Annotated in this window: 52 protein-coding genes and 2 pseudogenes (2 of these 54 running past the window's edge); 30 read left to right on the top strand and 24 right to left on the bottom strand. The window is 59.4% G+C overall.

Features of this window, described 5'->3' with window-relative positions:
- From hisC to ACZ9H3_RS20005, 10 genes are all read right to left on the bottom strand, one after another.
- On the bottom strand, positions 1–513 hold the 5' end (the start) of the coding sequence (gene hisC, locus ACZ9H3_RS20050) for a histidinol-phosphate transaminase (protein WP_065760917.1). It extends 534 nt beyond the left edge of the window; the window shows 513 of its 1,047 coding nt (coding positions 1–513); its start codon is at positions 511–513; its stop codon lies off the left edge, out of view.
- A gap of 2 nt (positions 514–515) precedes the next feature.
- Positions 516–1,841, bottom strand: coding sequence for a histidinol dehydrogenase (gene hisD, locus ACZ9H3_RS20045; RefSeq protein WP_476222200.1), 1,326 nt, complete (start codon positions 1,839–1,841; stop codon positions 516–518).
- Between the two features lie 127 nt (positions 1,842–1,968).
- A complete protein-coding gene (gene hisG / locus ACZ9H3_RS20040) occupies positions 1,969–2,604 on the bottom strand; it encodes an ATP phosphoribosyltransferase (RefSeq protein WP_065760919.1) in 636 nt (211 codons plus the stop codon).
- 106 nt (positions 2,605–2,710) lie between these two features.
- Entirely contained in the window at positions 2,711–3,976 is a 1,266-nt protein-coding gene (gene murA / locus ACZ9H3_RS20035) for a UDP-N-acetylglucosamine 1-carboxyvinyltransferase (protein ID WP_065760920.1), read from the bottom strand.
- A gap of 21 nt (positions 3,977–3,997) precedes the next feature.
- Positions 3,998–4,237 (bottom strand): BolA family protein, encoded by a 240-nt coding sequence (locus tag ACZ9H3_RS20030; protein ID WP_065760921.1) that lies wholly within the window; start codon positions 4,235–4,237, stop codon positions 3,998–4,000.
- Positions 4,238–4,351: 114 nt separating this feature from the next.
- The gene (locus ACZ9H3_RS20025; RefSeq protein WP_330522029.1) at positions 4,352–4,657 is read right to left on the bottom strand and encodes an STAS domain-containing protein; all 306 of its coding nucleotides are present in this window, start codon (positions 4,655–4,657) and stop codon (positions 4,352–4,354) included.
- A complete protein-coding gene (locus tag ACZ9H3_RS20020; protein ID WP_099773639.1) occupies positions 4,654–5,307 on the bottom strand; it encodes an MlaC/ttg2D family ABC transporter substrate-binding protein in 654 nt (217 codons plus the stop codon). The genes ACZ9H3_RS20025 and ACZ9H3_RS20020 overlap by 4 nt, the downstream gene beginning before the upstream one ends.
- Before the next feature lie 9 nt (positions 5,308–5,316).
- The gene (gene mlaD, locus ACZ9H3_RS20015) at positions 5,317–5,784 is read right to left on the bottom strand and encodes an outer membrane lipid asymmetry maintenance protein MlaD (RefSeq protein WP_065760924.1); all 468 of its coding nucleotides are present in this window, start codon (positions 5,782–5,784) and stop codon (positions 5,317–5,319) included.
- Entirely contained in the window at positions 5,784–6,581 is a 798-nt protein-coding gene (mlaE, locus tag ACZ9H3_RS20010) for a lipid asymmetry maintenance ABC transporter permease subunit MlaE (RefSeq protein ID WP_065760925.1), read from the bottom strand. Before mlaE ends, mlaD begins: the two co-directional genes overlap by 1 nt.
- Positions 6,582–7,391 (bottom strand): ATP-binding cassette domain-containing protein, encoded by an 810-nt coding sequence (locus ACZ9H3_RS20005; protein WP_065760926.1) that lies wholly within the window; start codon positions 7,389–7,391, stop codon positions 6,582–6,584.
- Between the two features lie 257 nt (positions 7,392–7,648).
- On the opposite strand from ACZ9H3_RS20005, the gene ACZ9H3_RS20000 reads away from it, so the two are divergent.
- The 10 genes from ACZ9H3_RS20000 (at position 7,649) to ACZ9H3_RS19955 (ending at position 14,654) form a co-directional block, all read left to right on the top strand.
- Positions 7,649–8,623: a KpsF/GutQ family sugar-phosphate isomerase gene (locus ACZ9H3_RS20000; RefSeq protein ID WP_065760927.1), complete on the top strand. Its 975-nt coding sequence runs from the start codon at positions 7,649–7,651 to the stop codon at positions 8,621–8,623.
- Positions 8,623–9,147, top strand: coding sequence for a KdsC family phosphatase (locus ACZ9H3_RS19995; protein WP_330522028.1), 525 nt, complete (start codon positions 8,623–8,625; stop codon positions 9,145–9,147). Before ACZ9H3_RS20000 ends, ACZ9H3_RS19995 begins: the two co-directional genes overlap by 1 nt.
- Positions 9,148–9,155: 8 nt before the next feature.
- Entirely contained in the window at positions 9,156–9,728 is a 573-nt protein-coding gene (gene lptC / locus ACZ9H3_RS19990; RefSeq protein ID WP_065760929.1) for an LPS export ABC transporter periplasmic protein LptC, read from the top strand.
- Positions 9,715–10,239: a lipopolysaccharide transport periplasmic protein LptA gene (gene lptA, locus ACZ9H3_RS19985; protein ID WP_065760930.1), complete on the top strand. Its 525-nt coding sequence runs from the start codon at positions 9,715–9,717 to the stop codon at positions 10,237–10,239. Before lptC ends, lptA begins: the two co-directional genes overlap by 14 nt.
- On the top strand, positions 10,239–10,964 hold the full coding sequence (gene lptB / locus ACZ9H3_RS19980) for an LPS export ABC transporter ATP-binding protein (RefSeq protein WP_065760931.1): 726 nt from the start codon (positions 10,239–10,241) through the stop codon (positions 10,962–10,964). Before lptA ends, lptB begins: the two co-directional genes overlap by 1 nt.
- Positions 10,965–11,143: 179 nt before the next feature.
- Complete coding sequence (locus ACZ9H3_RS19975; RefSeq protein ID WP_065760932.1) at positions 11,144–12,637, top strand: RNA polymerase factor sigma-54; 1,494 nt, start codon at positions 11,144–11,146, stop codon at positions 12,635–12,637.
- An 83-nt stretch (positions 12,638–12,720) separates the two neighbouring features.
- Positions 12,721–13,029, top strand: coding sequence for a ribosome hibernation-promoting factor, HPF/YfiA family (hpf, locus tag ACZ9H3_RS19970; protein WP_065760933.1), 309 nt, complete (start codon positions 12,721–12,723; stop codon positions 13,027–13,029).
- Positions 13,030–13,041: 12 nt separating this feature from the next.
- Entirely contained in the window at positions 13,042–13,506 is a 465-nt protein-coding gene (gene ptsN / locus ACZ9H3_RS19965) for a PTS IIA-like nitrogen regulatory protein PtsN (protein WP_099773638.1), read from the top strand.
- 2 nt (positions 13,507–13,508) lie between these two features.
- Positions 13,509–14,363 carry an RNase adapter RapZ gene (gene rapZ, locus ACZ9H3_RS19960; protein ID WP_099773637.1) on the top strand — a complete coding sequence of 285 codons (855 nt, stop codon included), beginning with the start codon at positions 13,509–13,511 and terminating at the stop codon, positions 14,361–14,363.
- A gap of 18 nt (positions 14,364–14,381) precedes the next feature.
- Complete coding sequence (locus ACZ9H3_RS19955) at positions 14,382–14,654, top strand: HPr family phosphocarrier protein (protein ID WP_065759401.1); 273 nt, start codon at positions 14,382–14,384, stop codon at positions 14,652–14,654.
- 105 nt (positions 14,655–14,759) lie between these two features.
- Here the strand turns inward: ACZ9H3_RS19955 and ACZ9H3_RS19950 are convergent.
- Positions 14,760–14,948, bottom strand: a pseudogene (locus ACZ9H3_RS19950) (metallopeptidase TldD-related protein); the annotation flags it as partial.
- A gap of 521 nt (positions 14,949–15,469) precedes the next feature.
- The gene (gene pmbA, locus ACZ9H3_RS19945) at positions 15,470–16,816 is read right to left on the bottom strand and encodes a metalloprotease PmbA (RefSeq protein WP_065759398.1); all 1,347 of its coding nucleotides are present in this window, start codon (positions 16,814–16,816) and stop codon (positions 15,470–15,472) included.
- 108 nt (positions 16,817–16,924) lie between these two features.
- Between pmbA and yjgA the strand changes: the two genes are divergently transcribed.
- A complete protein-coding gene (gene yjgA, locus ACZ9H3_RS19940; protein ID WP_065759397.1) occupies positions 16,925–17,449 on the top strand; it encodes a ribosome biogenesis factor YjgA in 525 nt (174 codons plus the stop codon).
- A 42-nt stretch (positions 17,450–17,491) separates the two neighbouring features.
- Here yjgA and tldD read toward each other — a convergent pair whose 3' ends face one another.
- From tldD to mreB, 8 genes are all read right to left on the bottom strand, one after another.
- Entirely contained in the window at positions 17,492–18,931 is a 1,440-nt protein-coding gene (gene tldD / locus ACZ9H3_RS19935; RefSeq protein WP_065759396.1) for a metalloprotease TldD, read from the bottom strand.
- 2 nt (positions 18,932–18,933) lie between these two features.
- Entirely contained in the window at positions 18,934–19,785 is an 852-nt protein-coding gene (locus ACZ9H3_RS19930) for a carbon-nitrogen hydrolase family protein (protein WP_065759395.1), read from the bottom strand.
- Positions 19,785–23,600: a YhdP family protein gene (locus ACZ9H3_RS19925; RefSeq protein ID WP_476222189.1), complete on the bottom strand. Its 3,816-nt coding sequence runs from the start codon at positions 23,598–23,600 to the stop codon at positions 19,785–19,787. Before ACZ9H3_RS19925 ends, ACZ9H3_RS19930 begins: the two co-directional genes overlap by 1 nt.
- 88 nt (positions 23,601–23,688) lie before the next feature.
- Positions 23,689–25,146: a ribonuclease G gene (gene rng / locus ACZ9H3_RS19920; RefSeq protein ID WP_065759393.1), complete on the bottom strand. Its 1,458-nt coding sequence runs from the start codon at positions 25,144–25,146 to the stop codon at positions 23,689–23,691.
- Positions 25,147–25,231: 85 nt separating this feature from the next.
- Positions 25,232–25,837 (bottom strand): Maf family protein, encoded by a 606-nt coding sequence (locus ACZ9H3_RS19915; protein WP_330522021.1) that lies wholly within the window; start codon positions 25,835–25,837, stop codon positions 25,232–25,234.
- 34 nt (positions 25,838–25,871) lie between these two features.
- Positions 25,872–26,360: a rod shape-determining protein MreD gene (gene mreD, locus ACZ9H3_RS19910; protein ID WP_099773634.1), complete on the bottom strand. Its 489-nt coding sequence runs from the start codon at positions 26,358–26,360 to the stop codon at positions 25,872–25,874.
- Positions 26,360–27,400 (bottom strand): rod shape-determining protein MreC, encoded by a 1,041-nt coding sequence (mreC, locus tag ACZ9H3_RS19905; RefSeq protein WP_371918256.1) that lies wholly within the window; start codon positions 27,398–27,400, stop codon positions 26,360–26,362. Before mreC ends, mreD begins: the two co-directional genes overlap by 1 nt.
- A 163-nt stretch (positions 27,401–27,563) precedes the next feature.
- Positions 27,564–28,601, bottom strand: a complete 1,038-nt coding sequence (gene mreB / locus ACZ9H3_RS19900; protein ID WP_008371426.1) for a rod shape-determining protein MreB — start codon at positions 28,599–28,601, stop codon at positions 27,564–27,566.
- A gap of 203 nt (positions 28,602–28,804) precedes the next feature.
- Here mreB and gatC point away from each other — a divergent pair, with 203 nt between their 5' ends.
- From gatC to ACZ9H3_RS19870, 6 genes are all read left to right on the top strand, one after another.
- Positions 28,805–29,092 (top strand): Asp-tRNA(Asn)/Glu-tRNA(Gln) amidotransferase subunit GatC, encoded by a 288-nt coding sequence (gene gatC, locus ACZ9H3_RS19895; RefSeq protein WP_065759404.1) that lies wholly within the window; start codon positions 28,805–28,807, stop codon positions 29,090–29,092.
- A 16-nt stretch (positions 29,093–29,108) separates the two neighbouring features.
- Complete coding sequence (gene gatA / locus ACZ9H3_RS19890; protein WP_065759390.1) at positions 29,109–30,560, top strand: Asp-tRNA(Asn)/Glu-tRNA(Gln) amidotransferase subunit GatA; 1,452 nt, start codon at positions 29,109–29,111, stop codon at positions 30,558–30,560.
- An 11-nt stretch (positions 30,561–30,571) separates the two neighbouring features.
- The gene (gene gatB, locus ACZ9H3_RS19885; RefSeq protein ID WP_065759389.1) at positions 30,572–32,017 is read left to right on the top strand and encodes an Asp-tRNA(Asn)/Glu-tRNA(Gln) amidotransferase subunit GatB; all 1,446 of its coding nucleotides are present in this window, start codon (positions 30,572–30,574) and stop codon (positions 32,015–32,017) included.
- A 91-nt stretch (positions 32,018–32,108) separates the two neighbouring features.
- On the top strand, positions 32,109–32,480 hold the full coding sequence (locus ACZ9H3_RS19880; RefSeq protein ID WP_065759388.1) for a septal ring lytic transglycosylase RlpA family protein: 372 nt from the start codon (positions 32,109–32,111) through the stop codon (positions 32,478–32,480).
- Positions 32,481–32,541: 61 nt separating this feature from the next.
- Entirely contained in the window at positions 32,542–33,585 is a 1,044-nt protein-coding gene (locus tag ACZ9H3_RS19875; protein WP_476222802.1) for a calcium/sodium antiporter, read from the top strand.
- A gap of 10 nt (positions 33,586–33,595) precedes the next feature.
- A complete protein-coding gene (locus ACZ9H3_RS19870) occupies positions 33,596–33,973 on the top strand; it encodes a carboxymuconolactone decarboxylase family protein (RefSeq protein WP_065759386.1) in 378 nt (125 codons plus the stop codon).
- Positions 33,974–33,999: 26 nt separating this feature from the next.
- Here ACZ9H3_RS19870 and ACZ9H3_RS19865 read toward each other — a convergent pair whose 3' ends face one another.
- Positions 34,000–35,373 (bottom strand): amino acid permease, encoded by a 1,374-nt coding sequence (locus ACZ9H3_RS19865; protein ID WP_065759385.1) that lies wholly within the window; start codon positions 35,371–35,373, stop codon positions 34,000–34,002.
- Between the two features lie 51 nt (positions 35,374–35,424).
- Complete coding sequence (locus ACZ9H3_RS19860) at positions 35,425–36,366, bottom strand: AEC family transporter (protein ID WP_330522019.1); 942 nt, start codon at positions 36,364–36,366, stop codon at positions 35,425–35,427.
- Between the two features lie 477 nt (positions 36,367–36,843).
- Between ACZ9H3_RS19860 and ACZ9H3_RS19855 the strand changes: the two genes are divergently transcribed.
- The 3 genes from ACZ9H3_RS19855 (at position 36,844) to ACZ9H3_RS19845 (ending at position 39,036) form a co-directional block, all read left to right on the top strand.
- Positions 36,844–37,476, top strand: coding sequence for a GNAT family N-acetyltransferase (locus tag ACZ9H3_RS19855; RefSeq protein ID WP_157767117.1), 633 nt, complete (start codon positions 36,844–36,846; stop codon positions 37,474–37,476).
- Positions 37,477–37,624: 148 nt separating this feature from the next.
- On the top strand, positions 37,625–38,341 hold the full coding sequence (locus ACZ9H3_RS19850; RefSeq protein ID WP_476222181.1) for a lysophospholipid acyltransferase family protein: 717 nt from the start codon (positions 37,625–37,627) through the stop codon (positions 38,339–38,341).
- Complete coding sequence (locus ACZ9H3_RS19845) at positions 38,338–39,036, top strand: HAD family hydrolase (protein ID WP_330522018.1); 699 nt, start codon at positions 38,338–38,340, stop codon at positions 39,034–39,036. The genes ACZ9H3_RS19850 and ACZ9H3_RS19845 overlap by 4 nt, the downstream gene beginning before the upstream one ends.
- A 6-nt stretch (positions 39,037–39,042) precedes the next feature.
- On the opposite strand, the gene ACZ9H3_RS19840 is transcribed toward ACZ9H3_RS19845, so the two are convergent.
- Positions 39,043–39,603 (bottom strand): response regulator transcription factor, encoded by a 561-nt coding sequence (locus ACZ9H3_RS19840; protein ID WP_099773628.1) that lies wholly within the window; start codon positions 39,601–39,603, stop codon positions 39,043–39,045.
- The gene (locus ACZ9H3_RS19835) at positions 39,600–40,859 is read right to left on the bottom strand and encodes an ATP-binding protein (protein WP_065759379.1); all 1,260 of its coding nucleotides are present in this window, start codon (positions 40,857–40,859) and stop codon (positions 39,600–39,602) included. Before ACZ9H3_RS19835 ends, ACZ9H3_RS19840 begins: the two co-directional genes overlap by 4 nt.
- A gap of 200 nt (positions 40,860–41,059) precedes the next feature.
- Here ACZ9H3_RS19835 and ACZ9H3_RS19830 point away from each other — a divergent pair, with 200 nt between their 5' ends.
- The 10 genes and pseudogenes from ACZ9H3_RS19830 to ACZ9H3_RS19785 all read left to right on the top strand — a co-directional run.
- Complete coding sequence (locus ACZ9H3_RS19830) at positions 41,060–41,773, top strand: SIMPL domain-containing protein (protein WP_102053710.1); 714 nt, start codon at positions 41,060–41,062, stop codon at positions 41,771–41,773.
- A 259-nt stretch (positions 41,774–42,032) separates the two neighbouring features.
- On the top strand, positions 42,033–43,658 hold the full coding sequence (locus ACZ9H3_RS19825) for an ABC transporter substrate-binding protein (RefSeq protein ID WP_476222178.1): 1,626 nt from the start codon (positions 42,033–42,035) through the stop codon (positions 43,656–43,658).
- Positions 43,659–43,911: 253 nt separating this feature from the next.
- Positions 43,912–45,522 carry an ABC transporter substrate-binding protein gene (locus tag ACZ9H3_RS19820; protein WP_476222176.1) on the top strand — a complete coding sequence of 537 codons (1,611 nt, stop codon included), beginning with the start codon at positions 43,912–43,914 and terminating at the stop codon, positions 45,520–45,522.
- A 92-nt stretch (positions 45,523–45,614) separates the two neighbouring features.
- Positions 45,615–46,994: an OprD family porin gene (locus ACZ9H3_RS19815; RefSeq protein WP_476222174.1), complete on the top strand. Its 1,380-nt coding sequence runs from the start codon at positions 45,615–45,617 to the stop codon at positions 46,992–46,994.
- Positions 46,995–47,068: 74 nt separating this feature from the next.
- Complete coding sequence (locus tag ACZ9H3_RS19810; RefSeq protein WP_476222172.1) at positions 47,069–48,664, top strand: ABC transporter substrate-binding protein; 1,596 nt, start codon at positions 47,069–47,071, stop codon at positions 48,662–48,664.
- Positions 48,665–48,738: 74 nt separating this feature from the next.
- The gene (locus ACZ9H3_RS19805; RefSeq protein ID WP_099773622.1) at positions 48,739–49,749 is read left to right on the top strand and encodes an ABC transporter permease subunit; all 1,011 of its coding nucleotides are present in this window, start codon (positions 48,739–48,741) and stop codon (positions 49,747–49,749) included.
- A gap of 10 nt (positions 49,750–49,759) precedes the next feature.
- Positions 49,760–50,693: pseudogene (locus ACZ9H3_RS19800) on the top strand (ABC transporter permease subunit).
- A gap of 10 nt (positions 50,694–50,703) precedes the next feature.
- Complete coding sequence (locus tag ACZ9H3_RS19795) at positions 50,704–51,672, top strand: ABC transporter ATP-binding protein (protein WP_476222170.1); 969 nt, start codon at positions 50,704–50,706, stop codon at positions 51,670–51,672.
- Entirely contained in the window at positions 51,672–52,640 is a 969-nt protein-coding gene (locus ACZ9H3_RS19790; RefSeq protein WP_409276643.1) for a peptide ABC transporter ATP-binding protein, read from the top strand. Before ACZ9H3_RS19795 ends, ACZ9H3_RS19790 begins: the two co-directional genes overlap by 1 nt.
- A gap of 142 nt (positions 52,641–52,782) precedes the next feature.
- On the top strand, positions 52,783–57,671 hold the 5' portion of the coding sequence (locus ACZ9H3_RS19785; RefSeq protein WP_476222167.1) for a dermonecrotic toxin domain-containing protein. It continues 199 nt past the right edge of the window; only the first 4,889 of its 5,088 coding nucleotides appear in the window; the start codon lies at positions 52,783–52,785; the stop codon falls past the right edge of the window.

Here is a 57,671-nt window from a genome sequence, read left to right as displayed (position 1 = left end):
CTTGAGCAACTGCTCAATGGCGTCCAGGGCCAGCAGGCAGCCAGTTGGCGCATTGGGGTTCGGGAAGATGATCCCGGCATTCGCTCGTTGATAATCCTCGACGCGAATCTGGAACTGCTCATCCAGCGCTACTGCCTCGTACGGAATACCGTAAAGGCCGCAGTAAACCGGATAGAAACTGTAGCTGATGTCCGGGAACAACAGCGGCGCGTCATGCTGAAACAGGCCGTGGAAGATGTGCGCCAGCACTTCATCGGAACCGTTACCCAGGAACACCTGGTTACCCTGCACGCCGTAGTACTCGGCCACTGCCTGCTTGAGCAGATCGCTGTTCGGGTCAGGGTACAGACGCAGGTTGTCATTCAACTCGGCGCGCATGGCCTCAAGGGCTTTCGGCGAGGGCCCATAGGGGTTCTCGTTGGTGTTGAGCTTCACCAGTTTGGCCAGTTTCGGCTGCTCACCCGGCACGTAAGGCACCAGGTCCTTGACGAAGGGGCTCCAGAATTTACTCATGTTCAGTTCCCCTCGTTGTCGACAATGATGCGGTATTCGGCGCTGCGCGCGTGAGCACTGAGCGATTCGCCACGGGCCAGGACCGAAGCGGTCTTGCCCAGTTCGGAAGCGCCTTGTTCGGAGCAGAAGATGATCGAGGAACGCTTCTGGAAGTCATACACCCCCAGCGGCGAGGAAAAGCGCGCCGTGCCGGAAGTCGGCAAGACGTGATTCGGCCCGGCGCAGTAGTCGCCTAGCGCCTCGCTGGTGTGACGGCCCATGAAGATGGCCCCGGCGTGGCGGATCTGCGGCAGCCAGGCCTGCGGGTCGGCAACCGACAGCTCCAGGTGCTCGGGGGCAATACGGTTGGCCACCTCGATAGCCTGCTGCATGTCGCGCACCTGGATCAGGGCGCCACGGCCATTGATCGAGGTCTTGATGATCTCGGCACGGTCCATGGTCGGCAACAGCTTGTCGATGCTCGCAGCGACGCGATCAAGGAAGGCCGCGTCCGGGCTTACCAGAATGGCCTGGGCATCTTCATCATGCTCGGCCTGGGAGAACAGGTCCATCGCGATCCAGTCCGGATCGGTCAGGCCATCACACACCACCAGGATTTCAGAAGGACCGGCAATCATGTCGATCCCCACCTGGCCGAACACATGGCGCTTGGCGGTTGCGACGTAGATGTTGCCCGGCCCTACCACCTTGTCGACCTGCGGCACGCTTTCGGTACCATAGGCCAGCGCTGCAACGGCCTGGGCGCCACCAATAGTGAAGACGCGATCAACGCCAGCGATGCAGGCAGCAGCCAGTACCAGTTCATTGACCTCGCCACGCGGAGTCGGCACGACCATTACCACCTCGGCAACACCAGCGACCTTGGCCGGAATGGCGTTCATCAGCACTGACGACGGGTAGGAGGCCTTGCCACCGGGTACGTACAAGCCCGCACGGTCCAACGGCGTGACTTTCTGACCCAACACGGTGCCATCGGCCTCGGTGTAGGTCCAGGAGTCCTGCTTCTGTTTTTCGTGGTAGCTGCGAACCCGCGCAGCAGCCTTTTCCAGTGCTTCGCGCTGGGCGACAGTGATTCGGCTCAGGGCCAGTTCCAGGCGCTCGCGACCGAGAATCAGGTCGCTCATCGAGGTGGCTTCAACCCCATCAAAACGCTGGGTGAACTCCACCAGTGCGGCGTCACCGCGCTCGCGCACGGCCTTGATGATGTCCAGCACGCGCTGATTGACCGTGTCGTCGGACACACTTTCCCAGCTCAGCAGATGATCCAGATGTCGGGCGAAATCCGGGTCAGCGGCATTGAGTCGGGCAATAGCAGTGGACGTGGTCATAGCGAGGGCCTCAATAATTGGCGGATGCTCAGGCGCCCTTAACGTAGCAGCCGATCCGCGAGGGCACCTGAAAAAGTTGGCTATGACGCGGATAGACGGGCGCGACAGCAAAGGTCGCGCGCAGGTATCAACCGCGGTGTCGCGATTCCACGGCCTGACGCAGGGTATCGATCAGGCTTTGAATACGCGCATGCTGCATTTTCATGGACGCTTTGTTGACCACCAGGCGGGAGCTGATGGTCGCGATCAGTTCCTGGGGCTCCAGGCCGTTTGCCCGCAGGGTATTACCGGTATCGACGACGTCGATGATCTTGTCAGCCAGGCCAATCAAAGGCGCCAGCTCCATCGAGCCATAGAGCTTGATGATATCGACCTGACGGCCCTGCTCGGCATAGTAGCGCTTGGCAACGTTGACGAACTTGGTCGCCACCCGCAGACGGCCTTTGGGTTCGGCAGCACCGACTGCGCCAGCGGTCATCAGCTTGCACTTGGCAATCTGCAGATCCAGTGGCTCGTAAAGGCCCTGACCACCGTACTCCATCAACACGTCCTTGCCAGCCACACCCAGATCGGCGGCACCATGCTCGACATACGTCGGCACGTCGGTGGCCCGCACGATCAGCAGGCGTACATCGGCCTGGGTCGTCGGGATGATCAGTTTGCGGCTCTTGTCCGGATTCTCGGTCGGGACAATGCCCGCCTCTGCCAGCAACGGCAGGGTATCGTCAAGAATACGGCCCTTGGACAGCGCGATGGTCAACATGAAACGTCGGTCCTTATGCGGCATGTGCCCGTCGAGCCGCACAGCAGGCTCGACAGCATTCAATTCGGTCCAGCAATGTGTGGCGCGTCCTTGCGCCGCAGGCAGACTAGCCCGGTACGCGGCGGATCTTCGCGCCCAGCATCTGCAGTTTTTCCTCGATGCACTCATAACCACGGTCGATGTGGTAGATGCGGTCGATCAGGGTATCACCTTCGGCAACCAGCGCCGACAGCACCAGGCTGGCCGAAGCCCGCAGGTCAGTCGCCATCACTGGCGCGCCTTTGAGGGTCTTGGTCCCGGTAACGATGGCCGTGTTGCCTTCGACCTGGATCAAGGCGCCCATGCGGTGCATCTCGTACACGTGCATGAAACGGTTCTCAAAGATCGTCTCGATCACTGCGCCAGTGCCTTCGGCGATGGCGTTGAGGGAGATGAACTGCGCCTGCATGTCCGTCGGGAACGCCGGGTATGGGGCGGTGCGCAGGTTCACGGCTTTAGGCCGCTTGCCGTGCATGTCCAGCTCGATCCAGTCTTCACCCGTGGTGATTTCGGCACCGGCTTCCTTGAGTTTCTCAAGAACCGCTTCGAGGATGGTTGGATCGGTGTCCTTGACCTTGACGCGACCACCGGTAATGGCGGCAGCCACCAGGTAGGTACCGGTCTCGATACGGTCAGGCATGACGCGGTAGGTCGCCGAACCCAGGCGCTCGACACCATCGATGGTGATGGTATCGGTGCCAGCGCCCTGAACCTTGCCGCCCATGGCGTTGATGAAGTTGGCCAGGTCGACCACCTCCGGCTCACGCGCGGCGTTTTGCAGTACGCTGCGGCCTTTGGCCAGCGCCGCCGCCATCATGATGTTCTCGGTACCGGTCACACTGACGGTATCGAAGAAGAAGTGCGCACCACGCAAGCCACCTTCAGGTGCCTTGGCCTTGATGTAACCACCCTCGACTTCGATCTTCGCGCCCATGGCTTCAAGGCCACGAATGTGCAGGTCGACAGGACGCGAACCGATGGCGCAACCGCCAGGCAGGGCCACTTCAGCCTCGCCAAAGCGCGCGACCATCGGGCCGAGTACCAGGATCGAGGCGCGCATGGTTTTCACCAGCTCGTAAGGCGCGATCAGCGTCTTGATGCTGCGCGGGTCAATTTCCACCGAAAGCTTTTCATCGATGACAGGCTCAATGCCCATACGTCCGAACAGCTCGATCATGGTGGTGATGTCGTGCAGGTGTGGCAGGTTGCCAACCGTCACAGGGCCGTCAGCCAACAAGGTGGCAGCCAGAATCGGCAGGGCGGCGTTCTTCGCCCCGGAAATGCGGATTTCGCCATCAAGACGAGAACCGCCAGTAATAATCAGTTTATCCATTTGAGTCTCGCGCCAATTGGCTCAGGTGCGCTCAGCCCAGGCTGCGCTGCTGAAAAATTTCATGGTTACCGCATGGATGCTGCCATCGGCGATCCACGGGTTCAGGTGAGCATAGATCGCTTGCTGACGTTTGACCGGGCTCAGGGCCGCCAACTCGTCGCTGATCAGATTCAACTGGAAGTTGCAGCCTTCGCCTTCAACTTCGACCCGGGTTCCCGGCAACTTTTCTTCAAGGAAGCTCTTAACTTCTACGGCCTGCATGCTCAACCTCAATCGGCGCCCTGTGCGCGCGGGTCGGCCATCATACAAAAAAGCCCCTCGCCTGCGAACCCCGTAAACGAGGACTCTGACCGAGGGGCCGCTAGACGGGGCCGATTATCGGCCCGCCAACAGTTCGGAGAGGCCATAGACCTCGGCGATTTCGCGCATGTCCTGGGGCATTGCACGCACTTCGACGGTTTTCCCGCTTGCACTGGCATCACGCATGAAAGCCAGTAACAGGGAAAGGCCTACACTACTCGACTTCTCCACCGCAGAGCAGTCGAGCACCAGCGCGGGCGCCTTCTCGGAAGCAATCAGCACCTTACCTTCCTTGCGCAAGGTCGGGCCCGTGCGGTAATCCAGAACACCCGAAAGGTTCAGGACACCGGCCTCACCCCACTGAACAGAGGCACTGCTCATTGCGTCTGCTTCTCGGTGGACTGCTCCGCCGTTTCCTTGGCCTTGGCGACTTCGCCAGCCCAACCATCGATGGTTTTGTCCAGGTTGTTACCGTTGCGCTGCATGGCATCGGCAAACTGGTCACGGAACAACTTGCCGATGTTGATGCCATTGACGATCACATTGCGCACTTTCCAGACGCCATCGATTTTCTCCAGCGTGTAGGAAACCGGATAGATCGCGCCGTTGTTACCCGTGACCTTCATGTCAACGCTGGTCCGAGTACCACTTTCATCCTTGGCCGGGCTGACCGTAATACCCTGGTTGTTGTACTCCAGCAGGGCGTTGCCGTAGAACTGCATCAAGCTACGCTTGAAGTTCTCCTGAAAGCGCGTCATCTGCTCAGGCGTGGCCTTGCGCGAATACTTAACGGTCATGATGCTGCGCGAGATGCCATCGGCATCCACTACCGGCCCCAGGATACGGTTGAGGGCGTCGTAGAAGGCGCTTGGGTTGGCCTTGTACTGCTCTTTATTCGACTTCAGGTCGGACAGCAGTTCATTGGTCGTGCCCTGGATAAGGTCATGAGCCGACGGGGCAACTGCCGCGCCCGCAAACATTGGCAGTGCAGCCAGCAACACCAGCAGGCCGCGTCGCAGAATAGAGATCATAGAAACTCCTTATTTGGCTTCTTTGCCAACACTGTTGAGCAGGAACTTGCCGATCAGGTCCTCAAGCACCAATGACGACTGGGTGTCATGGATGACGCCGCCATCCTTCAACACCGTCTCATCGCCACCGACACTGATACCCACGTACTTTTCACCCAGCAACCCCGCGGTCAGGATCGATGCCGTGGAGTCCGAAGGCAGATTGTCCAGGCGTTTTTCCAGTTCCATGGTCACGCGACCGGTGAAGCTGTCGCGGTCGAGGTCGATGGCCGTGACCCGACCAATGGTGACACCGGCCATGGTCACTTTGGATCTGACCGTCAAACCGGCGATATTGTCGAAGTTGGCATAAAGTTTATAGGTATCGCTGCTCGGGCTGGCAGACAGGCCGCTGACACGCAGTGCCAGCAGAAGCAGCGCCAGGATCCCGGCCAGGAGGAACAGGCCGACACCGATTTCCAGGGTGCGGTTTTGCATCAGAAATCTCCAAACATCAAGGCGGTCAGAATAAAGTCCAGACCCAGGACTGCCAACGAGGCATAGACCACGGTCTTGGTAGTGGCACGGCTGATCCCCTCTGAGGTGGGCTCACAGTCATAGCCTTGGAATACGGCGATCCAGGTGACGACAAAGGCAAATACCAGGCTCTTGATGATCCCGTTAAGCACATCATCGGTGAAGGACACACTGTTTTGCATGTTGGACCAGAAAGAGCCTTCATAGACCCCCAGCCAGTCAACCGCGACCCAGGACCCACCCCAGATACCCACCACACTGAAAATCATTGCCAGCAGCGGCAGGGAAATGAAGCCTGCCCACAGGCGTGGGGCAACGATGTACTTGAGCGGATCGACACCGATCATCTCAAGACTGGACAGTTGCTCGGTGGACTTCATGTTGCCGATTTCAGCGGTCAATGCAGAACCGGCCCGCCCGGCGAACAGCAGCGCGGTCACCACCGGGCCAAGCTCACGCAGCAAGGTCAAGGCAATCATCTGCCCTACTGCCTGTTCCGAGCCATAGCTGCTCAGGATATTGAAGCCCTGCAACGACAGCACCATGCCGATGAAAATACCGGAAACCACGATGATCGCCAGCGACAACACGCCGACCGAGTAGAGCTGCTTGATCAGCAACTGAAAGCTGCCGCCAATACCGCCACGCCCAATCAACGCATGTAACAGGAACAGCCAGGAGCGACCCAGCACGGCGAGCACATCAATGGCCGAGCGACCGAAAAGACGAATACGCTCAAGTAACGATTTTCTGCGCATCTAACGCTTCCCCAGCAAATCGGCGCGGTAGTCAGGCGCAGGAAAATGGAAGGGCACCGGGCCGTCCGGATCGCCTTTCATGAACTGACGGATACGGGGGTTATCGGAGCTCATCAGCTCCTGCGGCGTGCCTTGCCCCAATACCTGCCCATCACCCACCACATAGAGGTAGTCGGCAATGCTGGCGGTTTCCGCCAGGTCATGCGAAACGACGATACTGGTGATACCCAGGGCATCGTTGAGCAGGCGGATCAAGCGTACCAACACGCCCATTGCGATCGGATCCTGGCCAACGAAGGGTTCGTCGTACATGAGGATTTGCGGGTCCAGGGCAATTGCACGGGCCAGCGCCACACGGCGCTTCATGCCGCCTGACAGCTCGTCGGGCATCAGCTCGAATGCACCGCGCAAGCCCACCGCCTGCAACTTCATCAGCACGATGTCGCGAATCATCTCATCAGACAATTGCGTATGAACGCGCAGGGGAAAGGCGACGTTCTCGAACACGTCGAGATCCGTGAACAGGGCGCCACTCTGGAACAGCACGCCCATCTGCTTGCGTGCATCGAACAGGTCGCTTCGTGACAGGGTCGGCAAATTCTGCCCCGCCACCCAGACTTCGCCGCTGGCCGGTCGCAGCTGCGCACCAATCAGCCGCAGCAGCGTGGTCTTGCCACACCCGGATGGCCCCATGATGCCGGTGACCTTGCCTCGGGGAATGCGTATATCGACATTATTGAAGATACTGCGCGAACCGCGCTTGAAGGTTACGCCCTTCAACTCGACCGCGTAGGCGTTATCAACGCTCATCTAAACTCCTTGCGATGCAGCCTTCTCACTCAGACGTCCACCTCCTTCATGGAGGCACGCACGCCCTGAGCGGGCCGAACTGGCGGCGAACTATAGCACCGCAGACAGGGCCGCCCCAAGGCCATCGCAGCGCTTGCGCAGACTTCCTTGAGCCAAAAATGAACGACTGACACGCCACTGACAGCGATTCGCAGGTGAGGCTTTCGCGCATTCCCGCTATAATCGCCGCCTTTTCATCAGGCAATCCGATTTTCCACATGAGCCAATCCAGCGACCTGATCCAATCCGCACAACGCACCATCCGCCTCGAACTTGAAGCGGTAGAAGGCCTGCTTGCCCATATCGACGCTGATTTCGTCAAGGCCTGCGAGCTGATCCAGGCCAGCAAAGGCCGGGTCGTGGTAGTCGGCATGGGCAAGTCGGGGCACATCGGCAACAAGATCGCCGCAACCCTGGCCAGTACCGGCACACCGGCGTTCTTTGTCCACCCTGCCGAAGCCAGCCATGGCGACATGGGCATGATCACCCGTGACGATATCATCCTGGCGTTGTCGAACTCCGGTTCAACCGCTGAAATCGTGACCCTGCTGCCGCTGATCAAACGCCTGGGCATTCAACTCATCAGCCTCACCGGCAACCCGGATTCGCCACTGGCCAAAGCCGCCGAAGTCAACCTTGACGCCCGTGTGCAACAGGAAGCCTGCCCGCTTAACCTGGCGCCAACCTCCTCGACCACCGCAGCCCTGGTGCTGGGCGATGCACTGGCCATTGCCCTGCTTGAAGCGCGTGGCTTCACCGCAGAGGACTTCGCGTTCTCGCACCCCGGCGGCGCACTGGGCCGACGCCTGCTGCTGAAAGTCGAAAACGTCATGCACGCCGGCGCCGAGCTGCCCCAGGTTGCCCGCGGCACCCTGCTCAAGGATGCCCTGATGGAAATGACCCGCAAGGGCCTGGGCATGACCGTGGTACTGGAAGCCGACGGCCGTCTGGCCGGGATCTTCACTGACGGCGACCTGCGCCGCACGCTCGACCGCAACATCGACCTGCACAAGGCGCGAATCGAAGACGTGATGACACCGCACGGCAAAACCGCCCGCGCCGAAATGCTCGCCGCCGAGGCCTTGAAAATCATGGAAGACCACAAGATCAACGCCCTGGTCGTCGTAGACACGGACGATCACCCGGTAGGCGCACTGAACATGCACGACCTGCTGCGTGCAGGAGTAATGTAATGCAAACCGATCTGCTGCAGCGCGGCAAGGCCATCAAACTGGCCATTTTTGATGTTGATGGCGTCCTCACCGACGGTCGCCTGTATTTCCTCGAAGATGGCAGCGAGTTCAAGACCTTCAACACCCTGGACGGTCAAGGCATCAAAATGCTCATGGCCTCGGGTGTGACCACCGCGATCATCAGCGGTCGCAAGACACCGGTGGTCGAACGCCGAGCGAAAAACCTCGGCATCCCGCACCTGTACCAAGGGCGTGAAGATAAATTGGTCGTACTGGACGAACTTCTCGGCCAGCTAGGCCTAGACTATGAACAGGTTGCCTACCTGGGCGACGATCTACCGGACCTGCCCGTCATCCGCCGGGTTGGCTTGGGCATGGCCGTGGCCAACGCCGCGGCCTTCGTACGCGAACACGCTGATGGCGTTACCCTCGCACGCGGTGGCGAAGGTGCCGCTCGCGAATTCTGCGAGTTGATCCTGCGAGCCCAAGGCAACCTCGATGCGGCAAACGCCAACTATCTGTAGGGCGACACATGTTCAGCAATAAAATCCGCAACATTGCGCTGCTCGGGGCGATCGCCGTCCTGCTGGCGGCGGTTGGCTACTGGAAGGTCGGCCCCGATACTTTCCTCGAGAAACCGGTGGCCACTGTCGACAAAGGCGCCATCGACTATTACGCCACCAATGCCCACAGCGTTCAGTTCCTACCTGACGGCAAGCTGCAATACGACATGACGGCAGACAAGGTCGAGCACCTGCAGGCCAGCGAGATCACCCTGCTGACCACGCCCGACCTGCACATGTACCGCGGCACCGCCTACCCTTGGCACGTTCAGAGCGAACGCGGCGAGGTCAACCCGGACGGTACCGAAGTCGAGCTGATTGACTCGGTACGGGTTGCCCGCACCGATGAACAGAACCGCGAAACCATTATTACCACGACCCGCATGACGGTATTCCCACAGAAGCAATATGCTCAAACCGATCAAGCCGTTAGAATCGACGGCGCCGGTGGAACCACTACGGGCAAGGGAATGAAAGCGTATTTGAAAGACGGCAGGATGGACCTGCTGTCCAACGTAAGAGGACAGTATGAGGCTCGTTAAAACCCTCCCCTTTTTGCTCAGCCTGAGCGCAGCACTGGGAAGCGCGAGCGCCTTGGCCCTGCCGAACGACCGCGACCAGCCAATCCGCATCCAGGCCGATAACGCCCAACTGGACGACAAGAAAGGCATTGCCACCTACACCGGCGACGTGATCATCACCCAAGGCTCGATGATGATCAAAGGCAACACCGTGACCATCACCCGCTCCGCTTCCGGCGATATCGACGTGGTCACTTCGGTGGGCAACCTGGCGTATTTCGAGCAGCAACAAAGCGCTGCAAAGCCGGACAAGATGCAAGGCTATGCCGTGCAGATCCAATACCAGGCATTGAAAGACCTGGTGGTTCTGACTGACCGGGCCAAGGTGATCAACGAAGGCAACACCACCGAAGGCGAGAAAATCGTCTACAACACCAAGTCTCAGGTCGCCACCGCCGGCCGCGGCAGCAACATTACCGCACCGCGCCCACGCATCGACATGGTGATCCAGCCGAAGAAGAAGGCCGAGTAATGGCAACCCTCAAAGCCCAGCACCTGGCCAAGAGCTACAAGAGTCGACAAGTCGTACGTGACGTCAGCCTGTCAATCGACAGCGGCCAGATCGTCGGCCTGCTTGGCCCTAACGGCGCCGGCAAGACAACGTGCTTCTACATGATTGTCGGCCTGGTACAGGCCGACCAGGGCCGCGTGCTCATCGACGACCTGGATGTCAGCCACCAGCCGATGCACGGTCGTGCACGCGCTGGGATTGGCTACCTGCCCCAGGAAGCCTCGATCTTCCGCAAGTTGTCGGTGGCCGACAACATCATGGCGATCCTGGAAACACGCAAGGAGCTGGACGCCGCAGGGCGTCGCAAGGAACTGGAAAGCCTGCTGCAGGAGTTTCACATCAGCCACATCCGCGACAACCTCGGCATGAGCCTTTCCGGTGGTGAACGTCGCCGTGTGGAGATCGCCCGCGCACTGGCGACTGCACCGAAATTCATCCTGCTCGACGAACCGTTTGCCGGTGTCGACCCGATCTCGGTCGGCGACATCAAGCAGATCATCCACCACCTGAAAGCCAAAGGCATTGGCGTTCTGATCACCGACCACAACGTCCGTGAAACACTGGATATCTGCGAAACCGCTTACATCGTCAACGATGGTCGCCTAATCGCCGAAGGTGATGCAGAAACCATCCTGGCCAACGAACTGGTGAAAGAGGTTTACCTCGGCCACGAGTTCCGCCTGTAAGCCCGAGGTGCGAGGCACCGCCAGAGCGCTGACGATCCGCCCAAATACCGGCTTATTTGTTACAGCGCTCTAGGCAAACACCTCGGTTTCAGGCATATAATTTGCTTAAAGAAGGCGCTTCGGCGCCCTTGTAGTGGATGGCGCATGTGCGCCGGCGAATAAGGTGTTAAGCCCCTGCCATGAAACCATCGCTCGTCCTAAGAATGGGCCAGCAACTGACGATGACACCGCAGTTGCAACAGGCCATCCGTCTGCTCCAGCTTTCCACACTGGACCTGCAGCAGGAAATCCAGGAAGCCCTGGAATCCAACCCGATGCTCGAACGCCAGGAAGATGGCGACGACTTCGATAACAGCGACCCGATGGCGGATAACGCCGAATCCAAGCCGACCTCGGAATCCCAGGAAACCAGCTTCCAGGAAACCGCCACTCCCGTGGAAAGCCTTGAGGAAGGTGAGTGGAACGAGCGTATTCCCAATGAGCTGCCGGTAGACACCGCCTGGGAAGATATCTATCAAACCAGCGCCAGCAGCCTTCCCAGCAACGATGACGACGAGTGGGACTTCACCACCCGCACCTCGGCGGGTGAAAGCCTGCAGAGCCACCTGCTGTGGCAATTGAACCTGGCGCCAATGTCGGATACCGACCGACTGATTGCCGTCACCCTGATCGACTGCATCAACAACCAGGGCTATCTCGACGAAACCCTGGAAGAGGTCTGTGAGTCCTTCGACCCGGAACTCGATATCGAACTGGACGAAGTGGAAGCCGTCCTGCACCGCATCCAGCAATTCGAGCCTGCCGGTATAGGCGCCCGCAACCTGAGCGAATGCCTGTTGTTGCAGTTGCGGCAGATGCCGGCACAAACACCCTGGATGACTGAAGCGCAACGACTGGTCAGCGACTACATCGACCTGCTCGGCAGCCGCGACTACAGCCAGCTGATGCGCCGCATGAAGCTCAAGGAAGACGAGCTGCGCCAGGTGATCGAACTGGTACAAAGCCTGAACCCACGCCCCGGCTCACAGATCGAGTCCAGTGAACCCGAATACGTGGTGCCTGACGTGATCGTACGCAAGGACAGCGATCGCTGGCTGGTTGAACTGAACCAGGAAGCCGTCCCACGCCTGCGCGTCAATCCACAGTACGCAGGCTTTGTACGCCGCGCCGATACCAGCGCAGACAACACCTTCATGCGCAATCAGCTTCAGGAAGCCCGCTGGTTCATCAAGAGCCTGCAAAGCCGCAACGAAACGCTGATGAAGGTTGCCACCCAGATCGTCGAACACCAGCGTGGATTCCTCGACCACGGTGACGAGGCCATGAAGCCGCTGGTGCTGCACGACATCGCCGAAGCGGTGGGCATGCACGAATCGACCATATCCCGGGTGACCACGCAAAAGTACATGCATACCCCGCGTGGCATTTACGAACTGAAGTACTTTTTCTCCAGCCATGTCAGCACCTCCGAAGGCGGAGAATGCTCGTCCACGGCGATTCGCGCGATCATCAAAAAACTGGTTGCAGCGGAAAATCAGAAAAAGCCATTGAGTGACAGCAAGATCGCTGGTTTACTGGAGGCACAAGGCATCCAGGTAGCACGACGCACCGTCGCCAAGTACCGCGAGTCGCTCGGCATTGCACCGTCGAGTGAACGCAAGCGACTGATGTAACGCACCTGAGGTGTGCCACCGCAATTCAAGTGGCAGGCGCAATACCTGCCTCTTTATGCACCGGCAACAAAAGGAGAAGCTGTATGCAAGTCAACATCAGTGGACACCAAGTAGAAGTCACCGAAGCGCTGCGCACTTATATCGGGGAAAAACTCGAGCGTGTTGAGCGTCACTTCGACAAGATCACCAATGTGCAGGTCATTCTGGAGGTCGAGAAACTGAAACAGAAAATCGAGGCCACCCTGCGCATCCCTGGCGGCGAAGTCGTCGCCAATGCCGAGCATGAAGACATGTATGCCGCGATCGACCTGCTTGCCGACAAGCTCGACCGCCAACTGAAAAAACACAAGGAAAAACAGCAGGCCTTGCTGCAAGGTGCAGCCGCTCGCTGATCCCCCCCACTCATGATCCGACTTGAAGATATCCTGACCCCCGGCCGTTCACTTGTGAACGTGCCGGGCGGCAGTAAAAAACGCGTACTCGAACACATTGCCAACCTGATTGACCGGGAAGTACCGGATCTGGAAATGCAAGATGTCTTCGAGAGCCTGATTGCCCGCGAAAAACTGGGTTCAACCGGTTTCGGCAACGGTATCGCCATTCCACACTGCCGCCTCAGTGGCTGCACCGCACCGATCAGTGCGCTGCTCCACCTGGATGCCCCCATAGATTACGACGCCATCGATGGTGCTCCCGTAGACCTGCTGTTCGTACTGCTGGTTCCGGAAGCCGCCACCGACGAGCACCTGGAGCTGCTGCGCCAGATCGCCAGCATGCTTGACCGCAAGGACGTTCGCGAAAAACTGCGTGCGGCCGGCGATAGCCAGTCCCTGTATCAGGTCGTACTGGATGTACAGAACGGGCACTGAACATGCGTTTGATCATCGTCAGCGGCCGGTCCGGCTCAGGTAAAAGCACTGCCCTCGATGTGCTCGAGGACAATGGCTACTATTGCATCGACAACCTTCCGGCCGGCTTGCTGCCGCAGCTTGCCGAAAGTGCGCTGATCAATACCGAACTGATGCAACCCAAGGTTGCCGTGTCCATTGATGCACGCAACCTGCCAAGCCATCTCTCCCGGTTCCCGGAACTGCTTGAAGATGCACGCAACCGGCATATCCAATGCGACGTGCTGTATCTGGACGCCGATGAAGAAACCCTGCTCAAGCGCTTCTCGGAAACCCGTCGCCGTCACCCGCTGACCAACGCTCAGCGCTCGCTGGCTGAGGCCATCCGGGTCGAGACCGAACTGCTCGGTCCTATTTCCGATCTGGCCGACCTGAAGATCGACACCACCAACCTGAACCTGTACCAGCTCAAAGACTCGATCAAGCTTCGCCTGCTCAATCAGCCAGAGCCGGGTACTGCGTTCCTGGTCGAATCATTCGGCTTCAAGCGTGGAATGCCCGTAGACGCTGACGTGGTGTTCGATGTGCGCTGCCTGCCCAACCCCTACTGGAAGCCAGAACTGCGAGATCACTCCGGGCTTGAGCAACCGGTAATCGACTACCTGGCCGCCCAGCCGGATGTCGAAGACATGTTCCAGGATATCTCCGGGTATCTTCTCAAATGGCTACCCCGCTTTGCCGCCAGCAACCGTGCGTATGTCACCATTGCCATCGGTTGTACCGGTGGTCATCATCGCTCGGTCTATCTGACCGAACGCCTGGGTCAGTTGCTGCAGCAATCGCTGAAGAACGTCCAGGTCCGCCACCGCGACCTCTAGCCACAGGACTCTTGTGCGATGCCTGCTCTTGAAATAACCATCATCAACAAGCTGGGCCTGCATGCCCGCGCAGCCGCCAAGTTCGTTGGCGTTGCAGGCCGTTTTCCTTGCCAGGTACGAATTGGCCGTGCACCGGACAAACTGGTCGATGGCAAGAGCATCATGGCCGTGATGATGCTCGCAGCAGGCAAAGGTACCCAGGTACACCTGCACACCGAAGGTGAAGACGACACAGAGGCACTCAACGCACTGGTTGAGCTGATCAACAATCGCTTTGACGAAGGCGAATAACGCACAAGCATTCTACTGCCCCCCTTGTCGCACACAGCCGCGTGCCCTTCTGGTAGCCCAACACCAAGCCGAGCTACCAGACGTAGGATCCACTACGACAGTTGCTCAATCACTCACGATATCCAGTTGTTCAATCAGAAGCGAGCGCCCCAATGAGCGTCCAACGGGCTCGCGATCACGGCCTACAGCAACGATTTGCTTGAACAGTGCGTTCATATTGCCCGAGACAGTAAACGGGTTCAGCGCATGCTGCACCTCGCCATGCTCAATCCAGAAACCAATGCCGCGCATGGAGAACTCACCGCTTCATCAGGCGAGAATCCCTCATTCAGGTCGATGCTCACCTCAGCCTTGCACTGACCAACGTAGACTGCCAGCCCAAGCCAAGCTGTAGCGTCGGTGTACAGGGGGCCCACGTGATCACCTGCCACCCGCTGCACACGGTGTGCCGTACGCAGCGCAAGCGCTTCACAGGCATCGGCACCTTGTGCGCGAGCCTCAGCAAGCAGCACTTCGACATGCGCCTTCAAGTCGGGCAGATTTTCAGGCCCTACAGCCTCCGGCGCCTTGTTCACATCATTCATCATTGGGAAATCCTTTTCTTGAGCCAGGTAAAGTGAGGCCTGCGCAGCGCTAACGCGCACGTTCGCCGGGCAAGCGATACGTTCAAGAAGGACGAACAGCGAAGAAGGGCTTACGCCACGACAGTACGAGAGTCCGTTTCAGTGTTCGTATCCTTATCGAACGACAGAACGGACTCCACGCCTGCAAACAGATGACCTGATCCTACATAGTTATGGCCAGGCCCAAGGGAATCAGCTACCAGCGACCGTCATTTTCTCGATCAGTACGGAGCCAGTGTGGATATTGCTGCGGGTTTCCAGATCATTACCGATTGCAACGATTTGCTGGAACATGTCTTTCATATTGCCGGCGATCGTCACCTCCTGAACCGCAAACTGGATCTCACCGTTCTCCACCCAGAAACCTGCCGCGCCACGGGAGTAATCGCCTGTCACCATATTCAGGCCATGCCCCATCAGTTCAGTGACCAACAGGCCGCGCCCCATGCGACGTAACAGTGCAGCCTGATCTTCATCACCATGGGTGACAAACAGGTTGTGCACACCACCGGCGTTGGCGGTGCTCGGCATGCCCAGTTTGCGCCCGGAATAAGTGCCCAGAACATAAGACACCAACTCACCGTTTTTGACGAATGGCTTGGCATAGGTTGCCAGCCCATCACCATCGAAGGCCGCACTGCCCAAGGCACGCTGCAGGTGCGGACGCTCATCCAGGGTCAGCCAATTCGGGAACAACTGCTGGCCCATGGCGCCATCGAGGAACGACGATTTGCGGTACAGGTTTCCACCGGAGATCGCCGACAGGAAGCTGCTGAACAGCCCACCGGCCAGTTCCGCCGAGAACAGCACCGGCACCTCGCAGGTGGGTACCGGGCGCGCGCCCAGACGGCTGGCAGCACGCTGCGCAGCGCGCCGGCCAATGCTCTGCGGGTCGGCCAGCAACTCGCCCTGACGATTGACGTCATACCAGTAGTCGCGCTGCATCTGCCCATCGCCCTCGGCGATCATCACGCAACTCAAGCTGTGGCGCGTCGAGGCATAACCGCCGATGAAACCATGGCTGTTGCCGTAGACGCGGCAGCCCTGATGGGTATTGAGGGTGGTGCCATCAGCATTCTTGATCCGTGGATCGGCCTCGAATGCCGCCGCCTCGCAGGCCAAGGCCTTCTCGATGGCCTGTTCCGGAGTGATGTCCCAGGCATGGTAAAGATCGAAGTCCGGCAAATCGCGAGCCATCAACGCGGCATCAGCCAGCCCGGCGCAATCGTCTTCGGAGGTGTGCTTGGCAATCGCCAGTGCGGCAGCAACGGTTTCACGAATCGCCTCACTGCCGCTGGCCGAGGTGCTGGCCGAACCTTTGCGCTGACCAACGTACAAGGTGATACCAAAGCCTTGGTCACGGTTGAACTCAACCGTCTCTACTTCACGTTGACGCACCGAGGTCGACAGCCCCTGCTCCAGCGAAACGGCTACTTCGCAGGCACTGGCGCCTTGGCGCCGGGCCTCGGCAATGATCTGCTCGACCTGCTCCTGCAGTGCCGGCAGGGCTTGCGGACCTACGCTCTGGACTGAACTCATGGTCTTCTCCACTCAAAATCTGCTCTCGGCACGGGTCAACTCACGACCGGGCCGGACAAGCGGCCCCCGACTGGTTATCATGGCGGCGTTTCCACGCGGACTGCCACCATGGTTGATTCTTACGACGATGCCTTCGACGAAGGCGAAAAAAGCAAAACCCAGATCAAGCGCGAGCTGCATGCGCTGGTCGACCTCGGCGAGCGCCTTACAACGCTCAAGCCGGACACCCTGGCACGCCTGCCGCTGACCGACGCCCTGCGCCGGGCCTTGGCCGATGCCAGCAAACACACCGCCCACATTGCCCGTAAACGCCACTTGTCGTTCATCGGCAAATTGATGCGCGATCAGGACATCGAGGCCATTCTTGCGCTGCTGGACCAACTCGATGCCTCCACTCGCCAGTACAACGAACGATTCCACAACCTTGAACGCTGGCGCGACCGTCTGATCGGCGGCACCGACGAAGACCTCGAGCGTTTCGTCAACGAATACGCCGAAGCGGATCGCCAACAGCTGCGCTCGCTGATCCGTCAGGCCCAGCATGAGCTGGCGCGCAACAAGCCGCCAACTGCCAGCCGCAAGATCTTCAAGTACATCCGCGACCTCGACGAAACCCAGCGCGGCCTGCGCTGATCTTCGTAGCCGAGCCGGCACCCTGCCGGCTCGACCTTTTCGTCATGCGCCCGTGCCACCCACGGTAATCGCATCGATCTTCAGCGTCGGCTGACCCACACCCACAGGCACCGATTGCCCATCCTTGCCACACGTGCCGACACCACTGTCCAGCGACAGGTCGTTACCGACCATCGACACACGGCTCATGGCCTCCGGCCCGTTACCGATCAGGGTCGCTCCCTTCACCGGCGTGGTAATTTTGCCGTCCTCGATGAGGTAGGCCTCACTGGTGGAAAACACGAACTTGCCACTGGTGATATCCACCTGCCCGCCGCCAAGGTTTGCGCAGTACAGGCCACGCTTCACCGAAGCGATGATTTCAGCCGGGTCGCTGTCACCGGCACGCATGTAGGTGTTGGTCATGCGCGGCATCGGCAAGTGTGCATAGGACTCACGCCGACCGTTACCGGTGCGCGCCATCCCCATCAAGCGGGCATTGAGCTTGTCCTGCATGTAGCCTTTGAGGATGCCGTTCTCGATCAAGGTGGTGCATTCGGTGGGGGTACCTTCGTCATCGACGCTCAGCGAGCCGCGGCGCCCTTCCAGGGTACCGTCGTCGACAATGGTGCAGAGACTGGACGCGACCTGCTCCCCCAAACGACCGCTATAGGCCGAGCTGCCCTTGCGGTTGAAATCACCCTCAAGACCATGGCCGACCGCTTCATGGAGCAACACCCCTGACCAGCCCGGGCCGAGAACCACAGGCAATGTCCCGGCCGGCGCCGGAACCGCCTCAAGGTTGACCAAGGCCTGACGCAATGCCTCGCGGGCATAGCCCATGACACGCTCATCGGTGAAGAAGCGGTAGTCAGTGCGCCCGCCGCCGCCGTGGCCGCCGCGTTCACGGCGACCATTCTGCTCGACGATCACGCTGACGTTGAAACGCACCAGCGGTCGCACATCGGCAGCCAGGCTACCGTCGGCGGCCGCGACCAGGATGCGCTCCCAGACGCCGGCCATGCTGACACTGACCTGCTGGATACGTGGGTCCAACTTGCGGGTTGCCGCATCGACACGCTTGAGCAGCTCGACCTTCTCGGCACGGCTGATGACCTCAAGTGGATTGTCCGGCGAGTACAACTGCACCACGTCCTGGCTTTTGAACGCCTGAACGCTGCCGTTCTGTCCAGCTCGGGAAATTGAACGGGCAGCACGAGCCGCCGAGCTCAAGGCCTCAAGGTTGATCGCATTGCTGTAGGCGAAACCGGTTTTTTCACCGGATTGGGCACGAACACCTACCCCCTGATCGAGGTTGAAGCTGCCCTCTTTGACAATGCCGTCCTCCAGTGCCCACGACTCGGAAATCTGCCCCTGAAAGTAAAGGTCGGCGGCATCGATACCGGGCCCGGCCAGCTCACCGAGCACCGACTGCAGGCTGTCCAGGGTAAGACCACCTGGCGCCAGCAGGTGCTCACTGACGGTGGATAACAACTCGCTCATAGTCACTCCGAGGTGTGCGCAGGCCGCAAGGCGTCCTGCGAAAAAAAGCGCCGGTGCAAGGCCACCGGCATCCGCGCCCGGATGGACGCCTGTTCGCTGCTGTCGCGTTCGGCCAGCAGCACGGCTTCGCCGGTGTCCTGTTCGGCGACGATGCGCCCCCATGGATCGACGATCGCCGCATGACCAAAGGTTTCCCGTGGACCGGGATGAGTGCCGCCCTGAGCCGCAGCCAACACATAGCACTGCGTTTCAATAGCCCGGGCACGTATCAGCACTTCCCAGTGTGCGGCACCGGTTACCGCGGTAAACGCCGCCGGCGCACTGATCAATTCAGCCCCCGCTTCGCGCAAGGCGCTATAGAGCTCCGGAAAGCGCAGGTCATAGCAAACACTGAGCCCCAGACGGCCAACCGGCGTATCGGCCACGACCACCCGACTTCCATGGGCATAATCATCGGACTCACGATAACGGCCACGGTTGTCGGCCACATCGACATCGAACAGGTGCAGCTTGTCGTAGCGCGCCACCTGCTGCCCCTGATCGTCGATCAGCAACGAACAGGCATGGGCTTTCGCGTCGGGCTGCCCGACCGGCGGCAAAGGCACGGTTCCGGCCACAATCCATAACCTGAGGTCACGTGCCGTCTGTTTCAACCACGGCAGGATTGGCCCCTCGCCAAGCGCTTCGGCTCGGCCGATTGCGGCACTGTCACGACGCCCCATGGCCGCAAAGTTTTCTGGCAAGACTGCCAGCCGCGCACCGCCATGGGCTGCACGCTCAAGCAATGCGTGGGCCTGGGCCAGGTTGCCAGCAATATCGCTCTGGCTGACCATCTGAATCACGGCTGCTTTCATCAACGGTTCTTCTCGAAAGGTTTGATAAAGCTAATCTTAGGCTCTTTCCACGGGCCTTCGACGCGATAGTGCACGCTGGCATAACGTGCCACCCGGTCCCCCAGCAGGCGGTCAACCAGGAACAGGGCACCGCCAATGGCCGGCGCACCGACAATCAACGCCGCCAATGGCAGGTTGTTGGTCACCGGCAAGGTCACCAGCAGGTTGGCATCGATCTGGTCTCGAACCATGTCCAGTGTGCCATCCAGCTCCAGATTACTTGAGGGCCCCGTCACGGTGATCGGTTCACGCGTCACGTAGACGCCCTCACTGGCGACCAACAAGCCTTTGACCCGGTCATAACTCAGGCCTTTGCCAAGCAGGTCGGAGAAGTCCAGGCGCAAGCGACGGCCAATCGAGTTGAAGTTCAGCAGACCAAACACCCGCAGCGCCTGAGCGCCACCTTCCACCTCGACAAACTGGCCTTTGCGTAGCGAGGCATCAAGGCTGCCGGAAAACCGCTTGAGGCCAACCCAGGCGGGCGAGCCTGGCCAGCGGCCGTCGGCGTCCAGACGAAAATCCCGACTGGTCACGGTCGGTGCGAACTTCCAGGCCTTGAGCACATCTGCCACGTCCTTGCCTTCCAGACGGCCCTTGTACCAACTACTGCTCGCCCCCGGCACACCCTCCCAGCCAGCGTTGCCGTCAATCATCAAGCCTTTGAGATTGAGGTCCAGATCCTTCAGCGCTACGCCCTTGGCCGTGGGCCGCAGCTTCAGCGACCAACTGCCCAACAGATCGTCACCCAGGAACAACTTGCCGATGGTCAGGTCGACTGCAGGAATTTTGCGCGGATCGACAGTAGCCAAGGGGTCCGGGGCATCCGGGGCCGTAACCTCAGCGGGATCAGCCGACGGCAGATGAATGGTCTGCAAATTAAGGGTGATCGGTTGTGCCTGGTTATCCGGCAGGCGCGCATTACCTATGACCTCCTTGCTGTCCAGGCGCACGCCCCAACTGTCATTGCTACGGTTGACACGAACCACCGCCTGGTTGAGGTCAAGACCGAATGCCTTGACCTGCCCAATGCTCACATCGGCACTCTGGAGGGCTTGCCGGGCACTGCCGCCTGGATCGTTTCCGGCATAACGTTCCAGCTGTTTCTGCCAAAGCGCCACGTCCAGCTCGGCCAGCTTGCCACTCAACCGCACGCCCTGGGCAGAGGGCAACTGGGCATTGCCTTCGCCAAACAACAGTTCGCCGCGCCCTTGGCCGGGCTTGCCCACCGGCGATGCGTACACCAGGTTGGCAAGGTCTGCGTAATCAACATCGTAACGGCGCTCAGGGCCTTGCAGGTTCATCCGAAACTGGCTGTTACGCACCTCGCCAGCGGATTTGCCAAACGGTGCAGGCAAGTCGATTGCCAGCCCCTTGAGCGTGGAGTTGATCGTCAGTTGATTGCTGCGGCTACCCAAGGCTACCTGCAGCTCGTAGGGCAGTTCGCCAGACAGCGGCAAGGCTTGGTTGAACTGCAGCCAGTCGGTCAGCGCCTTGAGCCCGATCTGCCCCTTGGCAGCGAGGCGGGTCTGCAACTGACCGGGCTTGCCTTCCGCGAAAATCTGCGCAGTGAACGGCTTGTCGAACGCCCGGGCCGTAATGCCCTGACCGCTCAGGCCCTTGTCATAATCAAATCGAAAATCGCCCTTGAGCTGGCTCAATTCCAGCGCCGGCTCACGGATCTTGAGGCGTGCATCAGCCGTACTGAAGTCCACCAGCACCTTGGGCTGTTGCCCCTTCACCAGTGGAACATCGAGCTTGAGCTTGCCCACCAGGCTGCCCTCGCCCTCCCAACCGGCAAAGGTCGGCCCGGTGCCAATAGGTGCCTCCTGGAGAATCTTCAGACCATCGCCAAGCCCGCCGGAAAATTCGCCATCAAGGTACAAGTGGCTGTGCTCGCCACTGTCCACATGGGGAATATCGACTATCACGTTGCTAACCTGGGTATTGAGCAACTCCCCACTGCGGGCCTTTACCCGCACCCCGGCATCGTCGATGAACACGTCGCCGTCGACGTTGTGCACCGTCGGCCAGCCAGGCTGAAAATCGAGGGCCGCATCATGCACCTTGAAAAACAGGCTGATGCTCCGGGCCTCAGGGGATGCCCCGTGGTTCAGCGAGCCCTGGTACTGAAAATAGCCCTCATCGACCGCACCCTTGAGAATTGCCGTGCGCAGCCACTCATCCAATGCGGGGCTCAAGACTGCCGGCAGGTACTTGCCAGTGTAACGACCGTCACCCTCGACCAGACCGACACGCAGGTCCATGTAGTCCTCAAGCGCAGGGTCGAAGAGCAGACGAATCAGGAAATCGCCAGCGATCTTGCCTTCCTCTCCCAGCACCTTGAGGTAAGGCGCAATGAGGGTGAAGCCGTCCTGATCCAGACGCCAGGTCAAGCGTGCATTGGCTTTCTGGTAATGCCAGGGTTTGGCGAAGATAGGATCGAGATGCAGCATGAATGCATCGGTATCAAGGCGTAGCTCACCCTGACCAAGGTCACCACTGATGCTGCCACTGACGTTTCCTGCCGCCGGTGCACCGTGGTAGGCCGAAAACCCCACCCGGTCGAGGTTGGCTGCAAAGCTCAGGCGCTGATCGCCACTGGCCTTGGGTCGAATATCCAGCCGCACGTTGCGCAAGCCACCGGTCACCTTGAGACCATCAACCACGGCCATCAGAGTGTCCGGCAGCGGAGCCAGGGCATCGATCAGCGGCGTGAGCGGGGCAAGGTCCAGGCGATCGGCCTGCACCTCCCAGGTTTCTTCGGTTTTCTCGGTGGCCGCCAACTGGCGCAACTGGATACGAGATTCCCAGCGGGTTTCGCCCAGGCTCATCGCCAGGGAGTCTACGGCCACTTCGAAGCCCTGCTCGCTACGCTGGAACCAGGCGTTGAGGGCCAGGTTATCCAGGGCGATGGCTTTGCGCCCGGTATAGGCGCCGCGCAACCGCGGCGCGTTCATGCGCACCACCGCACTGCTCACCGCACCGTTCGACCAGTTGAGCCAGACCTCGCCGCCACTACGCAACTGCTCGGCCTTCCACTGCCCCAGCCATTTCGGTGGTATCCACTTGGCCCAGTCACTCTGCGGCAGGCTCAGGTACGCCTCTAGTTGCGCCTCACGCCATTGAGCCGGGCGAATCCGGCTGCGCAGGCTCAAGGCCAGCGGCTGGCCGTCGGGCAGGGTCGCACGCGCATCAAGACGCTGGCGCACACTGCCGGTCTGTAGCCCGAGGCTGACATAGGTAAGGGTTGTCGGATCACGCTGGAACGGCTCAAGGGTCACCTGGCTGTCGAAAAGGGAAACCTTCGAGACCACCTGAAGTTGGGTCAGCACCTGCTCAGGGTCGAGTGATTGCGCTTGCGTGACGGGCAAACCCTTCAGCGCCCAACGGCCATTCTCATCTTCATGCAGGCTCACCTGCAGGCCACCCAACTCGATCTGGGCAATGCGTAGCTGACGCTCCATCAAGCTGGCCCAAAGGTCTGGCACGACCCTGACCGCATCCAGGCGCAAGGCGTTGGGGCCATCACCCAGCTGCACATCACGCACCAGCAACACCGGCGCCAACCCATTCCAGCGTCCCTCCAGGGCCCCGATATGGACAGGCATGCCCAAGGCCTGCTCGGCCTTGTCCTGAGCGTCATTCCGGTATTCAGCCACCAACGGCACCAACTGCCGCCCAAGGCTTACGTAAAGTGCGACAAGCACTGTCAGCAGGGCGCAACCGCCCAAGCCCCAGCGAGTCAATGCGATCAGAACGCGCGTCAGACGTTCCATGTCGATGTCTCCCCGAGTCGAGCTTTAACTATGGCCCGGACTACCGGCTTTGCCAGCAGCCACAGCTCAAATGAACAACAAAAGCGAATCAGAGCAGCACCACATCGTATTGTTCCTGGGAATACATCGACTCGACCTGGAAGCGAATCGTTCGCCCGATGAACGCCTCAAGTTCGGCAACATTGCCAGACTCCTCGTCCAGCAACCGGTCCACCACCTTCTGGTTGGCCAGCACTCTATAGCCTTCAGCCTGATAGGCGCGGGCCTCGCGAAGGATTTCCCGGAAAATCTCGTAACAGATTGTCTCGGGTGTTTTCAGCTTGCCGCGACCATGGCAACTGATGCAGGGCTCGCAGAGCACCTGTTCGAGGCTTTCACGGGTGCGCTTGCGGGTCATCTGCACCAGGCCCAACTCGGTGATACCAATGATGTTGGTCTTGGCATGATCACGTTCGAGCTGCTTCTCCAGCGTACGCAATACCTGGCGCTGATGCTCTTCGTCTTCCATGTCGATGAAGTCGATGATGATGATCCCGCCAATGTTGCGCAGGCGCAGTTGCCTGGCAATCGCGGTTGCCGCCTCCAGGTTGGTCTTGAAGATGGTCTCTTCAAGGTTGCGATGCCCGACGAAAGCCCCGGTGTTCACATCGATCGTGGTCATCGCTTCAGCCGGGTCGACCACCAGATAACCACCGGACTTGAGCGGCACCTTGCGGTCCAGCGCACGCTGGATTTCGTCCTCGACGCCATAAAGGTCGAAAATCGGACGCTCACCCGGGTAATGCTCCAGCCGGTCGGCGATTTCCGGCATCAGCTCGGCGACGAACTGCGTTGTTTTCTGGAACGTTTCCCTAGAGTCGATGCGGATCTTCTCGATTTTCGGGTTGACCAGGTCGCGCAGGGTACGCAAGGCCAGGCCTAGATCCTCGTAAATGACGGTCGGCGCCCCCACGGTCTTGATCTGATTGCCAATCTGCTCCCAGAGCCTGCGCAGATAGCGAATGTCCATGAGGATTTCATCGGCGCCCGCGCCTTCGGCAGCCGTGCGCAGGATGAAACCACCGGCATCCTTGATATTTTCCTGGGCCACGCAGTCACTGACCACCTGTTTGAGACGCTCACGCTCGGCTTCGTCTTCGATTTTCAGGGAAATACCGACATGGCTGGTGCGTGGCATGTACACCAGATAACGCGAAGGAATCGAAAGCTGTGTGGTCAGGCGAGCGCCCTTTGAACCGATGGGGTCTTTGGTCACCTGCACCACCAGGCTCTGACCTTCATGCACCAAGGCACTGATGGTCTCGACTGCCGGCCCTTCACGCAGGGAGATTTCCGACGCATGGATGAACGCTGCGCGCTCCAGGCCAATATCAACAAAAGCCGCCTGCATACCCGGCAGGACACGCACCACCTTGCCCTTGTAGATGTTGCCGACAATCCCGCGGCGCTGGGTACGCTCGACATGCACCTCTTGCAGGACACCGTTTTCCACCACCGCCACGCGTGATTCCATCGGCGTGATATTGATCAGAATCTCTTCACTCATGGCTGGCTCTCGTCAAAGGTGTTCAGGTAATGATGGCTCGCTCATGGAAGGCTGGCGAGCGCTGGCAGCTTCAGTGCATCCTCGCTCAACAGGCCTGGAGGCGTTGCCAGCAAGGAATGCCGAACCGCGCCAGCAGTTCGGCCGTTTCACAAAGCGGCAAGCCGACAACGGCTGAATAACTACCACTCAGGCCCTTCACGAACACGGCCCCCAGGCCCTGGATTGCGTAAGAGCCGGCCTTGTCATGCGGCTCGCCACTCTCCCAGTAAGCCTGCGCTTCGGCCGGGCTGATCGAGCGAAACGCAACGCGGCTGCTCACAGACAGGCTCTCGCAACGGGAACCGTCGGTAATGGCAACAGCGGTCAACACCTCATGCTCGCGCCCGGAAAGCGCAGCGAGCATCGCCAGGGCTTCGGCACGGTCCTGCGGTTTACCTAAAATCTGCCCATCCAGAACCACAGCGGTATCAGCCCCCAAGACCGCCAAGGGCGCGCGCGCCTCCGTGGCGGCGAGCATTGCCAGCCCGGCCAATGCCTTGCCACGCGCCAGACGCTCGACATAAGCACAGGCCGACTCATCGGCCAGGGGGGTTTCATCGATGGAGGCACTGATGACCGTGAATGGCACACCAATCTGGGTCAACAGTTCACGACGGCGTGGCGAACCAGAGGCCAGGTAAAGCGGAGTCATCTTGACGTCTCCCTGTCAACGGCGGGCAGTGGAATCAGTGGATGCCGAGTCGGCGGCGCAAGCCTTGCAAGGCGTAGCTGATCCAGGGCCAGAGCAAGGCACTGACAACGGCAGGCCAGAGCAAGGCGAGGGTCGGCTGGCGGTTACCGGTCAGGGCGCTTAGCCACAGTTGGACCAACTGCGCCAGGCCAAAGATCACCAGCACCACCAGGCTCTGTTGCCACATGGGGAACATGCGCAACCGCTGCTGCAGCGACAGGATCAGGAAGCTGATCAAGGTCAGCACCAACGCGTTCTGCCCCAACAGGGTCCCACACAGCACATCGGATGCCAGGCCGAGCACAAAGGCCGTAGTCATTCCGACCTTGTGCGGCAGCGTCAGCGTCCAGAACACCAGCAACAACGCCAGCCACAAGGGGCGCAGGTGATCGGAGCCCTCTGGCATGGGGGCAACGCTCAACAGTATGCCGATCACGAAGCTCAGCCAAATGACCCAGCCGTTTCTGCTTCGGGTACTAACCATTAGTGTCTCTCCCGGGAGTTGACCGGCGCAGCACCCGCGCCATGGGCCGGGGCAGTTGCCGCGGGAGCAGGTGCAGCAGGCGCTGCAACAGGTGCCGTGGCAGCAGGCGTGGCCGGCGCGGGCGCAACCGTGGCCGGGGCATCACCTGGCACGGCGAGCTTCTGCCGGTCCGCGGCTTCCTGGGCCTGGGCCGCTTCGGTGGCGCGCTGTTCAGGAGAACGACTGTCACTGAACACCAACAGCATGTAGCGGCTGCGATTGAGAGCAGCCGTTGGTACCGCACGGACAATAGCGAAGGGCTGGCCTGAGTCGTGAATGACTTCCTTGACCGTGGCCACCGGATAACCCGCCGGGAACCGCTGACCGAGGCCAGAGCTGACCAGCAGGTCGCCCTCCTTGATGTCGGCGGTATCGGCAACATGACGCAGCTCAAGGCGCTCCGGATTGCCGGTGCCGCTGGCAATGGCGCGCAAGCCATTGCGGTTGACCTGCACGGGAATGCTATGGGTGGTATCGGTGAGCAGCAGCACACGGGACGTGTAAGGCATCAGTTCGACCACCTGCCCCATCAGGCCGCGAGCATCGAGCACAGGCTGGCCCAGAACGACGCCATCACGCTCGCCCTTGTTGATCAGGATACGGTGGGTGAACGGGTTCGGATCGATACCGATCAGCTCGGCGACCTCGACCTTTTCGTTAACCAATGCCGAGGAATTGAGCAGCTCGCGCAAACGCACGTTCTGTTCCGTCAGGGCAGCCAGCTTCTGCAGGCGACCTTGCAGTAGCAGCGCCTCGGTCTTGAGTTTCTCGTTCTCGGCCATCAATTCGGCACGGCTGCCGAACTGGTTGGAGATGCCCTGCCAGAACTGCTCCGGCAGGTTGGTAACCCAGTAGGCCTTGATCAGTACCCGCGACATTTGCTGGCGCACCGGCTGCAACACCGAAAAGCGCGCGTCGACCACCATCAGGGCGACCGAAAGCACCACCAGCACGAGCAAGCGAACACCCAGTGAAGGGCCTTTGGCGAAAAGCGGTTTAATGGGCCGTTCCTCGTGGGCGACTATTCAGGAGGTCAATCATACGGCAACACACGTGCCGACGCGTGGCGTAACGCGATGCGGCGCCTGAAGGCGCCGACAACCGCATACAGGTAGCACCCTTGGCACTACCTGTAAACCACTCATCGGATGGCTGCCGGCAAGATCACTCGCTGGAGAGCAGGTCCATGGTGTGCTTGTCCATCATCTCCAGCGCACGACCACCGCCACGGGCGACACAGGTCAGCGGATCTTCGGCGACGATGACCGGCAGGCCGGTTTCCTGGGCCAGCAGCTTGTCCAGATCGCGCAGCAACGCGCCACCACCGGTCAGCACCAGGCCACGTTCGGCGATATCCGAAGCCAGCTCGGGTGGTGATTGCTCCAGCGCGCTCTTGACCGCCTGGACGATAGTCGCCAGGGACTCCTGCAGCGCTTCGAGCACCTCGTTGGAGTTCAAGGTGAAAGCACGTGGAACGCCTTCTGCCAGGTTACGGCCGCGTACATCGACTTCGCGGACTTCGCCGCCCGGATAAGCGGTACCGATTTCCTGCTTGATGCGCTCGGCGGTGGACTCACCGATCAGGCTGCCGTAGTTACGGCGCACGTAGGTCACGATGGCTTCGTCGAAGCGATCGCCGCCCACACGCACGGACTCGGCATAAACCACGCCGTTCAAGGAGATCAGTGCAATTTCAGTGGTACCACCACCGATATCGACGACCATCGAACCGCGCGCCTCTTCAACCGGCAGGCCTGCACCGATCGCAGCAGCCATTGGCTCTTCGATCAGGAACACTTCACGGGCACCGGCGCCCAGCGCCGATTCACGAATGGCACGACGCTCGACCTGGGTCGATTTGCACGGCACGCAGATCAGCACACGAGGGCTGGGCTGCAGGAAGCTGTTTTCGTGAACCTTGTTGATGAAGTACTGCAACATTTTTTCGCAAACGCTGAAATCGGCGATAACGCCGTCCTTCATCGGACGAATGGCAGCAATGTTACCGGGCGTACGGCCCAGCATGCGTTTGGCTTCGGTACCGACAGCGACGACACTTTTCTGGTTGCCGTGAGTACGAATGGCCACGACCGAGGGCTCATTCAGGACGATACCGCGCTCACGCACGTAAATAAGGGTGTTGGCAGTGCCCAGGTCGATGGAAAGATCGCTGGAAAACATGCCACGCAGTTTCTTGAACATGGGAAAGTGACCCTAGGCAACGCGTGGGTAAAAAAGTGCGGCAAACTCTAACAACGGCGGGGATTTTGGGCAAGGCGCCAATATGTTAAATTGGCAGTTTTTCCGAGCAAGCCAGCACATGATCGCGGCCGTATGACCGTAAAATTGCCGGCATGTTCCTCATCACGGATGAAATCCGTTTTTTTGTTTCCCTGGAGATTCCCATGGCGCTTCAACGCTGCGACGTGGAAAAGATTGCTCATTTGGCCCGTCTGGGCCTGAATGAAAGCGATCTGCCACGCACCACTGATGCCCTGAACAGTATTCTGGGGCTGGTCGACCAGATGCAAGCCGTCGACACCACCGGCATCGAACCACTCGCCCACCCGCTGGAAGCCAGCCAGCGCCTGCGCGCTGACGTGGTCACCGAAAGCAACCATCGCGACCAGTACCAGGCCATCGCCCCGGCGACCGAAAACGGCCTGTACCTGGTTCCGAAAGTCATCGAGTAAGGGAAAAGAGCCTGCCATGCATCAACTGACCCTGGCCGAGATCGCCCGCGGACTCGCCGACAAGCGTTTTTCCTCCGAAGAACTGACCCGTGCACTGTTGGCACGCATTCAGCAACTCGACCCACAACTTAACAGTTTCATCAGCATCACCGAAGAGCTGGCCATCAGCCAGGCCCGTGCCGCCGACGCACGGCGTGCTGCTGGCGAGACCGGTGCCCTGCTCGGCGCGCCGATCGCCCACAAAGACCTGTTCTGCACCCAAGGCGTGCGGACCAGCTGCGGCTCGAAGATGCTCGACAACTTCAAGGCGCCCTACGACGCCACCGTTGTCAGCAAGCTGGCCGAAGCTGGCACTGTCACCCTGGGCAAGACCAACATGGACGAGTTCGCCATGGGCTCGGCCAACGAATCGAGCTACTACGGCGCCGTCAAGAACCCGTGGAGCCTCGAGCACGTCCCTGGCGGTTCTTCCGGTGGTTCGGCCGCGGCTGTCGCCGCACGCCTGTTGCCAGCCGCCACCGGCACCGATACCGGTGGTTCGATCCGCCAGCCTGCGGCGCTGACCAACCTGACCGGCCTCAAGCCGACCTATGGTCGTGTTTCGCGCTGGGGCATGATCGCCTATGCCTCAAGCCTCGATCAGGGCGGCCCGATGGCCCGCACCGCCGAAGACTGCGCACTGCTGCTGCAAGGCATGGCCGGTTTCGATGCCAAGGACTCCACCTGCATCGATGAGCCCGTGCCCGATTACAGCGCCAACCTGAATGCATCCCTTGAAGGCCTGCGCATCGGCCTGCCGAAGGAGTACTTCGGTGCCGGTCTTGATCCGCGCATTGCCGACCTGGTCCAGGCCAGCGTCAAAGAGCTGGAGAAGCTCGGTGCGGTCATCAAGGAAATCAGCCTGCCGAACATGCAGCACGCCATTCCGGCCTACTACGTGATCGCGCCGGCAGAAGCCTCTTCCAACCTGTCGCGCTTCGACGGCGTGCGCTTCGGCTACCGCTGCGAAAACCCGAAAGACCTCACCGACCTGTACAAGCGCTCGCGCGGCGAAGGCTTCGGTGCCGAAGTACAACGCCGGATCATGGTTGGCGCCTACGCCTTGTCGGCGGGTTACTACGATGCCTATTACCTGCAGGCGCAGAAAATCCGTCGGTTGATCAAGAACGACTTCATGGCCGCCTTCAACGAGGTCGACGTCATTCTCGGCCCAACCACGCCGAACCCGGCCTGGAAGATTGGCGCGAAGAACAACGATCCGGTTGCTGCGTACCTGGAAGACGTCTACACCATCACCGCCAACCTCGCGGGCCTGCCGGGCCTGTCGATGCCGGCCGGGTTCGTCGAAGGTCTGCCGGTCGGCGTGCAATTGCTCGCCCCGTATTTCCAGGAAGGCCGCCTGCTCAACGTCGCGCACCGCTATCAGCAAGTGACTGACTGGCACACCCGCGCACCTAAAGGCTTCTGAGGAATACACACATGCAATGGGAAGTTGTTATCGGGCTGGAGATTCATACCCAGCTCGCCACCCAGTCGAAGATTTTCTCCGGTAGCGCCACCACCTTTGGCGCCGAGCCGAACACCCAGGCCAGCCTGATCGACCTGGGCATGCCCGGCGTGCTGCCGGTGCTGAACGAAGAAGCCGTGCGCATGGCCTGCATGTTCGGCCTGGCGATCGACGCCGAGATCGGCAAGCACAACGTGTTCGCCCGCAAGAACTACTTCTACCCTGACCTGCCCAAGGGTTACCAGATCAGCCAGATGGAGTTGCCGATTGTCGGCAAGGGCCACCTGGACATCGCCCTGGAAGACGGCACCGTCAAGCGTATCGGCATTACCCGCGCGCACCTGGAAGAAGACGCCGGCAAGAGCCTGCACGAAGACTTCAGCGGCGCCACCGGCATCGACCTGAACCGTGCTGGCACCCCGCTGCTGGAGATCGTCTCCGAGCCGGAAATGCGCAGCGCCAAGGAAGCCGTGGCCTACGTCAAGGCGATCCATGCGCTGGTGCGCTACCTGGGCATCTGCGACGGCAACATGGCCGAAGGCTCGCTGCGTTGCGACTGCAACGTCTCGATTCGTCCGAAAGGCCAGGCCGAGTTCGGCACCCGCTGCGAGATCAAGAACGTCAACTCGTTCCGCTTCATCGAGCGTGCGATCAACAGCGAAGTGCAACGCCAGATCGACCTGATCGAAGACGGCGGCAAGGTCATCCAGGAAACCCGCCTGTACGACCCGAACAAGGACGAAACCCGCTCGATGCGCAGCAAGGAGGAAGCCAACGACTACCGTTACTTCCCCGACCCGGACCTGCTGCCTGTGGTCATCGAAGAGGCCTTCCTCGAAGCCACCCGCGCCACCCTGCCGGAGCTACCACCGCAGAAACGCGAGCGCTTCCAGAGCCAGTTCGGCCTGTCCAGCTACGACGCCAACGTGCTGGCTTCCAGCCGTGAACAGGCAGACTACTTCGAACAGGTGGTTGGCGTATGTGGCGATGCCAAACTGGCCGCCAACTGGGTCATGGTCGAACTGGGCAGCCTGCTGAACAAGCTGGGCCTGGAAATCGAGCAATCACCGGTCAGTGCCGCACAACTGGGCGGTATGCTCTCGCGCATCATCGACAACACCATCAGCGGCAAGATCGCCAAGATGGTCTTCGAGGCGATGGCCGCCGGTGAAGGCGATGCCGACACCATCATCGAGGCCCGCGGACTGAAGCAAGTCACCGACAGCGGCGCGATCGAGAAAGTGCTGGACGAAGTGCTGGCAGCCAACGCCGAGCAGGTCGAGCAGTACCGCGCCGCCGATGAAGCCAAGCGCGGCAAGATGTTCGGTTTCTTCGTCGGTCAGGCAATGAAAGCGTCCAAAGGCAAGGCCAACCCGCAGCAAGTGAACCAATTGCTCAAGAGCAAGCTCGAAGGGTAATTGCATCGCCGGCAACGCTGGCTCCTACCAGGCCTGCACCTTGTAAGAGCCAGCCTTGCCAGCCATGCACACACCTCGGAGTATATGATTCATGTGGCGTCCGCTTAGTGCGCTAGCACTGTTCACCCTGGTTGCCGGCTGTGCCAGCCACGACATCGACCCTCACGGTTACGATGAAAGTGGTACGGCCTCCTATTATGGCGCCCGTCACCACGGCAAGCGTACTGCCAGTGGCGAACCGTTCAATCAACGCGCACTGACCGCTGCGCACCGCAGCCTGCCCTTCGGCACACAGGTACGCGTCACCAACCTGAACAACCAACGCAGCGTGGTGGTGCGCATTAACGACCGCGGCCCGCACACCCGCGGCCGGCTGATTGATCTCTCCCGTGCTGCCGCCGAACAATTGGGCATGATCCGTAGCGGAACGGCCCGCGTACGGGTACAAGGTCTTAGCGACTGACCTTTGAGGGAGCACGACCATTTTTGACCTGGCCTCATTACCGACCTTCAGCCTGCTGCAACTGATCAGCGGCCTGCTGCTGTTGATCACAGGTGCCGAGCTGCTGGTGCGTGCCGCCCTGCGCATGGCCGAAAGCCTGCAGGTGAGGCCGCTGATCATTGGTCTTAGCCTGGTAGCTTTCGGCAGTAGCGCACCGCAATTGACGGTCAGTATTCAAGCAGCCTACAGCGGCGCGCCAGACGTCGCCGTCGGCAGTGTCATCGGCAGCAACATCTTCAACGTTCTGGTAACCCTTGGCCTGGCAGCACTGATTATTCCACTGCGGGTTTCCCGACAGCTGGTAAGGCTGGACATCCCCTTGATGATCGGCGCCAGCCTGCTGGTCTATCTGCTCGCGCTCAATGAACGGCTTGGTCGCCTGGAAGGCGTCCTGCTGCTCTGCGCACTGGTCGCTTACCTGAGCCTGCTCTGGCACCAATCCCGGCACCACGCGCGCACCTATCCGGCCCCAGGGCCAAGGCCACAGCGCAGCGCAGGCTTCTGGTTCAATAGCCTCTTGCTGATGGCTGCCGGCCTGGGCCTTCTCAGCCTGGCCGGACATTTGCTGCTGGAAGCCTCGGTCGAGGTGGCAGTCGACCTGGGACTCTCCGAACGAATCATTGGCCTGACAGTGGTTGCGGTCTGCACCTCACTGCCCGAGTTGGCCACCTCACTGATCGCCGCCTTGCGTGGCGAACGGGAGATCGCCGTGGGCAACGTCATTGGCAGCAACCTGTTCAACCTGCTCGCCGTGCTGGGCCTGACCAGCGTGCTGGCCCCGACGCCCTTGTCGATTTCCCCCAATGCACTGGACTTCGACTTGCCAGTGATGTTCGGCGTTGCTGTCCTGACCCTGCCAGTGTTCTATTCCGGCTACCGGATCACCCGCGCCGAAGGTCTGGTGTTTCTCTGCCTGTACCTGGCTTATGGTCTGCACGTGGTGGCTTTCACCACCGGCATGCCGCTGGCGACGAAGCTTGAGCGATTGATGCTGTTCTATGTCCTGCCAGTGCTAGCGGTGACGCTGCTTTACACCAGCCTGCAAGCCTGGCGCCGTCAACACTAAGGAGAACACGATGGGTGACAGCGAGAAACGCGGCGAACAGGTCCGCCGCCAGGTAATGGGTGACGCTTTCGTTGACCGCGCACTGGGTAACGCTACCGATTTCACGGCGCCGCTGCAGGCATTCGTCAACGAACATGCCTGGGGCAGTGTCTGGAGCCGAGAAGGCTTGCCGCTGAAAACCCGCAGCTTGATCACCCTGGCCGCACTGACCGCATTGAAGTGCCCGCAAGAACTCAAGGGCCACGTGCGCGGCGCCTTGAACAACGGCTGTACGGTAGAAGAGATTCGCGAAGCGTTGCTGCATTGCGCGGTGTATGCCGGCGTTCCAGCAGCGATAGACGCCTTCCGTGCCGCCCAGGAAGTGATCGACAGCTACCAACAGGGCTGATCGATCACTCGCCTGCCTTCGGCGCGTCAGTTGGAAACAGCGGCAGCCTTCTCGTTGCGTTTTTTCAGCCAGAAGGCCAGCCGCAGCAGCACCAGCCAGACCGGAATCAGCATCACTGAGATGTTGATGCCCGGGGTCAAGTACATCACCACCAGAATCAGGGCCAGGAAGGCCAGGCAGATGTAGTTGGTCAGCGGGTAGCCCCAGCTTTTGTAGAACGTCGTTTCTCCGGCAGCCTGCTTGGCCCGGCGGAACTTCAAGTGGGTGATACTGATAATGCCCCAGTTGATCACCAACGATGACACCACCAGTGCCATCAGCAACTCAAAGGCCTTGGCCGGCATCACATAGTTGATCAACACACACAGCCCGGTGGCCACTGCCGAAACCCCCAGCGCCGCCAGGGGCACACCCCGTGCGTTGACCGTGAGCAGGCGCCTCGGCGCATCGCCTTGTGTTGCCAGGCCAAACAGCATGCGGCTGTTGCAATACACGCAACTGTTGTACACCGACAGCGCTGCCGTCAGCACCACCAGGTTGAGTACCGTGGCCACCACGTTGCTATCAAGCGCATGGAAAATCATCACGAAGGGGCTGCCGCCCTGAACCACTTTCTGCCATGGGTAGAGCGACAACAGCACCGCCAGCGCCCCGATGTAGAACAGCAGAATGCGGTAGATCACCTGATTGGTCGCCCGCGGGATGCTGTAGCGCGGATTGTCGGCCTCAGCGGCGGTAATGCCGACCAGCTCCAGGCCGCCAAACGAGAACATGATCACCGCCATGGCCATCAACAACCCGGTCAGGCCGTTGGGAAAGAAACCACCGTATTGCCAAAGGTTGGCCACACTGGCGTCCGGGCCGCCATTGCCGCTGAACAGTAACCAGCCACCGAAGGCGATCATGCTGACAATCGCCACGACCTTGATCAAGGCAAACCAGAACTCCATCTCGCCATAGACCTTGACCTGGCTGAGGTTCATCAGGTTGATCAACACAAAGAACACTGCTGCCGAGGCCCAGGTCGGAAAGCCTGGCCACCAGTACTGGATATAAATCCCCACGGCGGTCAGCTCGGCCATGCCCACCAGCACATAGAGCACCCAGTAGTTCCAGCCCGACATGAAACCGGCGAACTCACTCCAGTAACGGTGTGCGAAGTGGCTGAACGTACCCGATACCGGCTCCTCGACCACCATCTCGCCCAACTGTCGCATGATAAAAAATGCAATCAGCCCTGCAACCGCATACCCCAGCAAAATCGAAGGGCCAGCCAGCTGGATGGTTTGGGCAATGCCGAGAAACAGGCCAGTACCGATGGCTCCGCCCAGGGCGATCAACTGGATATGGCGATTCTTCAGCCCACGGTGCAAGCGCTCGGGCGTGATCTCGTCTTGCATGGAATGTCCTCGGACAGGTCAGGCAGCGTTTGAATTGTTTTGTGACAGGATCTAGATCCAGCCGCCCCACTGCAAGAGGAAGATGCCGATATTTGTCGTCAGCGCCGCCGCCACTGTGGTGATGACAATGATCGATGCCGCCAGCTCATGGTTGCCGTTGACGGCGCGGGCCATCACGTAGCTGGCAGCTGCCGTCGGGCTACCGAAGTAGAGGAACAGAATGCCCAACTCGGCACCTCGGAAACCCCACAACCACGCGCCGACAGTACCGATCAGCGGCAACCAGACCATTTTCAGCAGGCTGGCACTGATGGCCAGACTGCCGCTGTTGCGCAACGATGCCAGCGACAGCGTGCCACCGATACAGATCAACGCCAACGGCAGTGTCATCTGCGCCAGATAGTCGCTGGAGGTCAGTAACCAGTTCGGCAATGGCACCTGTCCATACGCCATTGGAGTGGCCAGCAGCACGCTGATAATCAGCGGGTTACGCAAAATGCTCTTGAGAATGCTCCACGGGTCGGACTTGGTGCTGGAGCTATAGACCGCCAGCACCACCGCCGCCAACGAGTTGTAGAGCAGGATCACCAGGCCCGCCAGAACCGCACCGAGCGAGATGCCGTAATCACCGTACATACTCGCCGCCAACGCCAGACCAATAACCCCGTTGTTGCCACGAAATGCACCCTGGATATAGACACCACGGTCTTCACGCGGGCAACGCCACAGGGCATAGGCCCAAGCCAGGGAAAAACCACCCAGTGTTGCAACCGCAAAGTACAGCAGCAAACCCGGCTTGACCGCCGCACTCAGGTCCGCGTGGTAGATCCCCAGGAACAACAACGCTGGCATACAGACGTTGAAGACCAGGGACGAGGCGGTATGGATAAAACCGTCGTTGATGGCATTAATGCGCTTGAGCAGCACCCCCATGAACAACATCGCAAAAACAGGCGCAGTGATGTTCAGCGTCTGAAAAAAGAGGGCGAGCATGCAGGCGATCCCGTTGGCTGGCTGTCGTTAGGTGGCTAATGATACGCCAGCAAAGGCGATATCTTGATGGGGATTTTTCGCCACACGCAATAAATTTCAGATCAGCGCGTACAGGTCTGAATCAAGTGTCGCATCCGACCAAACAGTGCGGGCTGCACAGGCAGAAAAGCCACTGAAAAGATATTCAATAGCGCAAATACAAGCGCCGGTTCGACAGCCCTGAGTCACTCCGTTTGAGCAACACTATCCTCGCGCCCTGTATCAACGAGCGTCTGACAGAAAACTTCCACCTACATCCAAGACAAGTTACAAGACAACTACAGAAACCACTAACTTTCTTGCAGCCCACCCCCACGAACTTGCACCTCAACAACACTCATTATAGAAACGATCACAACTAAGTTTGTGTAAGACGCTTACCCACCTTAGCCACCTGAGTTTCCACTTGATACTTCTTAGATCGACAAGGACTTCACCGTGCGCACAGAAATCATCAGCCTACATGGATTAACCTTAAGAACGTGGGATGCAGCGGATATACAGGGTTACGCCTCACTGGTAAGCGACAGTGAAACGATGCAATTCATTTCTGCTGGCACCACACGAACCGAGCAGGATGCCGCCGCCGAAGTGGCGACCTTCCAGGAAGCGCACGCCAAACAAGGCTGGTCGCGCTGGGCCGTAAGCCTTGGCCTTGGCTCGCCCTTCATAGGCTACGCGGGGTTTGCTGAAAAAGAGTGGGGAATAAACTTTGGAATGCGCTTTTTAAAGCCCTACTGGGGAACACCTTATCCCTTCACCGCCGCTCATATGGCCGTCACCTATGCCTTTGAAACATTGGGGTTTGAGAAAGTTTATACATTGACAAACCTGAAGCACACTGCAGCACTCAACATGAACAAAAAACTGCTGAACCTGGAAGTACTTCCGGATTGCATTATCGAAACCCCGTTTGGTCCGCATGTAAAAATCGATGTCACCAAACAAAAAATCCTCGAAGTCCGCGCCAAGAACGCCGCCCGTATCGAATCCTTGATCAACTACTTTGAACAGAAACGTGAACGCGCTCTTGAAGCGCCTAAACAGGGCGCGCACCATGCAAATGTCTAAGCAATCGAATGAACGGATTACCCCTCGGGTCAGTGACCTTTCGGACATGAGCGCCTGGCAACCCCGTAGCGGTGTATCCGCCGTACTGCGTTACCTGTACCTGCCTGTAGGCATCATACTTCTGGTACTGCGCCTGTTCAGTCTGTTCTTGGCTAGCCTGATCGCACTGGTTTTACCTCGCGCTGGTAAAAGGGCGCTGTATCGATGCCTCTTGAAAGCCATGAATATACGCATCAAGTGCGCGATGACGCCTCAGCAGGTAGGGCAGCATACTGACGGCTGCGTCGTCGCGCTCAATCACATCAGCGTGTTTGATCACTACCCGGTACTGGCAATGCCTTTCGCCACGGTGATGGTGGTAAAAACCGACAGCATCATCGGCAAACTGACCGGGCACCTGCTGTTTCAGTGCTCAGGCTCAAGCTACTGGCAAGTGACCGATGATAAACGGCAACTCGCCGGGCATTTCCGACAATGGCAACGCGCCCCCGAAGGCACGGCGCTCTACATCACCCCCGAAGCGACCATCAATAACGGCAAAGGCCTTTTCCGTTTTCGCCCGGAGTTCATGGTGCGCCGTCGCCCGGTGGTACCACTGGCAATGAAGCTCAAAACACCCCTGGGACTGAACCCCAACCCGCTTGAAGATCCGGGCGCGATGAAATTCCTGCGGCTCCTGGCCATGCCCTGGCTCGAATTTGAACTGACCTTTCTCGCCCACCAGTCACCCGCTGCGGAGCAGTCAGATCAGGACTTCGCCGATCAAGTACAGAACACCATCGCTCAGCACCTGCAGATAGCCGCCACTCAGTGGACACGCGAAGACAAGTACCACGACCTTGAACAGCGCAGGCTTCAGCCATGAAAGCTCACGTGATTTTCGATTTTGACCAGACACTGCTTCCCGGCGAAAGCACAGTCGAAGTCATCAAGCTCAGCCTGGAAGGATGCCAGGACGCGCCGCAAGTGATTCAACGGCTTGCCCACATCGCCCCAAAGGCTCTGGCAGGCCAGGCCAGCCTGGCAGAATTGCTGACACTGATGAAAATCATCCCCAGAATCCGCCGAGAGCATGTTCAACGCTACATCCGCGAACAGGCAAACTGCCTGCCTGAGGCGCTGCGCACAACCCTGCGCCACCTTCAAGAACAGCAGGTCGGTATACACATCATCTCGGGCGGTTACATGGAGTGGATCGTGCCGCTGGCAGCATCATGGGGGATCAACCCGCAGCACGTCATCGCCAACCGTTTTTTCTGGCTTGGCTCGCGCGCACTGGCCATTCGCCCCTCTCCCTTGCTGAGTTCAAGCAAAGGCAAGTCTGCAATTGTGCGCGAATGGCGGGCCAAAGGCCGTCTGAATGGGCCTGTAATCATCGTCGGGGATGGCCCCGCAGACCATCGTGTACTGGTTAATGGCCTTGTGGATGATTTCATCTGCGTCGATTACTACGCTAGCGCTCCCCTGGACTGTGCAACATCCATAAAAAGAGCGGCGCACCCGACGGAAGTCCTAGGCCTGATCCGTCAGGCCCTGGCAAAACACGGTAGCGAGATCTGATACAGCTCAGCGTCGGACCGGGCGCTTTTGCAGCTTGCGCTGCAACGTGCGGCGGTGCATGCCCAGTGCCCGGGCCGTCGCAGAGATATTGCCCTCATGCTCGGTGAGTACCCGCTGAATGTGCTCCCACTGCAAGCGGTCCACCGACATCGGGTTTTCCGGTACCAGGCTGTCCAGGTCTGCGTGCTCGGACAACAATGCAGCCAGCACGTCGTCAGCGTCAGCGGGTTTGCACAGGTAATTGCAGGCGCCGCGCTTGATCGCCTCAACCGCGGTAGCAATGCTTGAATAGCCGGTCAGAATGACCACGCGCATTTCCGGATCGAGTTCGAGCAGCTTGGGCAGCAGCACCAGGCCCGAGTCGCCTTCCATCTTCAGGTCCAGTGTCGCGTAGTGGGGGATGTCCTGCTGAGCCAGCACCAACCCTTCTTCAGCCGAGCCAGCAATGCTCACACGAAAACCGCGACGGCTCATGGCTCGGGCCATCACGCGGGTAAAGGTGGCATCATCGTCCACCAGCAACAGATGCGGCAGCTCTTCGCCTTCGACCTGGGTTTCATCATTCATTGTTGATCTCCTCGCGCATCACGCGGCAGGCGTAGCTCGGTCAGCGTACCGCCTTCCTCGTGACTATAGAGTTTTACCGAGCCACCAGCACGCGTGACGCTGGCCTTGCTCAGAAACAGGCCCAGGCCGAAGCCCTTGCCCTTGGTGGTAAAAAAGGGTTTCCCGATCGACTCGGCGATGGCCACCGGCACGCCGGGGCCATGGTCGCGGATGTTGATCACGATGTCCTGGTCGTTCCAGTCCAGATGAACTTCAAGCCCATCCGGGCAGGCATCGGCGGCATTGTTCAACAAGTTCAGCAGCGCCTGGGTCAGATCCGGTGGTGGTGCCAGGCGCGGTATGCTGCCTTGGCCAAGTCGCTGGAAGCGGTAACTCGCCTCTGGGCGCATCAAGTGCCAGCGGTTCAGTGCCTCGTCAAGCCAGAAGGTGACGTCCTGATCTTCCACGGCCATGCGCCGGTTGGCTTCGGCGGCACGCACCAGTTGCTGCAAGGTTTCCTTGCACAGTTTGACCTGATCCTGCAGCACTTGCAGGTCTTCCTGCAGTAGCGGGTCGGAATGGTCCTGGCGCATTTCCTTGATCAACACACTCATGGTCGCCAGCGGGGTTCCCAACTCGTGGGCCGCGCCTGCCGCTTGGGTGGCGACGGCCAGCAACTGCTCGTCACGCAGGCCTTCCTCGCGACGCTGGGCGCGCAACTGCTCCTGACGGCGCAGCTCCTCGGCCATCTTGGCGGCGAAGAAGGTAATCACCGCTGCAGCCAGCGCGATGCTCAGCCACATGCCATATATCTGCATTTTTTCCCGTGCAACCGGGAAGGTTTCCAGCGGATAGAACTGCACCAGCAACAGGCTGTAAGCAATAAGTGCGATGCCTGACAGGATCAGTGAGTAGACCCACGGCAAGGTCACTGCAGCGATGGCCAGCGGTACCAGGTAGTACGAGACAAACGGATTGGTCGACCCGCCGGAGTAATACAACAGGGCGCTGTGAATAAGCAGATCACAAGCCAGCTGAAAGGCGTACTCCAGCTCGGTGACGGGCAGGGAAAGGCGCAAGCGCAAGGCCGTGAAGGCGCAGAGCAACGTCGACAAGCCCAGCGTGATAACCAACGACAACCACGGCAGCGGCAGCAGATCAGTCCAGTAGGCAACGGCCACGGAACCGGCCTGGGCCGCCAAAACCAGAATGCGGATGAACGTCAGGCGCCAGAGGTTCTGACGGGTAGCAGAGAGTATTTGTACGGGGGCGAGCATGAGCTCTCCTGATGAGTGCTCCAGGTGAATCGTCGCGAGTATACCGAAGGTGAGGCCTGGTCTGCAGCGATGCGGCAACACACCACAGTTTTTTACAGGCCCATACTGGCATTTTTGAACCTCGCTACACTGCCAAGGGTCTTAAGTGTCTGCGTGAAAATGGATGACCATCAACCACGCCTTTTTTCAAGGAGCCCTACATGTATTTCCCTCGTCGCAGTGCAGCAATGCTATTGGCCGCTGGTCTGATGGCCAGCCTCCCGGTGCTGGCTGAAGAACCTCGTTACAATCAAGTATCCCTGCGCGCTGAAGTCAGCAAGGAAGTGGCTCGCGACCTGATGAGCGTAACCTTGTACAGCGAAGCGCAGAATAGCGACCCTGGCAAGCTCGCAGCCGAAATCACCCGAACCATGAATAAGGCCCTGGAGCAGGCACGCTCAGTCAAGGACATCAAAATCAGCCAGGGCAGCCGCAACAGCTACCCCATTTACGACACCAAAGGCCAAAGAATTACCGGCTGGCGTGAACGTGCAGAGCTTCGCCTGGAAAGCACCGACTTCCCGGCGCTGTCGAAACTGACCGGTGAACTGCTGCAAGACCTGAAAATGGCCGGCATGGACTTTGCCATTGCACCAGCCACCCGCAAGGCCAGTGAAGATGAACTGCTCAAAGATGCCGTAAACGCCTTCAAGAGCCGTGCGCAACTGGCCACCGAGGCACTGGGCGGCAAGGGTTACAAAGTACTCAACCTGAACCTCAACAGCAGTGGCTATCCGCAACCCTATGCCCGTGGCCCAGTCATGATGATGAAAGCCAGTATGGATGCCGAGGCCGCACCCAGCCCGCAGGTCGAAGCCGGTACCAGCCAGGTCAGCATGAATGCCGACGGTACGATCGAAGTACAAATGCCCTGACATCCGCTCACTGCGCGGCGATTTTCACTCGCCGCGCAGCCGCACCTACACGAAATCATCGTAAAAAAACATAAACATTCACGATTAAGCGTTAAACAAGCCAGATAGTTATACCAACGCGACATCCATGTACGATCGTTCCACATTTTCCCCGTACTCAGTACGCTGAATATTGCATTGGCAATGGGGCCTGCTTAAGTATCCGGCAGGCCGGCTCACGAGGCCGTCCTCACATCAAAATGACAACAATGAGGCCACCATGCTTAAACATGCAGTCATTCCGTTTCTTTTAGGTGCAAGCCTACTCTCCAGCGCCCCGTTCACCCTCGCTGCAGGCAACCTGGTGTTTTGCTCTGAAGGCAGCCCGGCGGGCTTCGACCCCGGCCAATACACCACCGGAACCGACTTCGATGCCTCAGCCGAAACAGTCTTCAACCGCCTGACGCAATTTGAACATGGCGGCACGTCCGTTATCCCGGGCCTTGCAACCCGCTGGGATACTGCCGAGGACGGCCTGAGCTACACCTTCCACCTGCGTGAGGGGGTGAAGTTCCATACCACCAGCTACTTCAAGCCAAGCCGTGAGTTCAACGCCGACGACGTGCTGTTTACCTTCAACCGCATGCTCGACCCAGACATGCCATTCCGTAAGGCCTACCCCACCGAGTTCCCCTACTTCACCGACATGGGGATGGACAAAAACATCAGCAAAGTCGAAAAAATCGACGAACACACAGTCAAATTCACGCTAACGACCGTAGACGCCGCATTCATTCAGAACCTGGCGATGAGCTTCGCCTCGATTCAATCAGCCGAGTACGCCGACCAGTTGCTCAAGGAGGGCAAACCCGCCGACATCAACCAGAAGCCAATCGGCACCGGCCCCTTCGTATTCAGCAAGTACCAGAAAGACGCGCAGATCCGCTTCAAGGGCAACAAGGACTACTGGAAGCCCGAGGACGTGAAGCTGGACAACCTGATCTTCGCCATTACCACAGACGCTTCGGTACGCATGCAGAAACTGAAGAAAAACGAATGCCAGGTCACCTTGTTCCCGCGCCCAGCGGACATTCAATCGCTGAAAAGCGACCCGAACCTGCAAATGCCCGAGCAAGCCGGCTTCAACCTGGGGTACATCGCCTACAACGTGATGGACAAGATCAAGGGCAGCAACGGGCCCAATCCGATGGCTCAGCTCAAGGTACGCCAGGCCCTGGACATGGCTGTGAACAAGAAGCAGATCATCGACTCGGTCTATCAGGGGGCGGGCCAGGAAGCCGTCAATGCCATGCCGCCCACCCAGTGGTCGTATGACGACACCATCAAGGCCACCCCCTACGACCCGGAAAAAGCCAAGGCATTGCTCAAGGAAGCCGGGATCAAGGAAGGCACCGAAATCACCCTGTGGGCCATGCCGGTTCAGCGCCCCTACAACCCCAACGCCAAACTGATGGCCGAAATGCTGCAATCGGACTGGGCCAAAATCGGCATCAAGGCCAAGATCGTCACCTACGAGTGGGGCGAATACATCAAACGCGCCAAGGCAGGCGAGAACGGCGCCATGCTGATCGGCTGGAGCGGCGACAACGGTGACCCCGACAACTGGCTGGGCACGCTTTACGGCTGCGACGCGGTGGACGGCAACAACTTCTCCAAATGGTGCAACACCGAGTACGACACGCTGATCAAGCAAGCCAAGGCCACCTCCGACACAGCCAAGCGCACCGCGCTATACAAGCAAGCACAACACATTATCAAGGACCAGGTGCCGATTACCCCTATCGCGCATTCAACGGTTTACCAACCCATGCGTAAAACCGTGCAGGGGTTCAAGATCAGTCCGTTTGCGTTGAATGCCTTCTACGGGGTCGGCATCAGCCAGTAGACACTGGGGGTACCCCGGTACCGCCAGACGGCGTGCCGGGGCCAGCCTTTAACGAAGGCCAACATCCTGCCGACGCCCCATCAAGACACAGCCTACGCATCAATCAGAAACATCCTACTTACACCCTCCGCTTTCTTACCTTCCTGAATGCCCCCTGCCCCCCTAACGTCGAAGGTGCATCCGGCCAGTCGCGAGCTTATGGCCGACTGCATGCCACTGACCTGTTCAACAAGAAGAAAAGAAAGGGACCGCCATGCGATACACACCCGTATTTGCCACCTTGCTCGGCCTTGGCCTACTGGCCCAGACACCCCTGGCATTGGCCACTCAGGTTCAGGCCAAAGGCAGCCTGGTATTCTGCTCGGAAGGCAGCCCCGCAGGTTTCGATACCGCCCAGTACACCAGTGCCACCGACAACGATGCGGCCGAGCCGATCTACAACCGACTGGTGGAATTCGAACGAGGCAGCACCATCGTCAAACCGGCACTGGCAACCCATTGGGAGGTATCCAGGGATGGTTTGCACTACACCTTCCACTTACGTGAAGGCGTCACGTTCCACAGCAACAAGGCCTTCACCCCTACCCGCACGTTCAACGCCGATGACGTGCTGTTCACCTTCCAGCGCATGCTCGACAAAGCCCATCCGTTTCGCCAGGCCTACCCTACCGAGTTCCCCTACTTCGTGAGCATGAGTCTGGACAAGAACATCGCCAAGGTGGAGAAGCTCGACGCGCATACCGTCAGGTTTACCCTCAACAGCATCGATGCCGCATTCATCCAGAACATGGCCATGAGTTTCGCCTCGATCCTCTCTGCCGAGTACGCCAACCAGTTGCTGGCCAGCGGAAAACCGAGCGACATCAACCAGCACCCCATTGGCACCGGCCCCTTTGTCTTCCAGCGCTACCAAAAAGATTCGCAGATTCGCTACCAGGCCAACAAAGCCTATTGGGACCCCAGCCAGGTCAAGGTCGAGCGCCTGATTTTCTCGATCAACGTCGACCCATCGGTGCGCGTCCAGAAACTGCGCAAGAACGAATGCCAGGTGACCCTGAATCCGCGCCCGGCCGACCTCGATGCACTCAAGCAGGACCTGAAGCTGCAGGTGATCGAAAAGCCTGGATTCAACCTTGGCTATATCGCCTACAACGTCCAACGCGCACCGTTCGATCAGTTGCAGGTGCGCCAGGCCATGGACATGGCGGTCAACAAGCCCGCCATCGTCAATGCGGTTTACCAGCAGGCCGGGCAACTGGCCGTCGGCAGCATGCCGCCGACCCAGTGGTCGTACGACGAAACCCTCAAGGACGCCGGGTACAACCCGCAAAAAGCACGCGAACTGCTCAAGGCCGCAGGCGTCAAGGAAGGGACCGAAATCACCCTGTGGGCCATGCCCGTGCAACGCCCTTACAACCCCAACGCCAAGTTGATGGCCGAGATGCTGCAAGCCGATTGGGGCAAGGTCGGCTTCAAGGTCAAGATCGTCAGCTACGAGTGGGGGGAATACCTCAAGCGCACCAAGGACGGTGAACACGACATCTCGCTGATCGGCTGGACAGGCGACAACGGTGACCCGGACAACTGGCTGGGCACGCTGTACAGCTGTGACGCGATTGGCAGCAACAACTACTCCATGTGGTGCGATGCGGACTATGACGCGCTGGTTAAAAAGGCCAAGACCGTCACCGATCGCGTGCAACGTACCGCGCTCTACCAGCAAGCCCAACAGCGTCTGAAGCAACAGGTACCCATCACGCCAATCGCTCACTCGACCGTCAATCAGCCGCTCAGCGCCAAGGTCGAGGGCTTCAAGGTGAGCCCGTTCGGCCGCAACAACTTCTCAGGTGTCAGCGTGGATTGAACGCCTGGTTCATCCAAACCAGTTCCACCGCAGTACCCGCACGGCTCACGAGGCTGGACGGTTAATAGAAAGAGAAGAAAGGGAGTTTTACCTTGAGACGAACCAAGAACGCAGTACTGGCCTTATCCCTCAGTAGCCTGTCCACACTGGCCCTGGCAGAACCCATCAGCCAGGCATTCGTCCCGGTGACGGTCAAATCCACCAGCGATCAAAACGAAGCCAAAGGCTTCATCGAAGGGCAGAGCCTGTCCGGTTCGACCCGCAACTGGTATGCCCATGAGCGTGCTACCCGTGCCCCCCTGTGGAAATACTACAAACGTGATGGTAGCCGCCATGACACCCATAGCCGTAACAACTGGGTACAGGGCACCATTCTCAACTACACCTCCGGTTTCACCGAAGGCACTGTCGGCTTCAGCACCGAAGTCGCCGCCTACAACGCCATTGCGCTTGAGCAAGGCCGCGCCGCCGTCGCCGGGCCAAACAACCGCACCCTGACCCACCGCGACGGAGAGGTCATCGGCCAATGGAGCAAGATGGGCCTGGCCAACCTCAAGGCGCGGGTCTCCAACACCACCCTCACAGCAGGCCGTCAGTCCATCGACACGCCGGTTATTGCCTACATTGGCAACCGTGCACTGCCTTCCAGCTTCCAGGGTGTCAGCATCCACAGCGCAGAGTTCGACAACCTGTCGTTCGATGCCGGCACCTTCGACCGCGTCTCGACCCGAACCGAGCAAGGCCAGAGCAAGTTCCGCTCCGAATATGGCGACAGCAACCAGTACACCGACCGCATCAGCATGGCCGGCGTCAACTACCAGCCACTCAAGAGTTTGCGCACCAGTCTCTACCTGTCCAATGTCGAAGACCTTTGGAACCAGTACTATTTCGGCGCCACGCACGAGCTGGGCGACAGCGCACTGCTGAGCCTGAGCACGGGGCTGAACTACTACAAAACCCGGGATGAAGGTAAACGCAAACTGGGTGAGATCGACAATGACACCTACAGCCTGTCGCTAGGCCTGACCCATCAGGCGCACAAAATCAGCGTTTCCTACCAGCAGGTAAACGGCAACGAGTACTTCGACTACCTCCATGACACCAACGCCATCTTCCTCGCCAACTCACTGCTCTCGGACTTCAACGGCCCGAACGAAAAATCCCTGCAGGTGGCCTACACCCTGAACATGGCCGGGTATGGTGTTCCGGGGCTGAAGTTTAATATCTATAACGCCCGTGGCTGGGGTATCGACGGCACCCACTACACGAGCACCGGCTACGACGTGCGTGGCCTTGAGGGTGAAAACCACTACGAGTACGGCATAGGCAGCAGTTACACCGTGCAGAGCGGCTCGCTCAAAGACACCACGGTACGCGCCACCTACACCGCGCACCGTGCCAGCAAGGCCCAGGCCGACGGTAGCCTGGACGAGTTCCGGGTCGTGACCACCATTCCATTCAACATCCTTTAGGGGGCATGGCCACGGGGGATTAGACGAATCGCCCGTGGCAACTAACCTGCTTTAATTGATCGCTGGGAGCTTTCATGAAACTGCGACCCCTTCAGGCTGCCCTGGCAGCCCTACTGTTGAGCACTGCAGCTGGCGTGGCAGCCAAGCCACTGGTGGTATGTACCGAGGCCAGCCCGGAAGGCTTCGACATCGTTCAATACACCACCGCAGTGACGGCCGATGCGGCCGCCGAAACCGTGTTCAACCGGCTGGTAGACTTCAAGCCGGGCACCACCGACATCGAACCGGCCCTGGCCGAGCGCTGGGAAATCAGCCCGGATGGGCTGACGTACACGTTCTACCTGCGCCGGGGCGTGAAGTTCCACAAAACCGACTACTTCACCCCAAGCCGTGAGTTGAATGCCGACGATGTGCTCTGGAGCTTTCAGCGCCAACTCGACCCCAAGCATCCCTGGCATGACAAGGCCAGCGTCGGCTTTCCCTACTTTGAAAGCATGGGTTTCAAAGACCTGCTCAAAGGTGTCGAGAAAGTCGACGAGCACACCGTCACCTTTACCCTGACACGCCCGGAAGCACCGTTCCTGCGTGACCTGGCCATGGCCTTCACCTCGATCTATTCGGCCGAGTATGCCAACCAGTTGCTGGCGACCAACAAGACGGCCAACCTCAACAGCCAACCAATCGGCACCGGCCCATTCATTTTTCAGCGCTACAAAAAAGACGCTCAGGTGCGCTTCAAGGCCAACCCCGAGTATTTCCGGGGCAAACCACCCAGCGACCCTCTGGTGCTGACCATCGCCACCGACAACAATGTGCGCCTGCAAAAACTCAAGGCCAATGAGTGCCAGGTCGCGCTGTACCCCAAGCCCGATGACATCCCCAGTATCCGCCAAGACCCGAACCTGAAAGTTGATGAACTGGAGGCCCTGACCACCGGTTACATCTCACTGAACACCGAGCACAAGTACCTCAGTGACGTGCGGGTACGCAAAGCGATCAACCTGGCTTTCGATAAACAGGCCCATGTTGATCAACTGTTTGGCAAAGGCAACGCGCTGATCGGCATAAACCCCTACCCGCCCACACTGATTGGCTTCAACAACGCCAACCAGAACCCGCCCCGGGATCTGGATAAAGCCCGAGCCCTGCTCAAGGAAGCCGGCGTACCGGAAGGCACCGTATTGACCCTGTACACCCGCAACGGTGGTGGCCCGACCAACCCCAACCCGCGATTGAGCGCAGAAATGCTCCAGGCCGACCTGGCCAGGATTGGTCTTAAGGTCGACATCCGCGTGATGGAATGGGCAGAAATGCTCAAGCGCGCGAAGAAGGGAGAACCCGACATGGTCTCGACCGGCTGGGCCGGTGACAATGGCGACCCGGACAACTTCCTCAGCCCGCTGCTGAGCTGCGACGCCGTAAAAAGTGGCGAGAACTACGCACGCTGGTGTAACCCGACCTTCCAGGCGCTGATCACCAAAGCCCGCGAGACCATCGACACGGGTGAGCGCGCAGCACTCTATGAGAAAGCCCTGGCGGTGTACGATGAAGACCAACCGTGGATCAGCATCGCACATCCGAAGATGTTTACCGCCATGCGCAAGAACGTCGAGGGCTTCCACATCAGCCCGCTGACCACCAACAACTTCGCTACCACCCTGGTGAAGTAGAACAACAACGCCCGCCCGCGCCTTATCCGGGCGTTGGCGGGTACGCCTAACAGGCTGATGAGGTACACCAGAACATGTTTAGTTTTATTGCCCGACGACTGGGACTGTTGATCCCGACCTTCTTCGGCATCACCTTACTGACGTTCGCGCTCATACGATTGATACCAGGTGATCCGGTCGAAGTGATGATGGGCGAGCGTCGCGTTGACCCTGAAATGCACGCACAAGCCATGGAGCGGCTGGGGCTGAACAAACCATTACCGGTGCAGTACCTGGACTACATTAGCAAGCTTGCCCAGGGTGATCTGGGCGAATCGCTGCGCACGCGCGAGAGCGTCTGGAAAGAGTTTCTCACCCTGTTCCCGGCCACCCTGGAACTGGCGCTTGCCGCCCTGCTGTTTGCTGGCGTGTTCGGCCTGTTGGCTGGGGTGGTCGCCGCCCTCAAGCGCGGCTCGCTACTCGACCACGGCGTGATGGGGATCTCGCTGGCCGGCTACTCCATGCCGATTTTCTGGTGGGGCCTGATCCTGATCATGTTCTTCTCGGTCAGCCTCGGCTGGACACCCGTATCCGAACGTATCAGCTCGCTCTACGACATCGAGCCCATCACCGGTTTCATGCTCATCGATACCCTGTTCAGTGAAGAGGAAGGCGCCTTCAAGGATGCGCTCATGCACCTGATTCTGCCGGCCATCGTCCTGGGCACCATCCCGCTGGCGGTGATTGCACGCATGACGCGCTCCTCGATGCTCGAGGTGCTGCGCGAGGACTACATTCGCACTGCCCGCGCGAAAGGCCTGTCGCCTGCCCGCGTGGTCTTCGTGCATGGCCTGCGCAACGCATTGATCCCGGTTCTGACCGTGTTCGGCCTGCAGGTCGGCACCCTGCTCGGCGGCGCCGTGCTGACCGAAACCATCTTTTCCTGGCCGGGCATCGGCAAGTGGCTGATCGAAGCCATCGGCGCCCGTGACTACCCCGTGGTACAGAATGGCATCCTGCTGATTGCATGCCTGGTGATCCTGGTGAACTTCGTCGTGGATATCCTCTACGGCCTGGTCAACCCACGCATTCGCCACCAGCGCTGAGGCCGAGACAATGACTGACCCAATCGTAAAATCCGCCTCTGCCGTAACACCCAACGCCGTGGACCAGAGCCTGCTCTACCCATCGCCGTACACCGAATTCTGGCAGGCCTTCGCCCGCAACAAAGGCGCCTTCGCCGGCCTGCTGTTCATGTGCCTGATCGTGTTCTGTGCGCTCTTCGCGCCATGGGTCGCGCCCCATGAGCCAAGCGAACAGTACCGAGATTTCCTGCTGACCCCGCCGGTCTGGCTCGAGGGCGGCACCTGGCAGTTCATCCTCGGCACCGACGAGCTCGGCCGCGACCTGCTCTCGCGACTGATCCATGGCTCGCGCCTGTCCTTGCTGATCGGCCTGTCCTCAGTGGTCATGTCGCTGGATCCCCGGGGTGCTGATGGGGCTGTTGGCCGGGTTCTTTCCACGCCTGCTCGGCCCGTCGATCATGCGCCTGATGGACGTCATGCTGGCCCTGCCTTCGCTGCTGCTGGCCGTGGCCATCGTAGCCATTCTCGGCCCTGGCCTGATCAACACCGTGATTGCCATTGCCATCGTTTCGTTGCCGTCCTACGTGCGCCTGACCCGTGCCGCGGTGATGGGGGAACTGAACCGTGACTACGTGACCGCTGCGCGCCTGGCCGGTGCCAGCTTGCCACGGCTGATGTTCATCACCGTATTGCCCAACTGCATGGCACCGCTGATCGTCCAGGCAACCTTGAGTTTTTCCTCGGCCATCCTCGATGCCGCGGCCCTGGGCTTCCTCGGCCTGGGCGTGCAACCGCCAACTCCCGAGTGGGGCACCATGCTGGCTTCGGCCCGCGATTACATCGAGCGCGCCTGGTGGGTCGTGAGCCTGCCCGGCCTGACCATTTTGCTCAGCGTGCTGGCAATCAACCTGATGGGCGACGGGCTGCGCGACGCGCTGGACCCGAAACTCAAGAATGCCGCCTGAGGAGACGCCCATGTCACTGTTGCAGATCAACAATCTCAATGTGCGCTTTGGCGATGCCAAGGCGGTTCCCGTGGTCGACGGTCTCGACCTCAGCGTGGAAAAAGGCGAAGTGCTGGCCATCGTCGGCGAGTCCGGTTCGGGAAAATCCGTGACCATGATGGCACTGATGGGCCTGATCGACGCCCCCGGCCTCGTCACCGCCGACAGCATGACGTTCGACGGCAACGACATGCTCAAGCTCAGCGCGCGGCAACGGCGTAAGGTCGTCGGCAAGGACCTGGCGATGGTCTTCCAGGACCCGATGACCGCGCTCAATCCCAGCTATACCGTCGGTTTTCAGATCGAGGAAGTGCTGCGCCAGCACCTTGGTCTGCGCGGCAAGGCAGCCCGCCAGCGGGCGCTGGAACTCCTCAAGAAAGTCGAAATTCCGGCGGCTGAAAGCCGGCTGGACGCCTACCCGCACCAACTCTCGGGCGGCATGAGCCAACGCGTGGCGATTGCCATGGCGATTGCGGGCGAGCCCAAGTTGCTGATCGCCGACGAGCCGACCACCGCACTGGACGTCACCATTCAAGCGCAGATCATGGAGTTGCTGCTCAACCTGCAACAGGAGCAGGACATGGCCCTGATCCTGATCACCCATGACCTGGCCGTGGTCGCCGAAACGGCCAGGCGCGTATGCGTCATGTACGCCGGCCAAGCCGTTGAAATTGGCCAGGTTCCAACGCTGTTCGAGGTGCCTGCGCACCCTTACAGCGAAGCGCTGCTGGCGGCCATTCCCGAGCACAGTGAAGGCGCTGCACGCCTGGCAACCTTGCCGGGTATCGTTCCGGGGCGCTATGACCGACCACAGGGCTGCCTGCTCTCACCGCGCTGCCCCTACGTTCAGGATCACTGCCGCCAGCAACGTCCGAACCTGGACAGACAGGCCCACAGCCTGGTCCGTTGTTTCTACCCGCTGAACCAGGAGGTGGCGTAATGAGCGTCGTTCTTACCGCCCGTGAGCTTACCCGTCACTACGAAGTCTCCCGTGGCCTGTTCAAAGGCCACGCACTGGTCCGCGCGCTGAATGGCGTGTCCTTTGAACTGGAAGCCGGCAAGACTCTGGCAGTCGTGGGTGAGTCCGGCTGTGGCAAATCAACCCTGGCCCGTGCCCTGACCCTTATTGAAGAACCCTCCTCTGGCTCCCTGAAAATTGCCGGGCAAGAAGTCACGGGTGCCAACAAGGCTCAGCGCAAACAGCTGCGCAAAGATGTGCAGATGGTTTTCCAAAGCCCCTATGCCTCGTTGAACCCTCGACAAAAGATTGGCGACCAACTCGCCGAACCCTTGCTGATCAACACCCACCTCTCCAAAGCCGAACGACGCGAGAAGGTCCAGGCGATGATGCAACAGGTCGGCCTTCGCCCGGAACACTACCAACGCTACCCGCATATGTTTTCTGGCGGTCAGCGCCAGCGTATCGCCCTCGCCCGGGCCATGATGCTGCAACCCAAGGTACTGGTGGCAGACGAACCAACCTCGGCGCTGGACGTGTCTATCCAGGCACAAGTGTTGAACCTGTTCATGGACCTGCAAAACGAGTTCAACACGGCGTATGTGTTCATCTCCCACAACCTGGCCGTGGTGCGACACGTGGCCGACCAGGTACTGGTGATGTACCTCGGCCGCCCGGCAGAAATGGGCCCGAAAGACGACATCTACAACAGGCCACTGCACCCTTACACACAGGCCTTGTTGTCAGCAACCCCGACACTGCACCCAGACCCGCTCAAACCGAAAATCAAGATCGCTGGCGAACTGCCCAACCCGCTGGACCCACCATCAGGTTGTGCGTTCCACAAGCGCTGCCCGCACGCCACCGAACGTTGCGCCCAGGAGGTACCGGCGTTCCGTCAGGTGGAAACACGGCAGGTCGCCTGTCACTACGCAGAGCAGTTCCTCTAGCAGAGACATGGCAGTGTCAGCAGCACCCTTGAAATAAATATCACCTTTGAGACACCGCACCCCGGCACCGTGAACGCACCGCCGGGGTGCTGCGTTCACGTACAGCAGCCCGGACAGCCTAACCACCTGCCGAGACTGTGCCATGAGCCTCAATACCCTCCCGTACTATCACACCGATGCACTGCACAAACGCTTTGAAGATCACCTGCAAGACGCCGCCTCTGCTAAACGTATTAGCGCCGTGGAGGCAAACCAGCTCTCACGCCTGACCAGCACGGCGCCTCAGCCCGACGCTCGCGCGGATACACGCGTGGACTACCTCGATGCGGTGAGCGCATCCGGTCAAACCATTGCCCTGATCTCGACACTGCTGATCAGCCACTCCACGCAAACAGCAGTGTTCATCTACAACCCTGTACTGGGCATCATGAAATTCGATGATCGTCTGCAGGCTCGCAATGCACTCATCCAGATGCTCGGTAACGCCGAGACCGCCTTGGCCCTGCTGCAATACACCGATGCCGAAGCCTATCGACAATGGCGTAACGACCCGGTCGTGGACCTGGAAGACAACCTGATCGAAGGGGCGGTATTTGAGTGGTTGATGCTGAGCATCAATGCACGTCTCGGCCAGAACCTGACCACCCTGCAAACCCTGCTCCTCAACCAGCCGGCTCCCGAAACGCTGCTAACCCAAGCCTTCGTGACCCAACTACGCGTGCAGTGGCCCGATGCAGCCATCAACCCCGCTACCCGGGAAGTCAAAGTGTCCGCTCAGCGCCTGTCCAACCGCGCCCAGGGGCAGGATTATCACCAAAGCCTGAACGATACCCTTCTGGAAACGCTGGCAGACCCCACACTCATTGGAAACGGGGCACATGAACTGCTGAACCCCGACGGCACGCGAGCCAGCGCGCAAGACCAAAAAAAACTCAATACCGCACTGCGCCTGACTCGGGCGCAGTTGAGTGAGCACTGCACCACTCAGCTTGATAACCACTGGGCAGCATCACGCTCCGAGGGCCTGAGCCCTACTGAGCAACTGACCCATGCGTTACGCAGCCGTTTTCTTGAAGCCCTAACCCAGCTCGCCTGGAGTAACGACCTGAGCAACCAGGAGTACAGGACCCTGATCAAATGGTCCAAGGCAGAATACTTACCGGAGCTGCAGGCCTGGTACCTGAAACCCACAGCCTCGACAACCGCGACAGTTCCGCTGGAAACCGTCATGTTGCTGGGCACTGCGGATGCGCCGTCAACTCCGTGCTATAGCTACACCCCTACCGGAGGGCTGAAGCGTCACACAAACCACCAGGCGTTCTTGGATACACTGGCAATCGATGACGTGCCGCTGCTACCCATGCAGGCTCCGGCCCTGCAAACCTACACCCAACGCCTACTCAGCGTACCGCGCCAGCGCCTGACCCAGGCCCTGCGTCAACAAGGCCCATTGGCGTTTGTCAGCGTCTGTCAGAAAGCCCTTGCGCTGGAAAGCTTGATTGATCCCTGCCTGCCACGCCTGATGATGCCGTATGTCCGCAAGGATAGAGAGAGCAGCGCCTCGCTCACGGCAATCAAGCATGACTTGAACAGCGAAACGCTTTCGCTCCAAGACCTGAAGCACATCAAACGCCGCGTGGAACAGAACAACACACAACTGCTGGAAGCCCGTCCAAGCCTGGATTCCGTCACCCTGTCGCTGATTGAAAACAACCTGTGCTACCTACTCGGCTCCATGCCGGCAGCGTCTGTCCTGCTGCAGAACGGCGCCGATGGAACCCCCAACCAGAGCCTCAGTGAGTTGATCTGGGAAAACCTGAGCAAACGAAATGCGACGTCGGCGACTCAACAGCCGGCACAACACCGCCTGGCCGCCAACGCTCAAGCGCTGCTGCCGCTACTGACAGCCCCGGTCATCAACCAGTGTGTCGACAAAGTGACCGGCTCACTTCGTCATTATCTGGCCCATGCAGTCGTGCGTAATCAGAACCAAGAGCGACACACGGCACAAAACCTGTACGGCTTGACACTGCGGCTGGAACTGCAGCTGGCTCGTCAGAAAAACACCCTCGAACAACCGGCAATCGACCTCATCCAAGCGGTGCTCAACTACCCGATATCACGCACCCGACCGCTGCTGGAGGGTGCTCCGGCCATGGTTTGGCAACTGAACATTACCTACAAGGGCAAGCACGAAACGCAGGTTGCCAACCTCTTGCTACTGTCACGCAACCCCCTGGAAACAGCAGAAGCTCCCCTGATTCTGTGGACACGGGCATTAGGCTTTGAAACCTTCACGTCACTCCAGTCCCTCAACCAGAAGCTTCAGGCGCGGCTAACCAACTTTCACAGCGCAGAATCACTCTACGATTGCGTTGCAGAAGAGGATAGCGTGCTGCCGGATAGCGCCCCTATGGCGCCGCAAGTGACACCTCCGACCTTGAACTGGAGCCCGATCAAGACCAATGTGCTGCAACGGCTCGAAGCCCTCGACAGCAGCCTTCGCCAGCGCAACACCCTGTTCGTCTTCGATCAGATCATCAATGCCGGACTGTCGGGCAATGGTCTGCCGGAACTGCTGCATACCTATACGCCCATGGACAGCAGCGAAGTACAGTTGCTGCGCTTCAAGCGTGAAATACGCGAACAAACCGTGCGCGCGGCAATCCCGAAGTGGCTGCTGGATGCAACCTACCAGGAGAAATTCGATTATCTGGAAATCCTGGGGCGCAACCTGCTCAACATCACATCGGAAGAAGATTACCTCTCCGATATGCCCACCATCGCGGACTATGCCTATGAGCGACTGGCCACTCAGCTTGATAGCGACTTTCCGGCCAAACGCTATCCGCCGGATGGCATTTTCATCACCACCATCGCCTGCATCTCAACGCTACCGCCCATTGGCGAAGTGCCCTCAGGCTCTACAGGCGAATGCATCCACCATCGACAAACATTGGTCGAATATGCACTGAATCACTTCCGAGACTGGAGCAACCCCATCACCGCACTGGAATTGGAAAACGGTGCAGCGCCCCCCGCGGCAATGAACGTGGACTACATCAAGGACCTGGTCAGGCGCCTGGACATTGGTAGCAACTATCAAACATTGTTCAGTCAGACATTTGACCCTGCCAGCCCCGGCTTCAACCATCGTCTGGAGCTGTTTTGCCGCCAAGTACCCGACCAAATGCTTGAACGTGCATTCAATGCCTACCTGAAGCGAAACCTGAGTAAAACTGCCGTAAACGTTGTGAAGCAAGTGGTACAAATGCCCGATGCGACCGCCCGCTTACCGCTGGATGGCAAGCGCATCCAACTGACACCGCTGGCGCTGATCGCACAATCGGATTTACCCGCCGATATTGTCCCTGACCTCTACCTGTTTCGAGCAGAAGTCACCGACCCCGTAGTGCTCTATGCCCCGTACTGCGAAAGTTTTACGTTCAGGGAATTCAGCAGCACCACAGCACTACTGGCACAACTGAAGACAGACACCGCGTTGCAAGCCCTGGTACTCGCCCAGTTACCAGAGACCTTGCGCAGACGCTATGACAACAATGGCTTCGACGAACCCCACTTGCCCTTCAGTGCAGAATCGGACTTCGACCTGCCGTTATCGAGACCAGGCCCCGTTACCCTTGCCAACCTGCCAGTCAAGGGCAACGCGCTGCATTACCTGTTCGAGGAAAACATTCGCACCCTCAAGCGCATGCTGGACGCCCAACTGATCAGCACCGAAAAGGCTGACTGGGAATCGCTCAAACATATCCTCGGGCTTGTGTTCAACCAACTGAGTTTTTTCGTACCGGGCAAGATTGGACTGCTGCTCGGCGCCTGGCAGGCAGAAATGACGGTGCTACAAATTGCACGTAACGACGAGGGCAGCGATTGGCCGGCGCATACCGCCGAACTGCTGTGCGTATTGGTGCAAAGCCTGCTGATTGGCCACAGCGCCAGCACGCTGGGCGACGTAGAAAACCTTAATGCCGAACGCCAGTTCTGGCAAAACCTGTACCTTGACGAGCACTCCCCCATACCTTTGGCACGCTATGAAGCGCCCACCCAAGCGCTGGAGTTAATGGTGTTCGACAGCCTTACTCAGGTCTACAGAGACGCGGGCACAGGCAAACACTATGTCAATATCGATGGACACGTATACCGGGCAACCTTCTCGGACGCCAACTGGTACCTGATCGATGAGGCCGAAGATAACCTTGGCCCTCGTTTGCGCCTGAACGCCGCCAACCAATGGGAGATCGACCCGACGCTGCCGCTTCCGATAGAGCATGGCGCTGTACTCACCCGGCTAGGTGGCCAGTACACGCGCTGGAAGGCTCGCCGCGAAAACGTCATTATCGTCGCGAGCGGAATGCGGCAGATTCAAAACATGATGCCCAGCCGCGCGCAAAAAATCCGCCAGGCACATCGCACCGCCATGATGTACTTGACGAACTGCCTGAAAAACCTGCGCAACGCCGATCCAGCCACACACGTCCCGGTAGAAACCCAACGCATCATCAGCGACTTCTTCGGTGTACCGGCCCTGACCGAGCCACTCCGGCAATACATGCATGAGTCGGTCAATGCCGTCATCGATATGATGGGGTCAGGCAGCTACTCGCCGCAGTCCTCGTCACGCTACATCATCGGTACAAGCACAATTAACAGCGAGGGACTGGCGTTCACGGTGCCTTCGGATCTCGAAAAGCAGATTTTCATGCTCGACGGCTACTTTGACTACAGTTTCGCCAGCACATTCACCTTCCGTGCAGGCTACACGCAGGATGATGCCGCCGCGATTTTCAGGGCAGCAGTGCTGGTTCACGAGTTCACGCACCTGGCCTACAACACGCGCGACATCTGCTACAACGAAGGCACCTTGCCCTTCCTGAACCTGCTGGCGCCTGTTCCCAAGACACTCTGGCTGAGGCAACGCCAAGACACCACATTCTCACACCGCACACCGGCCAATGAGTTGTTTGTCATACAGGATCACCCGAATGGCGCCCCGCGCGATATTCGTGACGA

This window comes from Pseudomonas sp. TE3910 (assembly GCF_056279025.1).
This window is presented reverse-complemented; position numbering and strand designations above follow the sequence as displayed.

What these genes read in the sequence shown, in the direction of transcription:
- ACZ9H3_RS19925 (WP_476222189.1), bottom strand. Translation starts at nt 23,600, where the DNA reads ATGGAACGTCTGACGCGCGTTCTGATCGCATTGACTCGCTGGGGCTTG.
- ACZ9H3_RS19805 (WP_099773622.1), top strand. Translation starts at nt 48,739, where the DNA reads ATGTTTAGTTTTATTGCCCGACGACTGGGACTGTTGATCCCGACCTTC.
- ACZ9H3_RS19865 (WP_065759385.1), bottom strand. Translation starts at nt 35,373, where the DNA reads ATGCAAGACGAGATCACGCCCGAGCGCTTGCACCGTGGGCTGAAGAAT.
- gatA (WP_065759390.1), top strand. Translation starts at nt 29,109, where the DNA reads ATGCATCAACTGACCCTGGCCGAGATCGCCCGCGGACTCGCCGACAAG.
- ptsN (WP_099773638.1), top strand. Translation starts at nt 13,042, where the DNA reads ATGATCCGACTTGAAGATATCCTGACCCCCGGCCGTTCACTTGTGAAC.
- mreD (WP_099773634.1), bottom strand. Translation starts at nt 26,360, where the DNA reads ATGGTTAGTACCCGAAGCAGAAACGGCTGGGTCATTTGGCTGAGCTTC.
- ACZ9H3_RS19860 (WP_330522019.1), bottom strand. Translation starts at nt 36,366, where the DNA reads ATGCTCGCCCTCTTTTTTCAGACGCTGAACATCACTGCGCCTGTTTTT.
- ACZ9H3_RS19915 (WP_330522021.1), bottom strand. Translation starts at nt 25,837, where the DNA reads ATGACTCCGCTTTACCTGGCCTCTGGTTCGCCACGCCGTCGTGAACTG.
- ACZ9H3_RS20000 (WP_065760927.1), top strand. Translation starts at nt 7,649, where the DNA reads ATGAGCCAATCCAGCGACCTGATCCAATCCGCACAACGCACCATCCGC.
- ACZ9H3_RS19820 (WP_476222176.1), top strand. Translation starts at nt 43,912, where the DNA reads ATGCGATACACACCCGTATTTGCCACCTTGCTCGGCCTTGGCCTACTG.
- yjgA (WP_065759397.1), top strand. Translation starts at nt 16,925, where the DNA reads ATGGTTGATTCTTACGACGATGCCTTCGACGAAGGCGAAAAAAGCAAA.
- ACZ9H3_RS19840 (WP_099773628.1), bottom strand. Translation starts at nt 39,603, where the DNA reads ATGAATGATGAAACCCAGGTCGAAGGCGAAGAGCTGCCGCATCTGTTG.
- gatC (WP_065759404.1), top strand. Translation starts at nt 28,805, where the DNA reads ATGGCGCTTCAACGCTGCGACGTGGAAAAGATTGCTCATTTGGCCCGT.
- ACZ9H3_RS19825 (WP_476222178.1), top strand. Translation starts at nt 42,033, where the DNA reads ATGCTTAAACATGCAGTCATTCCGTTTCTTTTAGGTGCAAGCCTACTC.
- mlaE (WP_065760925.1), bottom strand. Translation starts at nt 6,581, where the DNA reads ATGCGCAGAAAATCGTTACTTGAGCGTATTCGTCTTTTCGGTCGCTCG.
- ACZ9H3_RS19810 (WP_476222172.1), top strand. Translation starts at nt 47,069, where the DNA reads ATGAAACTGCGACCCCTTCAGGCTGCCCTGGCAGCCCTACTGTTGAGC.
- murA (WP_065760920.1), bottom strand. Translation starts at nt 3,976, where the DNA reads ATGGATAAACTGATTATTACTGGCGGTTCTCGTCTTGATGGCGAAATC.
- hisG (WP_065760919.1), bottom strand. Translation starts at nt 2,604, where the DNA reads ATGTTGACCATCGCGCTGTCCAAGGGCCGTATTCTTGACGATACCCTG.
- mlaD (WP_065760924.1), bottom strand. Translation starts at nt 5,784, where the DNA reads ATGCAAAACCGCACCCTGGAAATCGGTGTCGGCCTGTTCCTCCTGGCC.
- tldD (WP_065759396.1), bottom strand. Translation starts at nt 18,931, where the DNA reads ATGAGCGAGTTGTTATCCACCGTCAGTGAGCACCTGCTGGCGCCAGGT.
- ACZ9H3_RS20030 (WP_065760921.1), bottom strand. Translation starts at nt 4,237, where the DNA reads ATGCAGGCCGTAGAAGTTAAGAGCTTCCTTGAAGAAAAGTTGCCGGGA.
- lptB (WP_065760931.1), top strand. Translation starts at nt 10,239, where the DNA reads ATGGCAACCCTCAAAGCCCAGCACCTGGCCAAGAGCTACAAGAGTCGA.
- ACZ9H3_RS19995 (WP_330522028.1), top strand. Translation starts at nt 8,623, where the DNA reads ATGCAAACCGATCTGCTGCAGCGCGGCAAGGCCATCAAACTGGCCATT.
- pmbA (WP_065759398.1), bottom strand. Translation starts at nt 16,816, where the DNA reads ATGAGTTCAGTCCAGAGCGTAGGTCCGCAAGCCCTGCCGGCACTGCAG.
- ACZ9H3_RS19930 (WP_065759395.1), bottom strand. Translation starts at nt 19,785, where the DNA reads ATGAAAGCAGCCGTGATTCAGATGGTCAGCCAGAGCGATATTGCTGGC.
- hisD (WP_476222200.1), bottom strand. Translation starts at nt 1,841, where the DNA reads ATGACCACGTCCACTGCTATTGCCCGACTCAATGCCGCTGACCCGGAT.
- gatB (WP_065759389.1), top strand. Translation starts at nt 30,572, where the DNA reads ATGCAATGGGAAGTTGTTATCGGGCTGGAGATTCATACCCAGCTCGCC.
- lptA (WP_065760930.1), top strand. Translation starts at nt 9,715, where the DNA reads ATGAGGCTCGTTAAAACCCTCCCCTTTTTGCTCAGCCTGAGCGCAGCA.
- ACZ9H3_RS19795 (WP_476222170.1), top strand. Translation starts at nt 50,704, where the DNA reads ATGTCACTGTTGCAGATCAACAATCTCAATGTGCGCTTTGGCGATGCC.
- ACZ9H3_RS20020 (WP_099773639.1), bottom strand. Translation starts at nt 5,307, where the DNA reads ATGATCTCTATTCTGCGACGCGGCCTGCTGGTGTTGCTGGCTGCACTG.
- ACZ9H3_RS19845 (WP_330522018.1), top strand. Translation starts at nt 38,338, where the DNA reads ATGAAAGCTCACGTGATTTTCGATTTTGACCAGACACTGCTTCCCGGC.
- lptC (WP_065760929.1), top strand. Translation starts at nt 9,156, where the DNA reads ATGTTCAGCAATAAAATCCGCAACATTGCGCTGCTCGGGGCGATCGCC.
- hpf (WP_065760933.1), top strand. Translation starts at nt 12,721, where the DNA reads ATGCAAGTCAACATCAGTGGACACCAAGTAGAAGTCACCGAAGCGCTG.
- ACZ9H3_RS20025 (WP_330522029.1), bottom strand. Translation starts at nt 4,657, where the DNA reads ATGAGCAGTGCCTCTGTTCAGTGGGGTGAGGCCGGTGTCCTGAACCTT.
- rng (WP_065759393.1), bottom strand. Translation starts at nt 25,146, where the DNA reads ATGAGTGAAGAGATTCTGATCAATATCACGCCGATGGAATCACGCGTG.
- ACZ9H3_RS19880 (WP_065759388.1), top strand. Translation starts at nt 32,109, where the DNA reads ATGTGGCGTCCGCTTAGTGCGCTAGCACTGTTCACCCTGGTTGCCGGC.
- rapZ (WP_099773637.1), top strand. Translation starts at nt 13,509, where the DNA reads ATGCGTTTGATCATCGTCAGCGGCCGGTCCGGCTCAGGTAAAAGCACT.
- ACZ9H3_RS19870 (WP_065759386.1), top strand. Translation starts at nt 33,596, where the DNA reads ATGGGTGACAGCGAGAAACGCGGCGAACAGGTCCGCCGCCAGGTAATG.
- ACZ9H3_RS19830 (WP_102053710.1), top strand. Translation starts at nt 41,060, where the DNA reads ATGTATTTCCCTCGTCGCAGTGCAGCAATGCTATTGGCCGCTGGTCTG.
- mreB (WP_008371426.1), bottom strand. Translation starts at nt 28,601, where the DNA reads ATGTTCAAGAAACTGCGTGGCATGTTTTCCAGCGATCTTTCCATCGAC.
- ACZ9H3_RS20005 (WP_065760926.1), bottom strand. Translation starts at nt 7,391, where the DNA reads ATGAGCGTTGATAACGCCTACGCGGTCGAGTTGAAGGGCGTAACCTTC.
- ACZ9H3_RS19955 (WP_065759401.1), top strand. Translation starts at nt 14,382, where the DNA reads ATGCCTGCTCTTGAAATAACCATCATCAACAAGCTGGGCCTGCATGCC.
- ACZ9H3_RS19790 (WP_409276643.1), top strand. Translation starts at nt 51,672, where the DNA reads ATGAGCGTCGTTCTTACCGCCCGTGAGCTTACCCGTCACTACGAAGTC.
- ACZ9H3_RS19835 (WP_065759379.1), bottom strand. Translation starts at nt 40,859, where the DNA reads ATGCTCGCCCCCGTACAAATACTCTCTGCTACCCGTCAGAACCTCTGG.
- ACZ9H3_RS19975 (WP_065760932.1), top strand. Translation starts at nt 11,144, where the DNA reads ATGAAACCATCGCTCGTCCTAAGAATGGGCCAGCAACTGACGATGACA.